The 47,686-nt window shown below is 47.9% G+C and carries 48 protein-coding genes and 1 pseudogene; 19 read left to right on the top strand and 30 right to left on the bottom strand.

The window, feature by feature from the left end; all coding sequences use genetic code 11:
- Positions 1-16: 16 nt before the first annotated feature.
- The 4 genes from BQ5809_RS11390 to def all read right to left on the bottom strand — a co-directional run bounded on the left by BQ5809_RS11390 (position 17) and on the right by def (position 2,343).
- Complete coding sequence (locus BQ5809_RS11390) at positions 17-280, bottom strand: transposase (RefSeq protein WP_003789867.1); 264 nt, start codon at positions 278-280, stop codon at positions 17-19.
- A 292-nt stretch (positions 281-572) separates the two neighbouring features.
- Positions 573-749, bottom strand: a complete 177-nt coding sequence (locus BQ5809_RS02800; RefSeq protein ID WP_230478928.1) for an oligoendopeptidase F — start codon at positions 747-749, stop codon at positions 573-575.
- An 80-nt stretch (positions 750-829) separates the two neighbouring features.
- Entirely contained in the window at positions 830-1,759 is a 930-nt protein-coding gene (gene fmt, locus BQ5809_RS02795) for a methionyl-tRNA formyltransferase (RefSeq protein ID WP_003785763.1), read from the bottom strand.
- 80 nt (positions 1,760-1,839) lie between these two features.
- Complete coding sequence (gene def / locus BQ5809_RS02790; protein ID WP_003785760.1) at positions 1,840-2,343, bottom strand: peptide deformylase; 504 nt, start codon at positions 2,341-2,343, stop codon at positions 1,840-1,842.
- Between the two features lie 157 nt (positions 2,344-2,500).
- Here def and BQ5809_RS02785 point away from each other — a divergent pair, with 157 nt between their 5' ends.
- From BQ5809_RS02785 to BQ5809_RS02775, 3 genes are all read left to right on the top strand, one after another.
- Positions 2,501-3,688 (top strand): LysM peptidoglycan-binding domain-containing protein, encoded by a 1,188-nt coding sequence (locus tag BQ5809_RS02785; RefSeq protein ID WP_003789765.1) that lies wholly within the window; start codon positions 2,501-2,503, stop codon positions 3,686-3,688.
- A 195-nt stretch (positions 3,689-3,883) separates the two neighbouring features.
- The gene (locus BQ5809_RS02780) at positions 3,884-4,291 is read left to right on the top strand and encodes an HIT family protein (RefSeq protein ID WP_003785756.1); all 408 of its coding nucleotides are present in this window, start codon (positions 3,884-3,886) and stop codon (positions 4,289-4,291) included.
- Complete coding sequence (locus tag BQ5809_RS02775; protein WP_032827616.1) at positions 4,291-5,478, top strand: LD-carboxypeptidase; 1,188 nt, start codon at positions 4,291-4,293, stop codon at positions 5,476-5,478. The genes BQ5809_RS02780 and BQ5809_RS02775 overlap by 1 nt, the downstream gene beginning before the upstream one ends.
- Before the next feature lie 53 nt (positions 5,479-5,531).
- Here the strand turns inward: BQ5809_RS02775 and ykgO are convergent, their stop codons facing one another.
- From ykgO to BQ5809_RS02715, 13 genes are all read right to left on the bottom strand, one after another.
- Complete coding sequence (gene ykgO / locus BQ5809_RS10185; RefSeq protein WP_003785754.1) at positions 5,532-5,657, bottom strand: type B 50S ribosomal protein L36; 126 nt, start codon at positions 5,655-5,657, stop codon at positions 5,532-5,534.
- On the bottom strand, positions 5,657-5,929 hold the full coding sequence (locus tag BQ5809_RS02770) for a type B 50S ribosomal protein L31 (RefSeq protein ID WP_003785753.1): 273 nt from the start codon (positions 5,927-5,929) through the stop codon (positions 5,657-5,659). The genes ykgO and BQ5809_RS02770 overlap by 1 nt, the downstream gene beginning before the upstream one ends.
- A gap of 86 nt (positions 5,930-6,015) precedes the next feature.
- The gene (gloB, locus tag BQ5809_RS02765; protein ID WP_003785752.1) at positions 6,016-6,777 is read right to left on the bottom strand and encodes a hydroxyacylglutathione hydrolase; all 762 of its coding nucleotides are present in this window, start codon (positions 6,775-6,777) and stop codon (positions 6,016-6,018) included.
- Positions 6,774-7,313 (bottom strand): NUDIX hydrolase, encoded by a 540-nt coding sequence (locus BQ5809_RS02760; protein ID WP_003785750.1) that lies wholly within the window; start codon positions 7,311-7,313, stop codon positions 6,774-6,776. The genes gloB and BQ5809_RS02760 overlap by 4 nt, the downstream gene beginning before the upstream one ends.
- A 402-nt stretch (positions 7,314-7,715) precedes the next feature.
- Complete coding sequence (locus BQ5809_RS02755) at positions 7,716-7,916, bottom strand: hypothetical protein (protein WP_003785746.1); 201 nt, start codon at positions 7,914-7,916, stop codon at positions 7,716-7,718.
- Between the two features lie 14 nt (positions 7,917-7,930).
- Positions 7,931-8,821 carry a tRNA glutamyl-Q(34) synthetase GluQRS gene (gene gluQRS / locus BQ5809_RS02750; RefSeq protein ID WP_003785744.1) on the bottom strand — a complete coding sequence of 297 codons (891 nt, stop codon included), beginning with the start codon at positions 8,819-8,821 and terminating at the stop codon, positions 7,931-7,933.
- A 168-nt stretch (positions 8,822-8,989) separates the two neighbouring features.
- The gene (phoR, locus tag BQ5809_RS02745) at positions 8,990-10,315 is read right to left on the bottom strand and encodes a phosphate regulon sensor histidine kinase PhoR (protein WP_003785742.1); all 1,326 of its coding nucleotides are present in this window, start codon (positions 10,313-10,315) and stop codon (positions 8,990-8,992) included.
- A 4-nt stretch (positions 10,316-10,319) separates the two neighbouring features.
- On the bottom strand, positions 10,320-11,015 hold the full coding sequence (locus tag BQ5809_RS02740; RefSeq protein WP_003785740.1) for a winged helix-turn-helix domain-containing protein: 696 nt from the start codon (positions 11,013-11,015) through the stop codon (positions 10,320-10,322).
- Positions 11,008-11,880 (bottom strand): lipid A biosynthesis lauroyl acyltransferase, encoded by an 873-nt coding sequence (locus tag BQ5809_RS02735; RefSeq protein ID WP_032827668.1) that lies wholly within the window; start codon positions 11,878-11,880, stop codon positions 11,008-11,010. Before BQ5809_RS02735 ends, BQ5809_RS02740 begins: the two co-directional genes overlap by 8 nt.
- A 15-nt stretch (positions 11,881-11,895) precedes the next feature.
- Entirely contained in the window at positions 11,896-12,396 is a 501-nt protein-coding gene (locus BQ5809_RS02730) for a putative periplasmic lipoprotein (protein WP_032827615.1), read from the bottom strand.
- Complete coding sequence (gene trpC / locus BQ5809_RS02725; RefSeq protein ID WP_003785737.1) at positions 12,396-13,178, bottom strand: indole-3-glycerol phosphate synthase TrpC; 783 nt, start codon at positions 13,176-13,178, stop codon at positions 12,396-12,398. Before trpC ends, BQ5809_RS02730 begins: the two co-directional genes overlap by 1 nt.
- Before the next feature lie 180 nt (positions 13,179-13,358).
- The gene (locus BQ5809_RS02720; RefSeq protein WP_003785735.1) at positions 13,359-14,417 is read right to left on the bottom strand and encodes a lysozyme inhibitor LprI family protein; all 1,059 of its coding nucleotides are present in this window, start codon (positions 14,415-14,417) and stop codon (positions 13,359-13,361) included.
- A gap of 88 nt (positions 14,418-14,505) precedes the next feature.
- Positions 14,506-14,691 (bottom strand): hypothetical protein, encoded by a 186-nt coding sequence (locus BQ5809_RS02715; protein WP_003789747.1) that lies wholly within the window; start codon positions 14,689-14,691, stop codon positions 14,506-14,508.
- A gap of 343 nt (positions 14,692-15,034) precedes the next feature.
- Here BQ5809_RS02715 and BQ5809_RS02710 point away from each other — a divergent pair, with 343 nt between their 5' ends.
- Together BQ5809_RS02710 and metG are read left to right on the top strand one after the other, a co-directional pair.
- Positions 15,035-15,289: a hypothetical protein gene (locus BQ5809_RS02710; protein WP_003785731.1), complete on the top strand. Its 255-nt coding sequence runs from the start codon at positions 15,035-15,037 to the stop codon at positions 15,287-15,289.
- 41 nt (positions 15,290-15,330) lie between these two features.
- Positions 15,331-17,385 (top strand): methionine--tRNA ligase, encoded by a 2,055-nt coding sequence (gene metG / locus BQ5809_RS02705; RefSeq protein WP_032827613.1) that lies wholly within the window; start codon positions 15,331-15,333, stop codon positions 17,383-17,385.
- Positions 17,386-17,474: 89 nt separating this feature from the next.
- On the opposite strand, the gene BQ5809_RS02700 is transcribed toward metG, so the two are convergent.
- The 3 genes from BQ5809_RS02700 to BQ5809_RS02690 form a co-directional block, all read right to left on the bottom strand.
- The gene (locus tag BQ5809_RS02700; RefSeq protein ID WP_003785727.1) at positions 17,475-19,877 is read right to left on the bottom strand and encodes a TonB-dependent hemoglobin/transferrin/lactoferrin family receptor; all 2,403 of its coding nucleotides are present in this window, start codon (positions 19,875-19,877) and stop codon (positions 17,475-17,477) included.
- Between the two features lie 42 nt (positions 19,878-19,919).
- Positions 19,920-20,948: a transferrin-binding protein-like solute binding protein gene (locus tag BQ5809_RS02695; RefSeq protein ID WP_003785725.1), complete on the bottom strand. Its 1,029-nt coding sequence runs from the start codon at positions 20,946-20,948 to the stop codon at positions 19,920-19,922.
- A gap of 396 nt (positions 20,949-21,344) precedes the next feature.
- Positions 21,345-22,481, bottom strand: a complete 1,137-nt coding sequence (locus tag BQ5809_RS02690; RefSeq protein WP_032827612.1) for a M14 family metallopeptidase — start codon at positions 22,479-22,481, stop codon at positions 21,345-21,347.
- Positions 22,482-22,656: 175 nt separating this feature from the next.
- On the opposite strand from BQ5809_RS02690, the gene efeU reads away from it, so the two are divergent.
- From efeU to efeB, 3 genes are all read left to right on the top strand, one after another.
- A complete protein-coding gene (efeU, locus tag BQ5809_RS02685; RefSeq protein ID WP_003785715.1) occupies positions 22,657-23,505 on the top strand; it encodes an iron uptake transporter permease EfeU in 849 nt (282 codons plus the stop codon).
- A 21-nt stretch (positions 23,506-23,526) separates the two neighbouring features.
- Entirely contained in the window at positions 23,527-24,708 is a 1,182-nt protein-coding gene (efeO, locus tag BQ5809_RS02680) for an iron uptake system protein EfeO (protein ID WP_003785713.1), read from the top strand.
- A gap of 139 nt (positions 24,709-24,847) precedes the next feature.
- Positions 24,848-26,113: an iron uptake transporter deferrochelatase/peroxidase subunit gene (gene efeB / locus BQ5809_RS02675; RefSeq protein WP_032827611.1), complete on the top strand. Its 1,266-nt coding sequence runs from the start codon at positions 24,848-24,850 to the stop codon at positions 26,111-26,113.
- 62 nt (positions 26,114-26,175) lie between these two features.
- On the opposite strand, the gene BQ5809_RS02670 is transcribed toward efeB, so the two are convergent.
- Positions 26,176-27,888, bottom strand: a complete 1,713-nt coding sequence (locus tag BQ5809_RS02670) for a proline--tRNA ligase (protein WP_003785710.1) — start codon at positions 27,886-27,888, stop codon at positions 26,176-26,178.
- Between the two features lie 379 nt (positions 27,889-28,267).
- Here BQ5809_RS02670 and BQ5809_RS02665 point away from each other — a divergent pair, with 379 nt between their 5' ends.
- The 8 genes from BQ5809_RS02665 to BQ5809_RS02630 all read left to right on the top strand — a co-directional run bounded on the left by BQ5809_RS02665 (position 28,268) and on the right by BQ5809_RS02630 (position 36,741).
- Complete coding sequence (locus BQ5809_RS02665; protein WP_003785709.1) at positions 28,268-29,662, top strand: mechanosensitive ion channel family protein; 1,395 nt, start codon at positions 28,268-28,270, stop codon at positions 29,660-29,662.
- On the top strand, positions 29,662-30,126 hold the full coding sequence (gene nudB, locus BQ5809_RS02660) for a dihydroneopterin triphosphate diphosphatase (protein WP_003785708.1): 465 nt from the start codon (positions 29,662-29,664) through the stop codon (positions 30,124-30,126). Before BQ5809_RS02665 ends, nudB begins: the two co-directional genes overlap by 1 nt.
- A 63-nt stretch (positions 30,127-30,189) precedes the next feature.
- Positions 30,190-31,596, top strand: coding sequence for a UDP-N-acetylmuramate--L-alanine ligase (murC, locus tag BQ5809_RS02655; protein WP_003785707.1), 1,407 nt, complete (start codon positions 30,190-30,192; stop codon positions 31,594-31,596).
- A gap of 80 nt (positions 31,597-31,676) precedes the next feature.
- Positions 31,677-32,600 carry a D-alanine--D-alanine ligase gene (locus tag BQ5809_RS02650; RefSeq protein WP_003785706.1) on the top strand — a complete coding sequence of 308 codons (924 nt, stop codon included), beginning with the start codon at positions 31,677-31,679 and terminating at the stop codon, positions 32,598-32,600.
- 12 nt (positions 32,601-32,612) lie between these two features.
- Positions 32,613-33,371: a cell division protein FtsQ/DivIB gene (locus BQ5809_RS02645; protein WP_003785705.1), complete on the top strand. Its 759-nt coding sequence runs from the start codon at positions 32,613-32,615 to the stop codon at positions 33,369-33,371.
- Between the two features lie 13 nt (positions 33,372-33,384).
- Positions 33,385-34,728 (top strand): cell division protein FtsA, encoded by a 1,344-nt coding sequence (ftsA, locus tag BQ5809_RS02640; protein WP_003785704.1) that lies wholly within the window; start codon positions 33,385-33,387, stop codon positions 34,726-34,728.
- Between the two features lie 214 nt (positions 34,729-34,942).
- Positions 34,943-36,133 carry a cell division protein FtsZ gene (ftsZ, locus tag BQ5809_RS02635; RefSeq protein ID WP_003785703.1) on the top strand — a complete coding sequence of 397 codons (1,191 nt, stop codon included), beginning with the start codon at positions 34,943-34,945 and terminating at the stop codon, positions 36,131-36,133.
- Positions 36,134-36,204: 71 nt separating this feature from the next.
- On the top strand, positions 36,205-36,741 hold the full coding sequence (locus tag BQ5809_RS02630) for an isochorismatase family protein (RefSeq protein WP_003785702.1): 537 nt from the start codon (positions 36,205-36,207) through the stop codon (positions 36,739-36,741).
- A 63-nt stretch (positions 36,742-36,804) separates the two neighbouring features.
- On the opposite strand, the gene BQ5809_RS02625 is transcribed toward BQ5809_RS02630, so the two are convergent.
- The 9 genes from BQ5809_RS02625 to trmA form a co-directional block, all read right to left on the bottom strand.
- Entirely contained in the window at positions 36,805-37,419 is a 615-nt protein-coding gene (locus BQ5809_RS02625; protein ID WP_003785701.1) for a riboflavin synthase, read from the bottom strand.
- A 2-nt stretch (positions 37,420-37,421) separates the two neighbouring features.
- Complete coding sequence (locus BQ5809_RS02620; RefSeq protein WP_230478901.1) at positions 37,422-39,527, bottom strand: AsmA family protein; 2,106 nt, start codon at positions 39,525-39,527, stop codon at positions 37,422-37,424.
- A 143-nt stretch (positions 39,528-39,670) separates the two neighbouring features.
- Entirely contained in the window at positions 39,671-40,090 is a 420-nt protein-coding gene (locus BQ5809_RS02615) for a DUF2147 domain-containing protein (RefSeq protein WP_003789697.1), read from the bottom strand.
- A gap of 62 nt (positions 40,091-40,152) precedes the next feature.
- Positions 40,153-41,343, bottom strand: coding sequence for a bifunctional phosphopantothenoylcysteine decarboxylase/phosphopantothenate--cysteine ligase CoaBC (gene coaBC, locus BQ5809_RS02610; protein ID WP_003785698.1), 1,191 nt, complete (start codon positions 41,341-41,343; stop codon positions 40,153-40,155).
- A gap of 11 nt (positions 41,344-41,354) precedes the next feature.
- Positions 41,355-42,362: a 2Fe-2S iron-sulfur cluster-binding protein gene (locus tag BQ5809_RS02605; protein WP_003785696.1), complete on the bottom strand. Its 1,008-nt coding sequence runs from the start codon at positions 42,360-42,362 to the stop codon at positions 41,355-41,357.
- A gap of 105 nt (positions 42,363-42,467) precedes the next feature.
- On the bottom strand, positions 42,468-43,100 hold the full coding sequence (locus tag BQ5809_RS02600) for a methyltransferase family protein (RefSeq protein WP_003785694.1): 633 nt from the start codon (positions 43,098-43,100) through the stop codon (positions 42,468-42,470).
- Between the two features lie 33 nt (positions 43,101-43,133).
- Entirely contained in the window at positions 43,134-43,892 is a 759-nt protein-coding gene (locus tag BQ5809_RS02595; protein WP_003785691.1) for a class I SAM-dependent methyltransferase, read from the bottom strand.
- On the bottom strand, positions 43,892-44,521 hold the full coding sequence (locus BQ5809_RS02590; RefSeq protein ID WP_003785690.1) for a Smr/MutS family protein: 630 nt from the start codon (positions 44,519-44,521) through the stop codon (positions 43,892-43,894). Before BQ5809_RS02590 ends, BQ5809_RS02595 begins: the two co-directional genes overlap by 1 nt.
- 5 nt (positions 44,522-44,526) lie before the next feature.
- Positions 44,527-45,606, bottom strand: a complete 1,080-nt coding sequence (gene trmA / locus BQ5809_RS02585; RefSeq protein WP_003785689.1) for a tRNA (uridine(54)-C5)-methyltransferase TrmA — start codon at positions 45,604-45,606, stop codon at positions 44,527-44,529.
- Positions 45,607-45,838: 232 nt separating this feature from the next.
- Here trmA and BQ5809_RS02580 point away from each other — a divergent pair, with 232 nt between their 5' ends.
- The 3 genes and pseudogenes from BQ5809_RS02580 to BQ5809_RS10680 form a co-directional block, all read left to right on the top strand.
- Positions 45,839-46,393: a tetratricopeptide repeat protein gene (locus tag BQ5809_RS02580; RefSeq protein WP_003785688.1), complete on the top strand. Its 555-nt coding sequence runs from the start codon at positions 45,839-45,841 to the stop codon at positions 46,391-46,393.
- Between the two features lie 2 nt (positions 46,394-46,395).
- Complete coding sequence (gene asd, locus BQ5809_RS02575; RefSeq protein WP_003785687.1) at positions 46,396-47,295, top strand: archaetidylserine decarboxylase; 900 nt, start codon at positions 46,396-46,398, stop codon at positions 47,293-47,295.
- A gap of 303 nt (positions 47,296-47,598) precedes the next feature.
- Positions 47,599-47,686: pseudogene (locus BQ5809_RS10680) on the top strand (IS5/IS1182 family transposase); the annotation flags it as partial.

Genomic DNA, 47,686 nt, shown 5'->3' with positions numbered 1-47,686 from the left:
GCTTGTTTTTGATGGATTAAACGTTTTTTTGAACCAATGCCAAAAGAATTCTATCCCATAAGCCTGATTGATTGGCTCTGCGATAGAAACTCCATACGGTTGAATAAGGTGGAAAATCATTGGGCAGCATACGCCACTGGCAACCTGTTTTGGTAATATACAAAACGGCATTCACTAATTGACGTTTATCCCATTTGTAGTGGCGTAGCTGGTTAAAATGTGGCTCAATCGCTTGCCATTGGGCATCTGTTAAGTCTGTTGGGTAGGATTTTCTAGTCATAAAGATATTTTATCATTTTTGTGAATGCAGGTTCTAAATTTAATCCACTATATTTTGATAACCCAATAGTTCAATGCGGTTAATCACGCTCACACAACATTGCTCAAATGATACATTTTGCATACAGCGCAAGGCATACTCATTCTGTTGATATAGTGGATTCAATTCAAATTAGGACAAGGCGACGACGCCCGCCGTGTACGCGTGGTACATAAGGACGTTGGTAACGCTGTACTAGTTTGAAGTGAATTCACTATACAATCCCAAAATAAAACAAGTATCTAGCAAATATTTATTCATCAAGAACAGCTTTCTGCCATGCCACAGGGTCGCTTGAAAAACTATCTAGCCGTTTACCTTGCATAAATTCTGCCACGCTAGACGATTGATTGGCTAATGCACTGATATAATTGATTAAATAATGCTCTACACTCAAACCCGATGTTGCGCCTGTTGCGTTAATAGCCATTCTATTTTTGGGGTTAAATCTAGGGTAATCATGATATTTCTCCGTGTGCTTAATCTTTTCATTCAAAAGCAGCCTGCACTTCACGCAAACAGCGCACCAATCGCCAATTCGCGTCCAGCCAGAAACGCGGCTGCCGTCATGCGTTTGCTGCCAGCCACTTGCAATTCGGTTATGCAAATTGCACCGCTGCCACACGCCACCACAATGCCATTGGCATCAACCGCCAAAACCGTGCCTGCCGAGCCATTTTGCGCGACTGCGTGTGCCGCCCAAATTTTCATCGGCTTGCCTTGCCATTCTGTCCAGACGGTTGGCACAGGGTTGAATGCGCGAATTTTACGCGCCACCACTTCTGCCGCTTCGTTCCAGTTGATTTTGGCTTCTTCTTTGGACAATTTTTGCGCGTAGGTTACGCCAGTTTCGGGCTGCGGTGTGGCGTGCAGGCTGCTTTTGGCTTGCAACTGTTGTAAATCGCGCACAATCGCCGTTGCGCCCAAATCCATCAAGGCATCGTGAACTTCGTTTGCCGTGTCGGTATCGCGAATGGTGTAACGGTGTTCGCTTACGACTGCGCCTGTGTCCAAGCCCGCGTCCATTTGCATGATGCACACGCCTGTTTCGGCATCGCCTGCTTCAATCGCGCGTTGAATCGGTGCAGCACCGCGCCAACGCGGCAACAAGGAAGCGTGAATGTTCAAGCAACCATGTTTGGGTGTGTCCAACACGTCTTGTGGCAAAATCAAGCCATACGCCGCCGCCACCATCACATCGGCATCTACATCGCGCAACATTTGCAAGGCTTCGGCATTGTTACGCAATTTTTCGGGCTGTGCCACGCGCAATCCCAAATCCAAAGCCACTTGTTTAACAGGGCTGGCTTGCAACTGCATTCCGCGACCTTTCGGGCGGTCGGGCTGCGTCAAAACCAGCGGAATGTCAAAACCTGCGGCGGCAATCGCTTTTAAGGCGGCAGCAGCAAAATCGGGCGTGCCTGCAAAAATCACTTTCATGTTGAATCCTTTATTAAAGTGCAGGCTGCTTTTTCAATCCAGCGAAAGCAGCCTGCACATTTTGGGTTTATTGATTTATTTTATAAAGTTTCGCGCTGACGTTTCTTTAACTTCGTCTTAATACGATTTTGTTTCAATGGCGACAAATATTCCACAAACAATTTGCCCGCCAAATGGTCAAGCTCATGTTGAATACAAATCGCCAACAAACCGTCTGCGTCCAACGATTGCTTGTTGCCCTGCGTGTCCAAAAATTCCACCGTAATCGTTTTGGCACGCGTTACCGTGTCATAAATCCCCGGCACAGACAAGCAACCTTCTTCATAAGTCGTTTCGCCGTCTTTTTTGGTAATCACAGGGTTAATTAAAGCCAGCAGTTGATTGTGTTCTTCGGACAAATCAATCACCACCACGCGCTCGTGTACATCAACCTGCGTCGCTGCCAAGCCAATACCACGCGCTGCATACATCGTTTCTGCCATGTCTTGCACCAGCGTGCGAATGCGGTCATCTACTTGCACCACAGGTTGCGCGACAATGTGTAATCGTTCGTTGGGGTGAGTCAAAATCGGTAATAAAGCCATGATGTTTTGTCTTTCTAATCGTGTGTTTTTGTTTAATGTGTGGCATACTTGCCATTTTTGTTTACGTTTGTTGGCATAAAACTAGCCCAAACACTTTAAAATGCACTATTATTACGTTTATTCGTTAAATAGTGTAATCCAAATTGAGGGAATTATGATGCAAAAGTCTATTATAACCTTGCTTTGCGCTGCTGGCATGATTATTTCATCTCCTGCTATTGCAGAGAATTTGCGCGTTCGTCCAGGTGCGCCTGCACGATATACCGTTAAACAAGGCGACACCTTGTGGGGTATTTCGGGTAAATATCTATACCGTCCATGGAAATGGCCAGCATTGTGGGGTGCAAACCGCAGCCAAATCCGCAATCCACATTTGATTTATCCAGGTCAAGTGTTGGTATTGACTTATGTGAATGGTCAGCCACGTTTGGGCGTACAAGGCGGTATTCCAACCATTAAATTGAGCCCGCAAATCCGCAATTTAGGTTCTGGCTACGGCATCAGCACCTTGAACGTGGACTTCTATCGCTTGTTTATGAAACACCCACAATTCATGACTGCCGAGCAAATTAAAGATTTGCCACGTTTGGTTGGCGGACAAGATTCGCGCGTATTGTATTCAACTGGCGACCGCGTATTTGCTGACGGCATCACCGAACCTGGCAAATACTTGGTATTCCGCGTGAACCGCGACTTGAAAGACCCTGAAACAGGCAAAAACTTGGGGCAGTTAGTTGAATTTGCAGGTGAATTAGCAACTTTAACAAGCGAGAACAGCGCATTGGCACACCGCACCGCCGAAGCGCAACAAAAACTTCAAGCCAACGAATATGTGGCAAATACCGACAAACGCCCAGTTGTGGTTCGTACCGCACAGCCAATGGTTGTGGAAAACGCTGTATCAGAAATCCGCAAAGGCGATTACTTGGTTAAAGCACCCGATGATTTGAAAAACTTCAACATCATGCCACACGAATCTGCTGCAAACTTATCGGCACGTATCGTATCGGTGATGGACGGTATCAGCGAAGCAGGCGCAATGCAGTCTATTATCCTGAACAAGGGTGAAGCGGACGGCTTGGATGTTGGCACAGTGGTAGGCTTGTATCGTCGTGGCTCGGTGCTGAAAACCGAATGGTCTCGCGCTGGCAACAAAGATGCTACGCCTTATGTGAACACACCAGTTGAAGAAATCGGCTTGGCAATGGTGTACCGCACTAGCGCGAATGTCTCGTCTGCGATTATTCTGGAAAGCATCAGCAACATCAACGTAAACGATGCAGTAGCTGCGCCAGGTCGCGATTTGGATACGTTCGGTACAAGCGCAGTAGAAGTAAAACGTTAATCGTGCATTTATAGCAAAGTGAAATTGCAATAGTACGGCGTTGCCAACGTCCTTATGTGCTATTTGCACACGGCGGACGTTGTCGCCTTGTCCTATTTTTATTTCACTTCGCTATGTGTTAGAGTGCAGGCTGCTTTTGAGTGATTCAAAAAGCAGCCTGCACTTTTGTTTACACATCAATAGGAAAAACAAAACATGACTTGCCCACTTTGCCACGCGCAAAACGAAGAAATTTTGCTGACCACGCCCAATCTGCGCGTGATTGCGGTACACAACGAAGCCAATGCGCCTGCTTTTTGTCGCGTGATTTGGCGCGAACACGTTGCCGAAATGACCGATTTGCCGCCCGAACAACGCCACGAAATCATGGAAATGGTCTATCGCGTGGAAGCGGCAATGCTCCAAGTGTTGCAGCCAGCCAAAATCAATCTGGCGAGTTTGGGCAACGTTGTACCGCATTTGCATTGGCATATTATTGCGCGATTTAGTGACGATGCGTGTTTTCCCGCGCCGATTTGGGCAACGCCAAACCGCGAAGCAGCCTGCACTTTGCCCGATAATTGGGTACAACAAGTCCAACAAATTCTAAACGGAGCAACATGATGACGATTCAACTTTCACGCCGACACTTACTTCAACACTCTGCTTTGGCGATGAGCAGCGGCATTTTGGCTGCGTGTGGCAGCTCGCCCAAACCCATGCCAAGCGTTACACCAACTGCAAACACTATGCCCAGTACGCAACCCAATCGCCCAAACACATCGTCTAACCAAAGCAGCCTGCATTTGTTCGCCAGCTCGGGCTTTTGCGAAGACCCAACGCGCATTCAAAATGGTTTGAACGCGCTGCACGGTGCGGGGTTTGTGATTAGCAATCATCAAGCTGCGTATCGCCGTTTTCAGCGATTTGCAGGCAGCGATGCCGAACGCATTGCCGATTTGCAAGACATCGCCACAGGCAAAATCGCCACGCCCAAAATGTTGATGGGGGTGCGCGGCGGCTATGGCGCAGCGCGTTTGTTACCGCATATTGATTGGGCGAGTTTGGGTGCGCGTATGCAGGAAGTGCAAACTTTGTTGTTTGGATTCAGCGATGTAACCGCGATTCAACTGGCATTGTTGGCGCAATCTATTACGCCGAGTTTTGCTGGCCCGATGCTGTATAGCGAATTTGCCAAAACGCCGCTAGATGCGTACACCATGGACAGTTTTATCCGCACGACTACCAGCCAAAGCGTTACCGTGAACGTGCCAAACTACCAAACCAGCAGCGTGCCAAATGTGGACGGCGTGTTGTGGGGCGGCAATTTGAGCGTGTTGGTATCGCTGGTTGGCACGCCGTATATGCCGAATATTCAGGGCGGATTGCTGTTTTTGGAAGACGTGGGCGAGCAGCCGTATCGCATTGAGCGTATGTTGCAAACGCTGCATTTGGCTGACATTTTGAAAAAGCAACGCGCCATTATTTTGGGCGATTTCCGCATGGGCAATATCCGCGATGTGTATGACAGCAGCTACACGCTCAACAGCGTAGCGCAAACGATTTCGCGCGTGGCTGGCATTCCTGTGCTGACGGGCTTTCCGTTTGGACACATTGCCCACAAAACCACGTTTCCGCTGGGGGCGCAGGCTGCTTTGCGTGGCAATTCGGCTGGCGGCTATCAAATCACGTTTAGCGGTTATCCGACTTTGAATGCGGCAAGTTTGAATTTGTCTGCGCTGTTGCCACCGCCTATGCCTGTGTTGGAAAGTGGGATGGCTGGCGATAATCAAGTGGACGCGGAATTTTAATCAACAAAAAAAGCAGCCTGCACATTCAGCAAATGGAATGTGCAGGCTGCTTTTTATCGTTGTCGCGCTTTAAATCGTGGATTGGATTTGCAAATCACATACACTTTGCCGCGGCGGCGTACAATTTGACAATCGCGATGACGTTGTTTCGCGGCTTTTAATGAAGACAAAACTTGCATTATTTACCCTTTCTAAACGCAGACACCATGCCTGCAAAACGTTGATTAAACTGGCTGGCGCGGCCTTCTTTGTGGTGTTCGCGCTGTTTGCCTGTGTAGGCTGGGTGCGATGCCGATGACGTATCCACATAAAACACGGGATAGGTGTTGCCATCCGTCCATTGACGTGTTTGATTGGTGGGCGCACACGAGCGAATCAGCCAACCTGTTTCCGCACTGCTGTCAAAAAACAAAACTGTCCGATAATTTTCGGGGTGAATATTGGGTTTCATACCGTTCTCCTTGTAAAGATGTTATGGTATAACAATAATCACAGATTTGCAAGTTGTTCTCAAAAAGTGCAGGCTGCTTTGTTCCGCTAAAACCGATTTTTCCACTCACGCAACGCGGTAAACACGGCAACATCATCAACCAAGTCCGCTTGATAATGTTCCGCCACACGCTGCTGCACTTCGGGCAAATGTACGCGCAAAAATGGGTTGATTTGCTGCTCGTGCGCCAACGATACAGGCAAAGTCGGTGTGCAGGCTGCTTTTGCTTGCGCGACGGCAATGTGCGGATTGTTCGGCTCAATGTGCGCGGCAAAACGCAAATTGCTGGCGGTATATTCGTGCGCTGGATAAAGCAAGGTGTCGCTCGGCAGGCGGGCAATGCGCTGCAAACTGCGATACAGCCATTCGGGTTGGCTATCGGGGAACACGCGCCCACAGCCAGCCGAAAACAGCGTGTCGCCACAAAAAACGTGCAGCTGCTCGTCATCGCGCAATAAATAGGCAAGATGATTTGCCGTGTGTCCTGCAATCTGCCAAACGTCTATCTGTTTGTTTTGCCAACTTATTTGACTGTCTTCTTGCACAATTTGCGTTGCCGCCGCAATATCGTGTGCGCCAAACACTTGGCAACGCGGAAAAGCAGCCTGCAATGCCGCAATGCCAGCCGTGTGGTCGCCATGATGATGCGTAACCCAAATTTGCACCAGTTGCAAACCGTGCTGCTGCACATACGCCAACACAGGCTCGGCTTGCCCTGCGTCAATCGCAATCGCTTCGTTGCCTTGTTGCAACAGCCAAATATAATTGTCGTTCAGCGCAGGAATGGGAACGATGTGCAGGCTACTCATCGCGCTTGCTCCATTAGCCAAAATTGCAATGCAATCAAGGTTTTCGCATCGCAAATATCGCCCGATTGCATGGCAGCGTGCACTTGTTCGGCGGTAAGCAATTCTACTTCCAGCAATTCATCTTGGTCGGGTTGCAGGCTGCTTGTAGGCGTGATGTTGATGGCGCGATACAAATGCAACACTTCATCGCAAAAACCTGGGGCGGTGTAAAACGAGATTATTTTTTCTACTTTTTCCGCTGCATACGGCGTTTCTTCGCCCAATTCGCGCAAAGCACATTGCACTGGGTCTTCGCCATCGTCCAGCTTGCCTGCTGGAATTTCCAACATATCGCGTCCTGCTGCGTGTCGCCATTGACGCACCAACACCACACGGTTATCGGGCGTAATCGCCAACACGCAGGCTGCCCCAGGGTGGCGAATCACTACGCGTTCGTGTTCGCTGCCATTGGGCAAACGAATTTGGTCGCGGTTGATTTTGAGAAAACCACTGTGGTCAATCGGGCTGCTGCTGATTAGGGTTTCTTGTAGGTTCATGATTTTTTCCCTTGTTGATTGAAGTGGTTGAGTGCATTGTGTCGCACCTATGCACCCTGTTTCCATGCCAAATTAACTTTTTCCTTCTTTAACGACAGATTATTTTGTTTGATGACAAAATCCATGATTTGATACATGGAATCTATAAAATAGTCGTCCAGATGATTAAACATTGTGATGTCTTACGCTATCAGCCCATATTGGTCTTTGTCCACAAGAGGCTATAACAAAAATGTTGGTTTGCCAGCCCCCATTTTGCTTCTTTTTTATTGGGAATGGGAATGCCTGCGTAACAGATTTACTCTTTGCTTGAAGGATAAGTATAGTGAATTAAATTTAGATTAGTCCTGCACTTGATTGACTTTAACTTATCGGGATCAAGACCGCCGACCTACGCGCTCATTATTTCGGTAACACAAACTCTTTCAAGCACGCTAAACACAAACAGAATAAAGCGAGCTGCCAAACCAATTTAATCCATTCACCAAAATCCAGTTCGTCGTTTCCCCAAATGCCCGAACCGCTTATCACATAATGCAACAACAACGACAAAAAAGTCATGCCAAAAGATTGTAAAAATGCGATGCCAAACTCTCTTATCATGATGATTTTCTCTGCTATTCCGTGCGAATGGCTTCGGGCGACACGCGGCGCATTTGCCAATGTTGTATGCACCACATCAATAAATCCGCCAAATGATTGACTTCGGGCGCAGGCGGAATCTGTAAATAGTGCATGACTTGGCGCAACAGTTGTTCGCGCTGGGTCAAATCCAAAGCTGGGGCGAGCGTTTGCTTGCTCCATTTTTGTCCGTGTTGATTGGTGAGCAGCGGCAAATGGGCGTAATGCGGTGTGGGCAAGTGCAGGCTGCTTTGTAGCCAAATTTGACGCGGCGTGGACACGAGCAAATCTTGTCCGCGCACAATGTGAGTGATGCCTTGTTCAGCATCGTCCACCACAACGGCGAGTTGATACGCCCAAAAACCATCGGCACGCAGCAGCACAAAATCGCCAATGTCGTGGGCGAGATTTTGGGCGTAGCTTCCGACTATTGCATCATCAAAGGCGATGATTTGGTCGGGAACGCGCATTCGCCATGCAGGCTGCTTGGACGGATTTTGATGTTGGGGCGATGGCGATTGGGCGCACAAACCGTTGTACACAAAACCGTCCACGCCCATTTTGGCGGCGGCGTGCCAATCTTTGCGACTGCAATAGCAGGGATAGGCAAGCTGGCGCGTGATTAAGTCGTTTAAGGCGGCGCGATACAGATGATGGCGTTGGCTTTGATAGACGACTTCGCCGTCCCATTCCAAGCCAAATTGTTCTAGCGTGAATAGGATTTGACTGGCTGCGCCTGCCATTTCGCGTGGTGGGTCTAGGTCTTCCATGCGAACCAGCCAGCGTCCGCCATGGGCGCGTGCGTCTGCATACGATGCCAACGCGGTTAGCAGCGAGCCGATGTGGAGTAATCCTGTGGGGCTGGGGGCAAATCGTCCGATGTACATGATGATTATTGTTTTATTGAAATTTTGGATATTCAGCTATTTCATTCCCTATCCTGTGAGAGAGGGTTAGGGAGAGCGAAAATCGTGGTATTCCAGCGATATTAAATTGCTATCGTACCAAATTGCCTCTCCTCTCCCAAAGGAGAAGGAACAGATTGCAGGATAGCATCAAGTCGGCAACTGCGTCATAAATTCACTACCAACGCCTAATTCGCTGCGAATGTGCAGACTGGCTTGGTGGTTGGCAAGCGCGTGTTTGGCTATGGCAAGCCCCAAGCCTGTGCCACCATTTTCACGGCTGCGTCCTGAATCGGCGCGATAAAAACGGTCGGTCAAATGCGGCAAATGTTCGGGCGCAATGCCTTTGCCTGTGTCTCGCACCGAAAATTGCGCCAACGGTGGCTTATAGGGATTGGGGTTGGCAATGCGCTGTAAACCGATGTGGATTTGACAACCTTCGCCTGCGTGGCGCACCGCGTTAAACACCAAATTGGACAAGGCTTGATACAGCTCGCGTTCTCGTGCCAGCAGGTTAATATCGGCTTCAATGTCGGCGATGATTTGGTGTTTACCTGCTGACAAGCGTTGCGCGTCTTGCACAATTTGCTGCACCAAATCGCTGATATTGCAGGCTGCTTTGGGCGCGGTTTGCTGCTGCGGGTCTTCCAAAGCCGACAGCGTCATCAAATCGTGAATCAAATTGAGCATACGCTGACTTTCGTTTTGCATGAGCGCAACAAATTGAGCGCGTTGTTCGCTGGGCAAATCGGGGTAATCGGCAAGCGTTTCCAAAAAGCCGTTGATAACGGTGAGCGGTGTGCGTAATTCGTGCGACACGTTGGCAACAAAGGCGGTGCGCGTGGCTTGCAACTGTTCGGCGCGGCTAATGTCTTCGGCAATAATCAATTCCGATTGCTGCATAAACGCGGTGCGAATCAGGCGAATATGGCGCATTCGTCCGTTGTCTTGGTTGAGCGTAAAACGCAATTCTTGGGGATTAGACGTACAGGCTGCTTGCAAAAACGCTTGGCAATCGGCGTTGGCAATGTGTTTATGCAACGCGCTGCCGAGTGCGTGTTCGGGCGACAGCGAAAAATAGTCAATGGCAAGATGATTAAACCATTGAATGCGCCCGTTTTTGTTGAGCAACACAATGGCTTCGGGCATGGATTCGGCAGCGGCTTGAAAGCGTTGCACGGTGCGATGTAGTTGAGTGCGATGTTTGCGATTAACGCGGTCGCGGCGATGAATGTCGGACAAAAGTTGCACCCACAAGCCGTGTCCATTGGTAAACGAAATGGTTTGGTTGGGCGATTGAGTATGCAGGGCGCGTGTAAATTGACGTATGCCGCGCAAATTGTGATACAGCCACAAAGTGGTGCAGGCTGCCCACGCAATCGCCAAGCCCAATGCGCCATACAAAGAAAACGCCAGCGCACACACCGTTGCCGCGAGCAACACGCGCACCCAAATGTGAATGGAATAGGGCGACATAGGCTTACTCCATCACCGAAAAACGATAGCCGCTGCCACGCACCGTTTGAATGTAATGCCCAATATTGGCGGTTTCCAGCAGGCGGCGCAATCGCCCGATTTGTGTATCCACCGTGCGTTCTTCCACAAAAGCGTCTTCGCCCCAAACATGGTCTAGCAACTGGCGGCGGCTGAACACGCGCTCGGGGTGTTGCATTAAAAAATGCAGCAATTTGAATTCGCTGCTGCTGCATTCCAAGTGCAGGCTGCCTGCGTTCACGCGCTGTGTATCGGGGTTGAGCTGCAAATTGCCCATTTGAATCAGCGAAACAGGCAAAGCAGCCTGCACTCTGTGGCGCAATCGGGCGTGGATTCGCGCAATCAATTCGCGTGGCGAAAAGGGCTTGGTCAAGTAATCGTCTGCGCCTTGGGCAAAGCCATGTTCTTTGTCGGCATCTTCGCTGCGTGCAGTGAGCAAAATAATCGGCAGCGCGGCGGTGGCTGGCTGGGCGCGAAGTTCCGCTATCCACGATACGCCATCGCCATCGGGCAACATCCAATCCAGCAGCAATAAATCGTGCCTTTGTTGCGCGATGAGTTCCCGTGCAGCCTGCACATGGCTGGCACATTGCACGTCAAACCCCGCTTGCTGCAACGAAAACGCAATCAGCGTTTGAATCGGCATTTCGTCTTCCACCACCAAAATTCGCGTTTTATTCATAAAACGAAGATTCTCCATTTGGGCGCGTTTTAAAGCGTTTGTGCAACCAAAAATACTGTGCAGGCTGCTCTAAAACACGCGCGGCAATAAAATCGTTCATGCGCTGCGTGTCGGCAACAGGGTCTGCACTAGGGAAGTCGTCCCACGCAGGATAAAAGCGCAATTGCACCGTGCCATCGCTTTGGCGCGTGGGAATGGCTGGAATCACTTTGGCATCGGTCATTTTGGCAATGCGCGACAAGCCTGTAATCGTAGCGGTTTGCACGCCCATAAAGTCCACAAAAATAGAGTCTTTTACGCCAAAATCTTGGTCAGGCAAATACAAAAACGGTGCGGCACTTTGGCGAATTTGTTTGATAATGGCGCGTAGTCCTTCGGTGCGTCCAATCAAAAACACGTTGTCGTAACGATGTCGCCCACGCAAAATTTGCGCGTCCAATTCGGCATTTTTTTGATGTGAATACACGCTAATCAGCGGCACATCTTGGTTGAGCGCGTACACCGCCGCTTCAAACGCGGTAAAGTGCGGATAGAGCAAAATCACTTTTTGATTCGCCGCCAACGCATCGTCCAAAAAATGTTTGTCTTGATAGCACACCGCTTGGCGCAAGGTGTTTGCATCGCCATACCAATATCGCCCGTATTCCAAAATCAACAACGCCATGTGATAAAAATGTTCGCGCAAAATGGTGCGGCGTTCATCGTCCGACAAATGCGGAAAGCACAGTTGCAGATTTTTTTTGCCGATTTGGCGACGCGGCACAACCAAGGCATAGCACAACCAGCCAAAAAATCGCGCCAAAACGCGCAGGCTGCTGTGCGGCAAATACGACAAAAGTCGCAAAAAAATAAAAGCCAATTTCATCATAAAAAGTTCGGGTTATTCGCAGCCAAGATTTTGCGCCACCGCGTCAAAACTACGGTTGAGCGCGGTACAGGCTGCTTCATCTGGTTGTTGGCGCAGCGCGTCTTCGCGAGCCGTTTGATTTTGCAAACGCAATTCGTTGGCATCGTCGCCCTGTTTGGCAAAACACGCATCGGCGCGTTGATAATATTGCTCGCACACCGCGTTGAGTGGCGGCAAATGGCTGGTGCTGGACGCACTTTGTGGCGCAGGCAAGGGCAAAGATTCGGGCGCAGAAGTCGGCATCGTAACCGTCCATTCGTTTGCCACATCGGACGCACTGGCGTTTTGCATCGCCTGCTGGCTGGTTTGCAAAATGTTTTCACGCGAAGCCACATTCAGCAGCTGTTCCGCCACCACCGATTGACTGGCGGCTGGGCTGCTGCTGTGGTTAGATTCGGGCGATGTTGTTTCGCTGGGCGAACACGCTGCCAGCAAAAAGCAGCCTGCACTTAAATAAACAAAAGATTTCATCATCAAAACAAAGTACGAACAGCCGCCGCAATGTTGTCGGCGCGCATAAAGGTTTCGCCAATCAAAAACGTGTGAACACCGTGCGATTGCATGAAATCCACATCAGCCTTGCCCGCAATGCCGCTTTCGGTTACGACAATTTGCCCAGCCAAATGCGGCAACAGCGCGATGGTTTGCTGCAAATCCACATCAAACGTACGCAAATTACGGTTGTTCACGCCGCGCAAAGGCGTGGTTAGGCGCGTGCATTTTGCCAACTCGCTTTCATCGTGCAATTCCAGCAACACCGCCATGCCCAAGCTGTGCGCCACTTGCTCCAAATGCAGCAAAGTGGCTTCGTCTAGCGCAGCGGCAATCAACAAAATGGCGTCCGCACCCCACGCACGCGCTTGATAGACTTGGTATTCGTCAATCATAAAATCTTTGCGTAACACAGGCAGCGACGCGACGGCACGGGCTTGACGCAAATAATCGGGCGAACCTTGAAAATACGGCTCATCGGTCAGCACCGACAAACACGCCACGCCTGCGCTTTCGTAGTCTTGGGCATGTTGCGCAGGGTTAAAATCAGCACGAATCAAGCCTTTGGACGGACTGGCTTTTTTGATTTCGGCGATAATTGCAGGCTGCTTTGCTGCGTGTTTGGCACGAATGGCAGCGATAAAATCGCGCACAGGTTCGGCTTGTTGCGCCAGTTGTTTCATAGCTTCCAAAGAGATTTCGGTTTTTTGTTGCGCGACTTCTTGCGCTTTGGTGTGCAGGATTTTTTGCAGAATGTCGGACATGAGCAGGCTTTCTGTTGTTGGTGTGATAGAAATTGCAGGCTGCTTTTTATGTTTATAGTGAATTAAATTTAGATTAGTACAGCGTTGCCAACTCCCTTATGTACTAGATGTACACGGCGGTCGTTGTCGCCTTGTCCTAATCTAAATTTAATCCACTATACAAAGCAGCCTGCACATTAATTATTCAATGCTGTATCCATTCAAATATTGCACACGCTCGCGAGTTAAGCGCGTATCGCATTGCATTTGCAAATATTGGCTTTCGGCTGCGCTGCCACCTTTTGCCGCCGCATTGCGACAAGACACGTTCTTTTTGCTTTCCCAATCGCGCTGTTCGGCAACCAAAGTTTGCTGAATATCGGGCGAAATTTTGCGCCACGAATTTTTAATCGCTTGGTCGGCAGCTGCGTTGTCTCGATTCGCTTGGTTGATGTCGTTTTGGCTGACACGGCTTTTTGGCTGCGTGGGCGGAGTTAGAATTTCGGGTGCAGATGCCGCCGCAGGTTTGGCTTGACGCGCCATTTCTTCTGGGCTTGGCGGTGCTGGAATGTCTTCGCTAACAGGTGCAACTTCCACCGCTTGCGGTTCAGAAGCAGCCTGCACTTCTTGCGGTTCGTTGAGTTTTTTCAACGCCTGTTCGCGACTCATGGTTTTGCCGTTTACTTCAATTTTGGCTTTGATGCTCGCTGGCAATAAGGCATCGGCAATCAAAGTCGCCACGTTGTTCAAGGTGTTATCGCTTGGCATAATGGTTTGATTGTTCAAAGTAAAACTAAATGGCACAACCAATTTGTTGCCGTCAAACTGAACGTTGCTGCTTGTGGTTTTGTCGCTAATCCATACAACAGGGTCGGCACTTTGCAGCAAAGGCGCGAATTTTTTGGCTTGCGCGACAACATCTTGCGGCAAAGTAATATGCACTTGCGTTTGGCAAGCGTTAAGATTGGGTTGTGCTGGGTCGATAGTAATATCCAACTTGTTGGCAATCGCGGTCAGTTGTACAGCATCTAGCCAATTTGCGTTTTCCGATTGCATTAAGCGGTCATTCTGCCCAATGGTTTGCACCATGCTTTGTTTGATTTGTTGCGCTAATTCAGGATGTTCGCATACTTGAACGGCTGGCGCAGAAGCGGTTGATGCGGCAGATGCTACGCTGGCGGCTGGTGCAGATTTGTCTTGATGACACGCTGCGAGCGATAACACCGCCCATAATGCAGTATAAAAAACGGTTTTTTTCATGTGAAATGACCTGTGGTTTTGAAAAAAATAGCCGTTATCATAGCAAAAATAGAGTTTAAGGGCTACAAAAAGCAGCCTGCACTTTTGGTTAGCGCGATTGCATCACAACGATACCCAGCACCGCCAAAAGCAGCAAAAGTGCCACTATCAGCACGAACAAAATCAACCAAACGGCGGATATTCGTTTTTTGGTTCGCCATTCTTGGCGCATTTGTTGAATCGCATCGTACAGGCTGGATAGCAATTCGCCGATACCAGTTAATAAATCTAGCATGATGATTTTCCTTTTCTTAAACAGTCTTTTGGTATGCAACAGGAATTTTAGTATGAATAGACAAATTGGCTGCTATTTCACAATAGCAGTCAATATAATAGTCAAACGATTGTTTTTGAATGATAGGTCTTATTTAAATTGATATTGCGCCCATCTTTGCTAAATTTTTTCCAACTGACCCGATTGTTTCAGATTTTGCAAACCTGCGTTGATTTTGGCTAACAACTCAGGTTTGTCTTTATCCACAGCAAAAAACCAAATCGGTATTTTCTGCCACGCTTTGCGCTTTTAACGGCTGCACAATAAGTTATATGGCGGATAGTTCGGGTCAGAGCCAATAACGATGACATCTTTGGCTGTGGGCGCAACGCTGTTTGTCGCTGGTGCAGAAGCAGAATTATCTTTTTTACTTGTATTTTCGTTAGTGCAGGCTGCAATAGACAAGACAGCCATACAAACAGTACATAATTTCCAATTGAATAGCCTTTTTAAAAAATCCTTATTATTAGCAATTATAGATATGATTTTTATAAACTTATTGGTTAATCGCCCAATAAGGTTGCAAATCGCCAAAAGCAACTTTACAACTGTGGCATAATACTCCTTTTATTCATTCTGCAACATATAAAGAAAGCTACTATGACACAAAAACGAAGAATCTTGGTTACTTCCGCCCTGCCCTACGCCAACGGCTCAATCCATTTAGGACATATGGTTGAACATATCCAAACCGACATTTGGGTACGCTTCCAAAAATCACGCGGACACGAATGCTATTACTGCTGCGCGGACGACACGCACGGCACGCCAATCATGCTCGCCGCCGAAAAACAAGGCATTACCCCCGAGCAAATGATTGACAAAACCCACGCCGAACATTTGGCAGATTTCACAGGTTTTGGCATTGGCTACGACAATTATTACTCAACCCATTCGCCTGAAAACAAAAAATATTCCGAACAAATTTACTTGGCACTCAAAGCCAACAACAAAATCGCCAGCAAAAACATTAACCAACTGTTTGACCCCGAAAAACAAATGTTTTTGCCCGACCGTTTTGTCAAAGGCGAATGCCCCAAATGCCGCGCCCAAGACCAATACGGCGACAACTGCGAAGTGTGCGGCACAACCTATTCGCCAACCGAATTGATTAAACCGTATTCCGCCGTGTCAGGTGCAACGCCCGTAATGAAAGAAACCGAACATTTCTTTTTCAAATTAAGCGAATGCGCGGATTATTTAAAACAATGGACTTCAGGCAGCACGGACGGCAAAGCGCATTTGCAACCCGAAGCACTCAACAAAATGAACGAATGGCTCAAAGACGGCGAATTGTCCGACTGGGATATTTCACGCGATGCGCCATATTTCGGCTTTGAAATTCCCGACCAACCGAATAAATATTTCTACGTTTGGTTGGACGCACCTGTGGGCTACATGGCTTCGTTCCAAAATCTTTGCGACCGTATCGGCTTGGATTTTAACGAATTTTTCGGAAAAGACAGCCAAACCGAAATGTATCATTTCATTGGCAAAGATATTTTGTATTTCCACGCGCTGTTTTGGACGGCAATGCTGGAATTTAGTGGACATCGCGCCCCGACTGGCATTTTCGCGCACGGCTTTTTGACGGTGGACGGTCAGAAAATGTCTAAATCTCGCGGCACGTTTATTACCGCGAAATCGTATTTGGAACAAGGTTTAAATCCCGAATGGATGCGTTACTACATCGCCGCGAAATTGAATAGCAAAATTGAAGATATTGACTTGAATTTACAAGATTTTATTGCGCGTGTGAATAGCGATTTGGTGGGTAAATATGTAAACATCGCTGCTCGTGCAAGTGGTTTTATTGCGAAACGCTTTTCAGGCAGCCTGCAAGATGTTTCAGGCAGCAAATTGATTGCCCAATTAACCGAAAAATCGGAATCCATTGCCAACGATTACGAAAGCCGCGAATACGCAAAAGCCTTGCGTGAAATCATGGGTTTAGCGGATTTGGTCAATGAATATGTAGACGCGAACAAGCCTTGGGAATTGGCGAAACAAGACGGCGCGGAACAGCGTTTGCACGAAGTGTGCAGCGAATTGATTAACGCATTCAAGATTTTAACGGCGTATTTGTCGCCTGTTTTGCCGAATGTGGCAACGCAAGCGGCGGTGTTTTTGAATGTGGAAAAATTGGATTGGGCGCACACGGTTTCCACGCTGCCTGAAAACCACATCATCAACAAATATGAACATTTAATGCAACGTATTGAGGAAAAACAAGTGAACGATTTAGTAGAAGCGAACAAACAAACGATTCAGGCAGCCCCTGAAACCCCAGCAGCCACAAACAATGAATTTGCGCCAGTTGCCGAGCAATGCAGCTTTGACGATTTTATGAAAGTGGATATGCGCGTGGCGAAAGTGTTAAACTGTGAGGCGGTTGAGGGCAGCACGAAGTTGTTGAAATTTAGCGTGGATTTTGGTTTTGAGCAACGCACGATTTTCTCGGGCATTGCGGCGAGCTATCCGAACCCTGCGGAATTGAACGGTACAATGGTGATTGCGGTGGCAAATTTCGCGCCACGCAAAATGGCGAAATTTGGCGTGTCAGAAGGTATGATTTTGAGCGCGGCAGATAAAGACCATAATTTGAAATTGCTGACCGTCCACGAAGGTGCGCAGCCTGGCGATAAAGTGGGTTAAGTTTTAAGCTACTCAAAAAATCTAAAACAATGTGCAGGCTGCTTAATTATTCAAAAGCAGCCTGCACATTGTTTTTGTCTAACAATACCTTAAAACTTCGCTTCCAACGACACCGCAAAATTGCGTCCTGGTGCAGAGAATCGTTGGAGACCTGCGCCCGTTGCGTTATCAATTCGATTTACCGTACCAAACTCGCGAATGCTGCGCAAGCTATCCCAAGTGTAGTAATGCTTATCAAACAAATTGAACACGCCAGCACGCAAAGTCAAATATTTACCAAAAGTGTAATGACCGCTCAAATCCACTACCACATAATCGCGGCTGTATTTGGCATATGGCCACGGATTGGCACCGTCTTCATAGCTGTGGACGGTGTCTTCGGCTTTTTTACGCGCGGTGTAGCTGATATTAGTTTTAATGCTCCAACGGTTTTCTGGATGCACATAGCCCAAACCTACTACTGCGCCAAATGGATTGAGCGCGTTAATTGGGGTTTCGCTGCCATCTTCTTGTGTCGCATGACCTTTTAGATAGCTGGCTGTCCAACTCATAAACATGCCTTTGGGTAAACCAATGCTATCTAATTTCCACAATCCTGATAATTCTATCCCTTTGATTTTGGCAGAATCACGATTCACGTTTTTCCAAGTCGGTGCGCTGTAACCACGAGATTCGCGCTGCCTTGTTTTAGTATTGAAGAAAGAACCACTTTTCAGTCCAATATAAGCGAAATCAATAAAATCAGAATAACGCGTTTGGAAACCTGACAACAAAATATTGCCCCAAGCACCTTGATTGGACAAACCAATTTCAATATTGCGCGCTTTTTCTTGGCGCAATTTATCGTTTGCTTCCACCGTGAAATCGGGGTGCGGGAAAGCAAACCACATTTCATCGGTTGTTGGCACTCGGAATGCCGTGCCATATTTACCCAACAATGTCCAACCTGGAACAAACTGCCAATCAGCACTCACAGCATAACTGGTGGCATTGAATTTAGCTTGTGCATTTTCCAAACCTGCTTGACGCATGCTGTCCAACACTTTTTCGCTTGGTAGGGTTCGATTGGTTACCCAGTCACGGCGAACACCCAAACCAATGCGTAATGCCTTGCCAAAGTGGAAGTTATTATTCCAATAAACATGGCGTTTTTTGCTTTCGGCTTCCATGAACACTTCGTTATCCATATTGCCGCTGGTATAAACTGTTGGCTTAAAGGCACGAACCGTATGGGCATAATTGTCGTTTTGGTTGGTAGCTTTGCTAAAACCTGTGCCATAACTGGTGCTCCAAGTTACATTGCCAAATTGCATATCCTTATTGGCTCGGATTTGACCTTGCGAGGTGCGTTGGTCAATGCGGCGGAATCCGTAGTAAATATCCGAATTAACGCCTTCTTTCCATGTAACAGGAATGTCCCACGTCATCGTGCTCATTTGGATTTTTTGTCGGTCGTAACTTAGTTCCAACTTATCCCACAAGCCGTTTTCCATGCGATTTTCGTATTGAACGCCTGTACGTTTGATATAGGTTACATCGTTGCGCTTTCGCATATCCGCATTAACAGGGCTGCTACCCGTAAAGTCCGCCGCCCACACATTAGACAACTCATCGGTTTTGCGATCCATACGGTAGTCTTCATACATCCAGCTCAAATAATTGCTATCGTTAAAATGATAGCCTGTTTTAAATAGCGTGGCTCTGGACACATACGCCTGCGGGTCGGTTCTGGAACGGAATTTACCCAACGAGCCAAACTGACTGGCAGAGCCTTTTCTTCGAGTAGGGTCCCATACGGTTTCTCTGAATTTAACATTGTCGGTTGCACCATTGTTATTATTGCGCAACTCATGACCTTGACGATGCGTGTAAACAAAACGCGCATCAAAACCTTTGAGGTAGCCTGCCACGTCAATGCTGCTCACTTTGCCTTTGTCTCGCCCTGTGTAGCCTGTTTTTGCACCTAGATAGAGAGGTTTATCTTCGTTCACTACTTCTGTTGGCGATTTAGTTTTGTAATTAACCGAACCACCCAACGCACCACTACCCGAAGTAATGGAATCTGCGCCTTTTTTGATGCTCACTTCGGAAATATGTTCCAATTCATTGGCATTACGATTGGCATTGTAGTTACCATACGCACCGTATAATTCTTGGAAACCTTCGGAAGAGCGGCTTTCTGCTTGCGCCAAGCCGTCAATATTTACTGCCACGCGGTCTTTGTCTACACCGCGAATTACGAAACCATTGGTGCTACCACGTCCACCTTCAACCACGCTAACCGCAGGGTCATAGCGCACTAAATCGCGCATATCTTGCACCATGTTTTCGTCTAGCATTTTGCGTTTGGTGGTAGTTTCGCCCAATTTGGCAGGTGTGCGAGAACCGCGCACTTCAATCGTTTTCAAATTGCTTGTTTCATCTGCCGCCATAGCAGGAAAAGCCGACAGCACCAATACTGTCATCATGCCTAGTTTAAACGGTTGTTTCATTTATTCTATTGCCTATGTTTAGGTTAAATCACATCAAATCGGTTAATTGTTTACTGGGGTTAAATCTTGGCTATCGGTTTTGTCGTCATAATTGCTGCGAACGCCACCAAACGCGGTATTGAGCGATTTATCAGCTGGGAATGTAATCACACCGCCAATTTCTTTACCGCCTGCGCCGTTGTAATAAAAATTACCTGAATAGGGAGAGCGCCACGCTTCTCCAAACAAACCACCTTCAACCCGTCCTATTTTTCCTGCCGATTCTGCCGTACCGCTAAATTTGCTACCGTTTAAAGTAACATCTTTCATTTCCACCGGTGCGCCAAAATCTTGATTGCCAATAATCGTGCCACCCAATTTATTGGTATTAAAGTTCACCGTTAAGCGCGAAACATTAACAGCGGTAGCATAGCTGCTTGATGTGTACGTGCTTTCAAATGTTGAAGTGACGGCATGATTACCCTTGCTCCGTAACGCAACCACTTGATAGGTCGCCTTGCCTTTTGGTTGTCCATTGACATTACTTCCTTGCAAATCTGCTGCCACCGCCAACTTGCCTCCAGAAAAGACTTCCGCTTGCCCTGTTGGCGACATCCATATGCCAAAACGGCTCGCTTTCAAATCAGAAAACAACATGCCCGATACTGAGCTATCGCAACAAGCGATAATGCGCCCGCCATCATCTGTCGGAGTCATGGCCTGAACATTTGGTAATTTGCGAATACCGGGTGTTGATTGCGAAGTCAGTACCAACGTATTAAATTTATCGAATCGGTAGCTTTTACCGCTAGCCAAAGTGTAAACCAGCTCATCTTCTACACGAAGCACGCCAGGGATAATACTTGGCTCGCTAATCGTATATTGTTCTATCTTACTATCTGAATTGCTTGAAAAAGTTGCCACATTTGCATCAGGCTTAGCTTGCACAGATGCTGATGTTTTATCCAATGCACGCGCAACAATTTGTGGAACAATAATCTCTGGTACCGAAACATTGCCACCGCCTGCACAAGCATTCAATAAAAAAGGTAGCATGGCTACGGTTAAGGTGTGTTTTGAGTTGAGTTTCATATCTTAACCTCGTGATTGATTTCGTTTGATTTAAAAAATGTAGATTTAATCCATTTGCAGATAAATAGTAATTATTACTATTTTTAAATTTTAAACGATTTGACGTATGTATAGCAAACATTTTTTAAAGATTCTTTACATACAAACTAAATACTGTGTCATTTTTCAAAATAGCAATATAAGTATTACAACTACCACATCAAAACAAAAAGTGCAGGCTGCTTTTTGCGGAAAAGAATCCGTTAAAAGCAGCCTGCACTTTATATAGTGGATTAAATTTAGATTAGGACAAGGCGACAACGACCGCCGTGTACACCTAGTACATAAGGGAGTTGACAACGCTGTACTAATCTAAATTTAATTCACTATACATTAAATATGACGATTAAATTACCCCTATTCAGGACGCAAATTTTTGGCAACGGCAAGCGTCGCAGTCAGCATGCTTTCGCCCAAACGCAACGAACGTTGTCCGTTCCAGCCAAAATCGTCATCGGGCAAATTGTTGTTGTCTTTAAACGGCATTTCCAGCGTGTATGCCAAGCAGCCAAACGTGTTGCCCACATACGCCGTTGCCATACTCAAATTGGCTTGTCCTGCCGCGTCTTTTTCGTAGCCATACACATCTTGAAAATCGGGTGAAGCAGCCTGCAATGCGTTTTTGAACAGCGTTTCTAAATCGGCAATTTGTTGATTGTAGTTTGGCACGCCTTCTGTGCCTGCCACGAAGACATAGGGCAAACCCTCGTCGCCATGCACGTCCAAGAACATATCTACGCCAATTTCGTGCATTTTTTCGCGCACATAAAACACTTCGGGGCTGTGTTCTATACTGGGTTCTAGCCATTCGCGATTCAAATTTGCGCCTGCCGCGTTGGTACGCAAATTGCCCAAAAACGAGCCATCTGGATTCATGTTCGGCACAACGTAAAACGTGGCTTTATCCAACAAAGTGCGTGCGGTTGGGTCTTGGTGGTCTAGTAAGCGCGACAAAAAGCCCTCCATAAACCATTCTGCCATCGTTTCGCCTGGGTGCTGACGGGCAATGACCCAAATTTTTAAATCGCTATCCACTTGGTTGCCAATGGTCAGCAAATTGATGTCGCGCCCTTGCACCGTGCTGCCCAAGTCGTCAATTTGACACAAGCCGCTACCTTGCGCTTCGCCGAGCAAATTCAGATGTTGTTCGTGCGAATACGGTTCAAAATAAGCGTAGTAAATGCTGTTGGCAAGCGGTGTGTGCGTGATGATGAGTTCGCCATTTTCGTAGGTAGTTGGCACGCGAAACCAGTTTTGGCGGTCGTAGGACGCAACGGCTTGATAGCCGTCCCAGCCAGCAGGATAGGCGGCTTCGTGCGCGTCTTCAATGTGCATCACGCAAGGGGTGTATGCCGCGCCTTGTAAACGAAAATAAAACCATTGTTTGAACGATGAGGCATTGTCGGGACGCAAGGCTAGACGAATGTGTTCGGGCTGACTTAAATCGCGCACAATAATCGCGCCTGCGTCAAATTGAGTGGAAATTTTCATGATGAGCCTTTGCTAAATGGGCTGGTAAACAATGTGTCTATTATATGCGATTTGGCGCACATTTTGTGTGCAGGCTGCTTTGCTTTGTTTGCGATGCTTTACATCATAATAAAAATAGTTTGTATTTGCAAAAAATTGGGAACATAATTCTTACATTGTCATTTTGTGGATAAAAACTATGTGGGTTGCTTTGTTGATTACCTTGCGCGAGGGTATTGAAGCTGCGCTAATCGTGGGCATTGTGGCAGGTTTTCTGCGCCAATCGGGTTACACGCATTTAATGCCCAAAGTGTGGCTGGGTGTGGCATTAGCAATGTTGATGTGCGCTGGTGTGGGCTATGGCATTCATCGCACCACAGGCGAAATCCCACAAAAACAGCAAGAATTTGTGGTTGGCGCGTTGGGCTTGATTGCGGTGGTCATGCTCACTTATATGATTTTGTGGATGCAAAAAGCAGCCAAATCGCTCAAAAGCAGCCTGCAACAATCGGTGCAAGTGGCTTTGAATCAAGGCAACAAGCAAGGCTGGGCATTGGTGTTGATGGCATTTTTAGCCGTTATCCGCGAAGGCTTGGAAACGGTGTTTTTCCTGATTGCGGTGTTTGAACAAAGCCCGTCGCCACGAATGCCGATTGGCGCGGTGTCGGGGTTGCTGCTGGCAATCGTGGTTGGCTATTTGGTGTATCAAGGTGGCATTCGTATCAATTTGGCGAAATTTTTCCGCATCACAGGCGTGTTTTTGATTTTTGTGGCAGCAGGCTTGTTTGCAGGCGCGTTCCGAGCTTTGCACGAAGCAGGCGTATGGAATGTGTGGCAAGTCAATCCGTTGGATTGGTCATCGCACACGCCGTTGGATTTTTCTGCCGTGTTGCACGAAGACAGCCCATTGGGCGTGGTGTTGAGTGGCTTTTTTGGCTACACCGACCACCCTGTTTTGGCGGATTTTATTTTGTATTTTGTTTACTTGATTCCTGTTTTGTATTTGTTTTTACGTCAAAAGCAGCCTGCACGGTCTGCTTCCAATTAACTTTAAAAAAGGTCTTTAATCATGAAAAAAATGGCTTTAAATTCATTAGCAATTGCCACTTTGTTGGCACTCACCGCTTGCCAACCACCTGCTGCCGACAAACCTGCTGAACCTGCACAGCCTGCTTCTGGCGCGACTTCAGGTGCAACGGCTGCGGCTGGTGGTGCGGTGCAAGTGGCGATAAACGACACAGCTTGCGAACCGATGGAATTGACCGTGCCAAGCGGACAAGTGGAGTTCCAAATCCAAAACAACAGCTCGCGTAAACTGGAATGGGAAATTTTGAACGGCGTTATGGTGGTGGACGAGCGTGAAAACATCGCCCCAGGCTTGCGCGATAAAATGACTGTTACCTTGTTACCTGGTGAATACGCCATGACTTGCGGTTTGTTGAACAACCCGCGCGGTAAATTGGTTGTTACCGACAGCGGTTTCAAACAAGCAGGCGGCGAAGCGGATTTAGCGAAATTGGCTGAACCGTTGGCAGCGTATAAAAAATACGTTCAAGCCGAAGCGGTGGAATTGGTGAGCAAAACCGAAGCCTTTGTTGCTGCGATTAAAACTGGCAAACAAGACGAAGCCAAAGCAATGTTTGCCGATGTGCGGACACACTACGAGCGCATTGAGCCGATTGCTGAATTGTTCAACGAGCTAGACCCTGCGATTGACGCGCGTGAAGACGACTTCAAACAAGGGCCCAAAGACCCAGAATTTACAGGTTTCCACCGTTTGGAATACGCATTGTGGGTAGAAAAATCGGTTGCTGATGTGGGCGCGATTGCCGACCGCTTGCAAGACGATGTTCGCAAACTCAAAGCGGAAATTGACGTGTTGAACTTCCCACCAAACAAAGTAGTGGGCGGTGCTGCGGTGTTGATTGAAGAAGTGGCAGGCAGCAAAATTTCGGGCGAAGAAGACCGTTATAGCCACACCGATTTGAGCGATTTCCAAGCGAACATGGACGGCGCACAAAAAATTGTGGATTTGTTCCGCCCACAAATCGCCGAGAAAAACCAAGCCTTGTTGGACAAAGTGGACGCGAATTTGAAACAAGTAAACGAAGTCTTGGCAAAATACCGCGATGGCAAAAGCTTCCAAACTTATGACAAATTGAGCGATACCGACCGCAAAGCCTTGCAAGCACCTATCAATACGCTGGCAGAAGATTTAGCACAATTGCGTGGCACGTTGGGCTTGAAGTAAACGAAAACAGGCAGCCTGCACTTTGGTTTGGTGAATAAAAAGTGCAGGCTGCTTTGGTTATTTCAGATGTAAGTTGGCGGTCTTGACTCCGACATCAACCCAATCACAACAATAAAATCAACCAAACAAAGGACAAATCATGACAAACCTAACTCGCAGACGTTTAATGCAGGCTGCTACGCTATCGGGTGCAGCCGTGGCAATGGGCGCGTTGAATGCGTGCAGCCAACAATCGGCACAATCTGCACCAGCTGCCAGCGCAGCAACAGGCGAATCGGCAACAGGACACAGCCAGCAAAGCTATCCCTGCTATGGCACGCACCAAGCAGGCATTGTTGAACCGCACCAAAATTTTGGCATTGTGTGCGCGTTTGATTTAACCGCGCAAAATGTATCGCAATTGAGCAATTATTTCCGTGCCTTAACCGCGCGTATTGAATTTTTGACGCAAGGTGGCGAATTGCAAGACGGCGACAAAAGTTTGCCACCAGCAGGCAGCGGCATTTTGGGCAAAGTCGTGCCACCAGATGGCTTGACGATAACGGTTTCGGTTGGCGCAAGTTTGTTTGACCAACGCTTTGGATTGGGCGATAAAAAGCCCAAGCATTTACAAGAAATGCGCGATTTTCCCAACGACAAATTGCAGGCTGCTTGGTGCGATGGCGACATCAGCATTCAATTTTGCGCGTTTTCGCCCGAAACGTGTCAAAACGCCCTGCGCGACATCATCAAAAACACATCGGCGTTTGCCGTGCCGCGTTGGAGCATAGACGGCTTTTTACCCAAAACCGAACCCGACACCGCCGCGCGAAATTTGTTTGGATTTAGAGACGGCACAGCCAATCCCAATATCAGTGACCCCCAAATTGCCGATTCGGTTTTGTGGACAGGCGTGGCAGAAAACAGCTTGGACGAACCAGCGTGGACAAAAAACGGCAGCTATCAAGCCATTCGCCTGATTCGCCATTTTGTAGAATTTTGGGACAGAACGCCGCTGCAAGAGCAAGAAGCGATTTTTGGGCGCGATAAATATTCGGGCGCACCGTTGGGTATGCAACACGAACACGACACGCCCAATTATGCCAGTGACCCAAACGGCGACGTTGTGCCAAAAGACAGCCATATGCGCCTTGCCAATCCGCGCGATGCCGAATTTTTGAAGCGACATCAACTCTATCGCCGACCGTTTGATTACTCGCGCGGTTTGGCAAAAAATGGGCAGCTAGATGTCGGCTTGGTGTTCATTTGCTATCAAGCCAATTTGGCAGACGGCTTTTTGTTTGTGCAAAATTTGTTGAACCTAGAACCACTGGAAGAATACATTAGCCCATTTGGTGGTGGCTATTTCTTCACGTTGGCAGGCGTGCAAAAAGGCGAATTTTTGGCGCAGAATTTGTTGAGTTAAGATAAAAGTGCAGGCTGCTTTTGTATGATTTCAAAAGCAGCCTGCACTTTAATATTTACCAATTATTTTGTCAATGTCGCAACGATTTTCGCCACAATGTCATTCACGCTAATCGCTTGTGATTCTGTATCACGGCGTTGCGCGTATTCCACATTGCCTTCTTTTAACGCGCGGTCGCCAATCACAACACGGTGCGGAATGCCCAACAATTCGCTGTCATTCAACAACACACCAGCGCGTTCATCGCGGTCGTCCAACAATACATCCACACCCGCCGCTTGCAATTGGGCGTAAATCTTGTCCGCCGCCGCTTTCACATCGTCCGATTTTTTGTAATTCATCGGCACAATCACAACCGTGAATGGCGACATCGCATCCGTCCAAATAATGCCGCGTTCATCATTGTTTTGCTCAATCGCCGCCGCCACAATGCGCGTAACGCCAATGCCGTAGCAGCCCATTTCCATGATTTGCGATTTGCCGTTGTTGTCCAAAAACGTCGCGTTCATCGCTTTGGAATATTTGTCGCGCAACTGGAAAACGTGTCCCACTTCAATGCCACGCGCCAATTTCAGGCTGCCTGAACCGCAAGGGCTTGGATCGCCTTCTACCACGTTGCGTAAGTCCACAAATTCAGGTTCTGCCGCATCGCGCCCGAAATTGAAACCTGTGTAGTGGTAGTCGTCCACGTTTGCACCGATGACCCAATCCGCACCTTTTTCCGTCGCGAAATCCGCATACACTTTCCCTTTGAAACCCACTGGACCCAAAGAACCGCCATTCGCACCAAACGCTGCCAAAATCGCGTCCGCGCTTGCCATTGTCAAAGGCGATTTCACGCCCGCCAATTTTTCCGCTTTGATGTCGTTAAATTCATGGTCGCCACGCAACAACAACAGCACTAATTCACCGTCTTCTTCGCCTTCAACCACGATAGATTTCAAAGTCGTTTCAACTGGCACATTCAAGAATTTCACTAATTCATCAATGGTTTTTGTGTTGGGCGTGTGAATTTTCGTCAATTCATTTTGCGCGGCGGCACGGCTGCCTGAAAGCGGCAAAGTTTGCGCCAATTCCACGTTCGCTGCGTAATCCGATCTGTCGCTGTACGCAATCACATCTTCGCCGCTTTCCGCCAACACTTGAAATTCATGCGAACCCGTGCCGCCGATGCTGCCTGTATCCGCCGCAACAGGACGGAAATTCAATCCTAAACGATTGAAAACACGGCAATAAGCGTCATACATATTTTGATACGTTTCTTTCAGCGAATCAAAATCCGCGTGGAATGAATAGGCATCTTTCATCACAAATTCACGCGCACGCATTACGCCAAAACGTGGACGGCGTTCATCGCGGAATTTGGTGTTGATGTGATAGAAATTTTTTGGTAACTGTTTGTATGAATTGACTTCTTTGCGGACGATGTCGGTAATCATCTCTTCGCAAGTTGGGCTGAAACAGAATGGATTTTCGTGACGGTCGGTAATGCGTAACAATTCATCGCCATAAAAATCCCAACGTCCGCTTTCTTTCCATAAATCAGCAGGTTGAACAACAGGCATAAGCAATTCAATCGCGCCTGCGCGGTTCATTTCTTCGCGCACAATCGCTTCCACTTTTCGCAACACGCGCAAACCCATTGGCATCCATGTGTACAAACCTGACGCGTTGGCTTTAATTAAACCTGCGCGGAGCATGAGCTTATGGCTGGCTAAACTGGCTTCGGCTGGGGCTTCTTTTAATGTTGAAATAAAAAATTGACTGGCTTTCATAATTCGGTTTCCGTAGCGGTTTTAAGTGCAGGCTGCCTGCACCGTCAAAAGCGCGAATTGTAACAAGGATTTGAACAGACGAAAAACAAAAAAAACAACACTTCCTAACCATTGTTAAGGCAATTTATCAAGCAGCCTGCACATTACATCAAAAATAAAACCATATAAATTCAACGTTTTAATATGAAATTATTTTTGTCAATGCCAGTTTTGCCTAAAAAAAAGGCAGCTTTGATTGAGTCTTTATGCATAAAGAAATTTTAAATTTTCATCAGTATTCTGACAAAAGTTATCCACAGATGCTGTGGGCAATTTTTGGCTGAATAGCCTAATTCTGTTATGATGTAACCTAGTACACATCACAAATAAGGGAAAAACAATGACCATTTCAAACTCATGGCGCGACATCTTCGGCAATCTGTTTGCCCGCGAACAATTCGCCGCTAATCTATTGGAAAGCAGCTTCAAGCAGCCTGCAGGTTGGATAGAATTGCTCATCGCTATCTCTTTAATGGTTGTAGCATTCATTGCCGCAGAACGCATCATCAACACCAATCAAAAAATCAAGCAAATATCTTCGCACCTGATTCGCCATGCAACCAAACGCATTTTGTTTCCCGTTGTAATGCTGATATTGGGTATTGCAGGACAAATTGTGTGGCAAGTATTGGGCTATCCAAGTTTATGGTTGCGCTTTTTGGTGCTGGCAGCCAACTGGATGATTGTGATTCGTTTGCTGCTGGCATTGTTGCACGCCGCCTTGCCACGCAATCAATGGATTGATTCGATTGAACGCACTGCAGCAGGCACGTTGTGGGTGTGCTTCTTGCTGTGGGTGTCGGGCATTGACGACATTATTTTGAATTGGATGCGCGAGTTGGAATTCACCATCGGCAAAAGCAAAATCAGCTTGTTTACCTTGCTCACAGGCTTGTTGTGGGTGGGCGTAGTATTGTTGTTGATGACATGGTTTGCGCGTTGGCTCAACGGCAAGCTCATGCAAAGCAATTTGGACATCAATTTGCGAATTGTATTATCCAAAGTGATTTCTACCGTTGCCATTGTGTTGTCGGTACTCATCGCCCTGCCCTTGGTTGGCATCGACTTAACCATTTTGTCGGTATTTGGTGGTGCGTTGGGGGTGGGCTTGGGTTTTGGTTTACAAAAAATCGCCAGCAATTATGTGTCGGGCTTTATTATTTTGGCAGACCGCTCCATTCGCCCAGGCGACCGTTTAACCGTAAACAATTTCACAGGCTATGTAACCGAAATCACTTCGCGTTTTGTGGTACTACGCAGCGCAGGCGGACAAGAAGCCTTAATCCCCAACGAAACGTTTGTGACCAGCACCGTGATTAATGAATCGTACACAGGCAAGGCGTTGTATCAAAGTTTGGATATTCAAGTGGCGTATCACACCGATTTAACGCTGGCATTACGCATTTTACAAGAAGCCGCCGCCGCACAAGAACGTGTGGATAGCGAATCCAAGCCCAATGCGTTTTTGACCAATTTTGGCGAAAACGGCATCGATTTGCGTGTCGGCTTTTGGGTAAAAGACCCAGAAAACGGCTTTTTGGGCTTGTATTCCGCCATTTTGATGACGATTTGGCAGCGATTTAACGAAGAGGGCATCGAGTTCCCATTCCCACAACGCGAAGTCCGCATCTTGCCAGAAGAACAAGCGCCCAGCGATATGGCGTTGCTCAAAGCCAAAATGCACGCCGCCAGCCAAGACACGCGCTCCAACGAACCCGAACAGGACGACGAATAATGAACAAGCAGCCTGCACCCAAACGTCCCGTTTCTGTTTTGGTTTTGCTACACGATGGCGCAGACCACGTTTTGCTGCTCGAACGCATCGACCACGCTGGATTTTGGCAATCGGTAACGGGCAGCTTGGAAAACGATGAAACCCCTGTGCAGGCTGCTTTGCGCGAAGTTGCCGAAGAAACAGGCATCGTGCTAGACCCAAGCAGCCTGCACGATTGGCAACATTGCGTTGAATACGAAATTTTTGAACATTGGCGACATCGTTACGCAGCAGGCGTAACGCACAACACCGAGCATTGGTTTTCTTCACAAATTCAACGCGATACGCCCATTCTATTGAGCGAACACACGGCTTACACATGGCAGCCTGCATTGGTTGCCGCCGCGCAGGTTTTTTCACCGTCCAACCGCGACATCATCGAACAATGGCATCGGCAACAAAATATGGTAAAAAACCTAGCCTAATCGCAACGATATCTTTAAAATACCCACTTTTTTTGCGGTCAAACCGAGACGTGAGTTTTAAGTATGAAAAATCGAATCAAGAATATCCATTTTGTTGGTATTGGCGGTGCAGGCATGTGCGGCATTGCCGAAGTTTTGCACAACTTGGGCTTCCATGTTTCGGGTTCTGACCAAAGCCAAAGCGCGGTAACACGTCATTTGAGCCAACTGGGCGTGCGTGTGTTTCCTGGTCATACCGCCGAACACATTGACGGCGCAGAAGTGGTGGTTACGTCCACCGCCATCGCCCACGAAAACCCCGAAGTGCAGGCTGCTTTGGCACAACACATTCCTGTGATTCCACGCGCGATGATGTTGGCAGAACTCATGCGCCTAAAAGACGGCATTGCCATTGCAGGTACGCACGGTAAAACCACCACCACCAGCTTAACCGCGTCTATTTTGGGCGCAGCAGGGCTTGACCCGACTTTTGTGATTGGTGGCAAACTAACCGCCGCAGGCACAAACGCCAAACTAGGCAAAGGCGAATATTTGGTTGCCGAAGCCGATGAAAGCGATGCGTCTTTCTTGTATTTGTCGCCTGTGATCACCGTGATTACCAATATTGACGAAGACCACATGGACACCTATGGTCAAGACGTGAACCGTTTGCACCAAGCGTTTATTGATTTTGTCCACCGTATGCCGTTTTATGGCAAAGCGTTTTTGTGTATAGACAGCGAGCACGTTCGCACCATTTTGTCCAAAATCAAAAAACCATTCGCCACCTATGCGATTGACAACGACCAAGCTGATATTTACGCCACTAACGTGCAAACCAATGGCGCACAAATGCAGTTTACCGTCAATTTCCGCCACGAAAGCAGCCTGCAATCGTTTGATGTAACGCTCAATCTTCCAGGTCGCCACAATGTGTTGAACGCGCTGGCAAGTATTGGCGTTGCGCTGGAATGCAAAGCCCCAGTTGCTGCCATTCAACAAGGTTTGGCGAACTTTGCAGGCGTAGGTCGCCGCTTCCAGAGCTATGGCGAAATCGCGCTGCCACAAGGCGGCAAAGCGTTGGTTATTGACGACTACGGTCATCACCCCGTTGAAATGGCAGCCACCATTGCCGCCACGCGCGGTGCATATCCCAACAACCGCTTGGTATTGGCATTTCAGCCACATCGCTACACACGCACCAAAGATTTGTTCTATCAATTTGTTGATGTGCTATCCACCGCCGACCGCGTGGTGCTAACCGAAGTGTATGCCGCTGGCGAAGCACCGATTCCCGATGCCAACGCCCATTCGCTTGCCAACGCCGTGCGCGCTCGTGGCTTGGTTGAGCCAATTTATTGCGCCGACATCAATGCCTTGCCCAGCATCTTGTTAAGCGTACTCAAAGACGGCGATGTGGTGCTGACCATGGGCGCAGGCAGTATCAACCGAACCGCGCAGGCTTTGGTCGATACAACAGCACAAGCGTAATTCAATCAACAAAAATATTAAAAAGCAGCCTGCATTTTCTGTTTATCCAAAAGTGCAGGCTGCTTGTAAGAAAGCAGCAAATGAACCAATTTGGCAAAGTCGCCGTCTTAATGGGCGGATTTTCATCAGAACGCGAAATTTCCTTGATTAGCGGACAAGCGATTGTGGACGCACTACGCAGCAAAGGCGTGGACGCGCACCCGTTTGACCCCGCACAAACCGAGTTAGCCAAACTCAAAAAACAAGGCTTTGACATCGCCTTCAATATTTTGCACGGCACTTATGGCGAAGATGGCACGGTGCAAGGCGCGTTGGAAGCCTTGGGCGTTCCTTACACAGGCTGTGGCGTATTGGCATCGGCGTTGGGCATGGACAAATATCGCTGCAAATTGATTTGGTCGGCATTGGGTTTGCCGATTCCGCCGTTTGTGGTGCTACACGACAACAGCCACTTTGCCGAAGTGGAACAACAACTGGGCTTGCCTCTGTTCATCAAGCCAGCCGCAGAAGGCAGCAGCGTGGGCGTGGTTAAGGTCAAACAAGCTGGCGATTTGGCAACCGAATACGCCAAATTGCGCGACATGGGCTTACATGGCGTGATTTTGGCAGAACAATTTATGTCGGGCGGCGAATACACTTGCGGCGTATTCAATCGTCAAGCCTTGCCCACCATTCGCATTATTCCGCAAACCGAGTTTTACGACTACGAAGCCAAATATTTGCGCGATGACACGGTTTATTTGTGTCCGTCCGATTTAAATGCCGATGACGAAGCGCGTATGCAACACCTTGCCCAACAAGCCTTTGAAGCGATTGGCGGCGGCAACAGCTTGGGACGCATTGATTTTCTGAAAGACAGTGTAGGCTGCTTGTATATTTTGGAAGCCAATACACTACCTGGCATGACCAGCCACAGCCTAATCCCCAAATCCGCCAAACAAATTGGTATTGATTTTGCTGACTTGTGTATCGCGATTTTGAATAATGCCAAGCAGCCTGCATAAGAAAGTCATAATGTGAAGTTTTTGAAATATGCCATTTATTTATCCTATTTGCTGATTTTGTGGGCAATCGGAACGTATATTGTGCAGCACCCATATTTTCAAATTGCCAATATCAGCATTGTGAATCAGCAAGGTTCGTGGACAAACGCCAATCAAACACAAGTTTTTCAAGCAGTTTTGCCTCATTTAACTGGCAGTTTTTTTAATATCAATGTGCAGGCTGCTCAAAAAGCGGCTTTGCAAGTGCCGTGGGTAGCGCATGCCAAAGTCAATCGCGTATCGCCGTCCACCATTGAAGTACAAATAGAAGAATACCAAGTCGCCGCGCGTTGGTTGAATCAAGGTTATCGTGCAGGTTTGGTCACACCAGCAGGGCAGATTTTTCAGGCAGAAACCGAACAGAAAATCGTAGAATTGGACAGCCCCCCTGCCGAACTGCCCAATATGCTGCACCAATATATGTTGATTAATGCGCAGCTCAAACCTTTGCGCCTAGAAGTAGAGCGTTTAAAATACGATGAACGCGGCGCATGGACATTGCGCCTAAACAATGGCGTAGAAGTGCGATTGGGCAAAGACCAAGTCCATAGCCGCATCAACCGTTTTACACAATATTGGGTGCGCGATTTAAACACATTAGCCCCCTATTTGGATTATGTGGATATGCGTTATCCCGATGCGTTTTCTATTCGCTTGAATGAAGATGCACCCAAAGAAATGAACCCCGTCGCCGCTATGACATCAGGTGACCCAGCAAAAACGATTAATTGATACTGGAACGAATATGAATGAAAATAAACAATACGTTTGTGCGCTAGATATTGGAACTTCAAAAGTCATTGCCCTTATTGGCGAAGTAGTGGACGACGAAATCAATATTGTTGGCATGGCAGAAGCGGAATCACGCGGTTTAAAAGCAGGCATGGTAACCAATATTGACGCCACCGCCCAATCCATTCAGCAAGCGATGAATGAAGCCGAACGCATGGCAGGCTGCAAAATCCGCAGCGTTACCACAGGCATCACAGGTAATCACATTCGCAGCCTAAACTCGCAAGGCGTAGTCAAAATCAAAGACGGCGAAGTAAGCAAAGCCGATATTGACCGCGCCAAAGACACCGCCAAAGCCGTGAACATTCCGCCCGACCACCAAATTTTACATACTGTGGTGCAGGAATACATTATTGACAACCAACCAGGTGTACGCGAGCCGATTGGCATGAGTGGCGTGCGCTTGGATACGCGCGTTCACATCATCACAGGTGCAGTAACCGCATTGCAAAATATCCAAAAATGCATTAAACGCTGCGATTTGGAAGTCGATGCCATTATGCTGCAACCTTTGGTGTCTGCCGATGCCGTTTTGACCGAAGACGAAAAAGAATTGGGCGTTTGTGTGATTGATATTGGCGGCGGCACAACCGATATTTCGGTTTATACCAATGGCGCGATTCGCCATACTGCCGTTATTCCGATTGCAGGCGATTCCATTACTCGCGATTTAGCCCAAGCATTACGTACACCATACAACGCTGCCGAGCGCATCAAAATTTATCACGGCGCGGCATTGGAAGATTTGGACGGCTTGGACGAAATGGTGGAAGTGCCAAGCGTGGGCGACCGTTTGCCGCGTCAAATTGCACGCAGCACCTTGGCAAGCGTGATTGGCCCGCGCGTAGAAGAAATTTTGGAGTTGAGCTTAAACGAATTGCGCCGCGCAGGTTTCCCAGAAGAAGTGCTGACATCGGGCATTGTTTTAACAGGCGGCGCATCGCTGCTGCGTGGTGTGGTAGAATTAACCGAAGACGTATTCAATTTGCCTGCACGTGTGGGTGTGCCTTATGATTCAGGACATTTGTCCGAGCGCATTCGCAATCCACGCTATGCCACCGCAATGGGCTTATTGCAGGCTGCCAAACAACGCGCCAAGTTAAGCGGTAGCAGCGCAGGCTTGGCAGTTACGCGAAACCAAAAGCATACCGATTCATCAAACGAATCTGCTTATGCAGACGAAGAAATCGAGCAAAACGATTCATTGCATCTCCCCGAATTGGATTTGCCCGAACCGCACCCACGCAAAGCCAATATTTTTAGCAAAGCACTTAAATGGATGCGTGAAAATTTATGATATAGTGAAGTGAAATTGAAATGGTATTCCTTGTGTGCTGTTTGTACACGGCAGGCGTTGTCGCCTTGTCCCATTTTTATTTTACTTCACTATAAACTGTATCGAATAAACATTCCGAATACAGATTTCCCAACTTGAATGCAGGCAGCCTGCACTTTTTCATTTCATTTGATTTTAACGACACGTTAGCCCACTAGCGTGAGGAGCCTTATTTATGACAAACCCCGCGTATCAATTTCCTGAAACAACCACAGGTCCTGCCGTAATTAAAGTAATTGGCGTTGGCGGTGGCGGTTGCAATGCCATCAACAATATGATTGAAAACCCGATTCGCGGCGTTGAATACATTAGTGCCAACACCGATGCACAATCGCTGCACAACAACCAAGCAGCAACCAAAATTCAACTGGGCGCAAGTTTGACACGCGGTTTAGGCGCAGGCGCAAACCCAGAAGTGGGACGTGATGCCGCTTTGGAAGACCGCGAAGCCATTTCAACAGCAATTAGCGGCGCAGATATGTTGTTCATTACCACAGGTATGGGCGGCGGCACAGGCACAGGCGCAGCCCCTGTGATTGCCGAAATCGCCAAAGAAATGGGCATTTTGACCGTTGCCGTGGTAACTCGTCCATTTAAACACGAAGGTAAACGCGGTCAAGTTGCTCAGCAAGGCATTGAATTGTTAAAACAACAAGTGGATTCGTTGATTGTTGTTCCAAACGATAAATTGTTGTCAGCATTGGGCAAAGGCGTAACCGTTAAAGAAGCGTTCCGCGCTGCCAATAATGTGTTGCGTAATGGCGTGGCGGGTATTTCCGAAATCGTAACTTGCCCAGGTTTAATCAACTTGGACTTTGCCGATGTCAAAAACATGATGAGTATCACAGGCATGGCGATGATGGGCATTGGCGAATCCAAAGGTAGCGACCGTGCGCGAATCGCCGTAGAGCAAGCGATTTCTAGCCCATTATTGGACGATGTGAGCCTGAGCGGTGCACGTGGCGTGTTGGTAAACATTACGACTGCGCCCGATTGTTTTATCTTGGACGAGTACGAAGAAATCATGGCAGTAGTGAGCGATTATGCTGCGCCTGATGCTGAACTAAAATTCGGTACGGCAGAAGACGAATCTATGGCGGAAGATGCCATTCGCATTACCATTATCGCGACTGGTTTGAAAGATAACGACACTCTGCCAAGCTATACTCGCCCTGCTGCAACGACTTCTAATGTACGTTCTTCTTATGCCGAACCACAAGCGTTTAATAGCGGTGTAGAGACTTTGGTTCGCTCTGGACGTGAAGCGCGTAGCATGAACTTGGTGGCAGCCGATTTTGCCAGCCAATCTGTGATTGATGATTTTGAAACGCCTGCCGTATTGCGTCGTCAAAATCGCGGAGATTAAACATTAAAAGCAGCCTGCACATGGATTTATTTTTGTGCAGGCTGCTTTTTCAATAGCAAAAAGGAAATCGTATGTTAAATCAACAAAATACTTTGGTTTTGGTTATTGATATCCAAGAACGCTTGTTGCCAGCTTTGCACCAAGCCGATGCGTTTGTGGCGGCGTGTAAAAAATTCATCACTGCCAGTACGCACTTATCACTCCCCATTATTTTGACCGAGCAATATCCCAAAGGCTTGGGCAAAACCGTTGCTGATATTACGGCGTTGTTCCCCGATGTGACTACGTTTGAAAAAACACAATTTTCAGCATACACCGCAGAAGTGCAGGCTGCTTTGGCAGCTCATTCAACGCAAAACATGATTTTGCTGGGCTGTGAAACACATATTTGTGTTTTGCAAACCGCACTGGATTTGCGTCAAAATGGGCTAAATATTTGGATTCCGCAAGAATGCGTTACATCGCGCACCGATGCCAATAAACAAAATGGTTTACAGCAAATGCGTGATGCAGGCATCGTGGTCAGCAATGTAGAATCTTTGCTATTTCAATTACTGCGCGATGCCAAGCATCCGCAATTTAAGACAATTTCCAAACTAATCGTCTAATCAAAAGCAGCCTGCACTTTAAATCATCAAAAAGTGCAGGCTGCTTTTGCCTATTTCGTCTTACTACGCGCCCCGTCCTGCCAACACACGCTCCACCGTATCCACAATCGCTTGGGTTTGCGCGTCAATTTCCACATTGATTTTATCGCCCACTTTGCGACTGCCAAACAAGGTGCGCTGCAAGGTTTCGGGAATCAAATGCACATTAAATTCCGTGTCCGTTACCGTACCAATTGTCAGGCTGCAACCGTCCAAACCAACAAAACCCTTGCTCAAAATATACGGCTTAATCGCATCGGGCAGCACAAACCAAACGGTGCGATTGTGTTCGCTGTCGTCTATGCGCGTAATCTCGGTCTGCGTGATGATGTGTCCGCTCATCACATGACCGCCAATTTCATCGCCAAATCGCGCCGCGCGTTCCAAATTGACCCAATCACCCACCGCTAAATCGCCCAAATTGGTCAGCGACAAGGTTTCTGCCATCAAATCAAAATCCACTTCGTTGCCGCGAATGTGCGTAATCGTTAAGCAGCAGCCGTTGTGGGCAACCGATGCGCCCTGCTGCAATGCACCTCTCATTTCATCGGGCAAGACAACGGTATGGGTGCGAAAATCGGGTGCAGGCTGCTTGATTGCCACCAGCTTGCCCATACCCTGCACAATTCCTGTAAACATGGTTATTCCTTATTTTTTTGATTGGATTGCAACAGCCATTGCCATTGCTTTTTCAGCGTGTCCGACACGGCTTGTTGCTTCTCTTGTGGCGTTTTTAAGCCCGATGTCATTTGTTGATAATTCAGGCTGATTTCAGGCTCGTCCAGCTTACCGCGAATGTGCAACGGCAACGGTGTTTGACTGCCCTCGCCCACAATCAACAAATCTTCATCAAGCTGATTTTGTTGGAAATGGTATTCGCCCTGCCCTTGCACCGTTGCCGCTGGACGCAACAAAGTCGCTTGGCTTTGGTGTTTACTCACGCCCTGCTCAATTTTCGTGTGCAGTTGAAAATGCGAAAACGGCGTTTTGGGCGTTTCGTTGTTCGCTAAAAGTTGCGGCTCGCCCGATATTTTTTTCGCCAACTGGGAAAAATTAATGCCCTGCCATTCGCCATCTTGAATATCCAGTTGCAGGCTGCCCGAAAAATTGGGCAACCAATCGCGATAATGCAGTCCTTGTCCGCGCAACGACAAATCCACATTGCCCTTGCCCGAAAAACGGCTGTACTGGAACAAATCTTGCAACAGCGGCTGCACTTCAATATTTTGCGCAGATTGATTCAGCTCCCATTCCATTGGCTGACGGTTCAAAATGTGCAGGCTGCCTGCGCTTTTGCCGTTGTACACATCGGCACTCATCGGGTCAATCGCCACGCGCTCCGCATCGGCTTGCACCGTGCTGCGAATATTGTTCACACTCGCGCCGTCCAATTCCAAATCGTCCAAATTCACTTGCACATTCAACGAGATATTGTCCTGCAACCAATCAGGATAACGCCAATCGCCCAGCTGCCATTCTTTGTCGGGATTCAAATACTGGCGCAACTGCAATTTCGCCAAATTCACGCTGCCCTGCACATTGGCATCGTTGCGCTGCAACACCCAACTGGCTGGCTGACGGTCAAACAAACCCTGCGCCTGCGCCTGCCAATGTTTGGGCGATTGAATGTGCAGGCTGCCTTCCCATTCGCTCACAAATCGCGGTTTGCTTGGATTTTCCTGCAAAGTCATCAACTTAAACTTGGGAAACGACCAGCCAGATGCCCTATTCCAATCCATATCGCTATATGCCGTCAGCGTTATCGGCTCTTGTTGCAGGCTGCTTGCGTTTAAATTCAAGTTCAACTCTTGGCTACGCGCACGCTGCTCCGACCAATCCAATTGCGCCCATTTGAGCGTGGCTTGATAACGCCATTCGTCTGGGTTTGCCGACAACACCATCGCGCCATTTTTGGATTCCCATTCGCCATTTTGTTGATGTAGTAACTGCTCAATCGTTGTATTGATGTGCGTTTGATAGTGCTTGCTATCCAACATAATCCGATTTTGTTTTGCCAGCAATTTTTCCTGCTGCACCTGCACCGCCGAATGCAGCGTACCCACAAAATCGTAGCCACGCTCTTTGCCCGAAAATTGCGCCGCTAAATCGGGCAACAACAAGCCATCGGGCGTGATTTGCAGTTTGCCAGCAGCCTGCACATTAAAAGCGTCCCAAAACAGTGCAGGAATATTGGCGTTTAAATGATAGCGATGCGTGTCGCCATCGGGCATTAACTGCAAAGAAATGTCTTGCAACGTCCAATCTTGATTGTAGTAATGCACGCCCAGTTGGCTGCGTTCCACCAAAATGCGGTTAAAACTCGGCAACGGCGCATCGCCCTGTTTGGCTTGCATCAACGCCGACACATTCCATTTGCCTTGATTGGTGCGATACAACTTGCCCTGCGCTTGGTCTAATACCAGTTTTTCCACCACCACATCGCCCCACAAACTTTGCCACGCAATGCCGATTTTCATCTCGGCAACGGTTAAATCGGGCGCATTTTGCTGATTGGCGCGAAGCTGAACATTTCGTAAAACAATCGTCGGACGCGGAAACAAATGCCGACCAATATCTGCATCAAAAGACACGGAATAACCCGTGCCTTGCAAAACAGTTGCCGCACGTTGGTTGAGCGTATGCACATCGGACACGCGATAAAGCGTGGCATACGCGCCAACGTATGCCAACACCAACGCCAATACCGTGTAAGACAGCAAGGCAACCCATCGGGGTGCGTGTTTCAAAAAAGTTTGCATAGTCAAGTAAAAAATAAAAACAAGGCGCAAATTGTAGCAAAATAATCACAGCTTGAAAAAGGTTTATTACAATAAAAAGCAGCCTGCACTTTATATTCAATCCAAGTGCAGGCTGCTTTTTTAATTATCAATCAACGCACGCGCTTCCAGGTTTGCGTTCTGCCCAACAACGAAACGCCCACAAATCCACGCACTTTCAAGGTGTTACCACCATCAGTAATCGTGGCTTTGGAGCTGTATGTTTTGCCCGATTTGGGGTCAAAAATCTTGCCATTGTTGTAACCACCATTGCCGTCATCGCGCAAACCAGATACCACTTGCAAACCAATCAGCGAACGTTTATTGCTGCACGCGGGACAAACGTTTTCCACATTGGGCGCAAGCGACACAATCGTGCCATTATACACATCACCAGCGCGCGAAATCTGCACCACCGCTTTGGGCTGACCACTTTTGTCATCCACCGTTTGCCATTTGCCTTCAATGCTATCAGCGTGTGCCAAGCTCATACAGGCGGTTAAAACGGTTGCCAAAAATACATTCTTTGTCATGTTGAGCCTTTCGTCTAAATCAAAAAAAACGTATTGTGCAATCGCTCTAATCAAAATGCAAGTTACTTTTTACTATCGCGCAACATCAAACCAGCCATGCGTAACACAATGCACTCGGCGGTGGCATCTTTGCTCATTTCGGGCAACTCGGTTTCGCGCTCATCGTCTAGCAACGTGATTTGATTGGTCGGCTTGCCCATTGCCTGCGACACATCGTTGGCAACCAACAGCGGAATGCCTTTGCGTTTGCGTTTGGCGCGGGCGTTGTCCAACACGTTTTCGCTCTCGGCGGCAAAACCCACACAAAACGGCGCGTTTTCGCTTTTGGCGACTTGCTGCAAAATGTCGGTGTTTTCTGCCAGCTTAATCACAGGCGGTTTGCCAGACTGGTCTTTTTTGATTTTTTGTGCCGATTGATTGCTCACGCGATAATCTGCCACCGCTGCCACCGCAATAAACGCATCGGCATTGGGCAAGTGTTCTAACACAGCATCGTACATGGCTTTTGCGCTAATCGCTTCTTGCGTATGCGCCATGCCAACAGGCAAAGCAGCCTGCATTTTGCCGTGAATCAATACCACGTTTGCCCCTGCACGGCGACAGGCTCGCGCCAAGGCAACGCCCATTTGTCCGCTAGAAATATTGGTAATGCCACGCACAGGGTCAATCGCTTCATAAGTCGCGCCCACCGTGATGACGATTTTTTTGTGCAACAAGGGTTTAGGCGACCAAAAATCGGGCAGCAAATCGGCAATTTCCGCTGCTTCCAACATACGCCCTACTCCCACTTCGCCACAGGCTTGCTCGCCATGTGCAGGCTGCATGATGTGTACGCCGTCTGCTTGCAACTGTTTGATATTGCGTAGATTAGCTGGGTTTTGCCACATTTCCACGTTCATGGCAGGCGCAAGCACCAAAGGGCAATTTCGCGCTGCTACCATTTCGGTGATGATGTTGTCGGCAATGCCATGCGCGATTTTGGCAATCGTGTTTGCCGATGCAGGCGCAATCAGCATGATGTCGGCAGCGCGAGTGGCGTTGATATGCGCCATGCCGTTGCCTGCACCGCCTTGTGCCGTGAGAATAGGATTGCCACTCAACGCCTGAAAAGTTTGTGGCGTAACAAAAGTGCAGGCTGCTTCGGACATGGCAACGGTCACTTCATGCTCTTGTTTTTTTAGCAAACGCACCAATTCGCACGATTTGTATGCGGCGATAGAGCCTGTAATCGCCAATAAAATGTGTTTAGACATTCTGGTTTTCCTTAAACGTGCGCGGTAAACGCATCGCTATAAAACGCTTGTTCGGGCAACTTTGCCTGCGCCACCAATGCCGCTTTGCTGTCGCGCACCATATCGGGCGAACCGCAAGCATAGACTTCATGCGCCGACAAATCGGGATAATCGCGCAAAACGTGTTCGGTGATATAGCCTGTTGCGCCCGTCCAGTCATCGTTTGGGCGCGACAAAACAGGCGTGTATTTGGCGTTGGGCAACTGCGCCAACACTTCGCACAAGGCGGCTTCATCGTACAAACCGTTGGCAAAGCGCGTGCCGTGGTAAACATGAACGTGGCGCGTATTTTGTGTTTGCGCCAAATGCGTCAAAATAGATTTAATCGGCGCGAATCCTGTGCCTGTTGCCAACAAAATCAGCGGTTTATCGCCACTTTCTTCATTGAGATAAAACGAACCGAGCGGCCCGCGTAAACGAATAATAGAACCGCTTTTTAAGTTGCCCGAAAAAAGCTGTGGCGAAAACAAACCACCTTCATGCAGGCGAACGTGAAACTCCAACGAACCCGATTGGCTGGGCGCGTTAGCAATGGAATAGCTGCGGCTGCCATCTTTGAGCAAAATTTCCATGTATTGCCCTGCGTAAAACTGAAATGGCGGGGCTTTGGGCAAGGCAATCGTTAGCACGGCAACGTCATTGCGCAAATCTACTTGACCAATTCGCGCAGGCAACGTGCGAATGGCAATGGCTTTTGCGCCTGCGTAAGACGGCATATCAATCGCCACATCGCCTTGTGCTTGCGAGCAGCACAGCAGAATTGTGCCTGCTTCGCGCTGCTCTGCGCTCAATACATAGTCATCATATTCATCGCTTTGTTGGACTTCACCCGACAGCAACACCGCCGCGCAACTGCCACACACGCCACTTTGGCAAGAGTGCGGCAAATTGATGCCGTTGCGAATGGCGGCAGACAAAATGGTTTCGTTGTCGTGGGCGGTGAACTGGGTTTGGCTGGGAGATACGGTTATTTGGGACATGGTTTGGTTGGTTGGATAATAGAAAAAATAAAAGCCGCATTATTATATAGTGAAATCAATAATGCAGGCTGCTTGGAAAATTTAAGCAGCCTGCATTCATGTCTTTTACAAAACAAAAGGAATAAATCGGTATTTTACACGTTGTTTATATTCACGATATTGCTCATTTTGGCACAAAACATTTTCTTCATAAATCATGCGCAGGAATTGCAACAAATACAAACACAGCAAAACGGTTACATTCCATAATGAAAAATTATTTAATAAAAAACCCATATGAGTAACAAAGTAACCAAAATAAATCGGATGTCTAATTAATTTATAAGGACCAGTATCCACTACTGTTCTGCACGCTGGCAACAAACCAAAACTACGACCTAAATAAATTTTGGCATAGATTTGCCAAACTAATCCTGCAATGGCAATGCCAGCCGTTACACTGTCAGGAATAATCTGGATATTTGTCTCCGAATCCAGAGAAATGAAAAAGAAATAAAAACTCGCCAAAATGGTAGCCAAACATGGAATAGGGTTGAAATCACGTGTATTGGTTGGTTTGGCAATAATAACTAATGTAATCGTTAAAATTTCTCCTGCAAGCATAATCAAACTGGTTATGCTGTGCGTGGCTTGATAATTAAGCCAAATATTATGGGCAAAATAGGTAATTCCCGATGCTGCCATGATTTTCATGGCTAATTCTAAAATGATTTGTTTTAAAGACATATTCAAAAACATGGTTAATCCTGTTTATATGGTAAATAAGAATTTTTAAGCAATTTGTGTGCCTGTTGGCAAATACACATCAAATCGCGTGGATTTGCCCGTGTATTGGTATGCAGGCTGCTTGTTGCACAAAAAATCGCCCAAACGCGGACGCTTGACCACCACGCGCTTTTTTGCCACCGCACAAGCAGCCTGCAATAATTCGGCATCGTTTTGTGCTTCGGACAAGCCCACCAATTCGTGAAAATACGCCATTTCTTTTTTGACGGCGGCGGACTTTTGTCGCTCGGGATACATCGGGTCTAAATACACCACATCGGGCTTGCCTTGTGCGATTTGGGTGGCAAATTGTTGCGCTGCATTATCGTGTATCAACGTGATACGCGACACAATCGGCGCAAGTGCAGGCTGCTTTTGAGCACGATGCAAGCCGTCTGCCAACAGCGCAAACACGGCTGGATTTTGCTCAAACGTGCAAACGTGCAAACCCAAACTTGCCAACACAAAACTATCGCGCCCCAAACCGCCAGTTGCGTCCCACACCACAGGTTGCGTGGTGTGGTTTACCGCTTTGGCAATCAGCTCGCCACCGCCTTTGGTGCGGCGATATTCGGCTGCCCCTGCTGCAAAATCCACTTGTACCACGCCTTTTTCGCCTGCTTTACACAAGCTCAAACCGCGTTCATCGTAGCGCAAAAACACGCCTTGTGCAGGCTGCTTTTGCAAGGGCTGCGTGGGCAATAATGCCAGTAAAAAATCGGGCAAATCGGCGCAATCGGTGTAAACAAAAAAAGCAGCCTGCATTATTTATCTTCCGCAAAAGGGTCTATTCTGCGCGGACGTTTGACCAAAATCCGCACCGCGCCATCGTTGCCTTTGTGTGGCTCGCAATACGCCAACACATCGGGGTGCGCCATAAGCCAGCGACGTGTCAGCGATTTGAGTACGGGCGTATAACCGCGTGAACCCAAGCCGCTGCCATGCACGATTTCGCCACACACGCCGCGTTGTTTCACAAATTCTATAAATTCGTTTAACACTTGTTGCGCTTCGTCTTGCGTGTAGCCGTGCAAATCCACATCGGCAACCACGTCATAATGCCTATTTTGCAGGCGTTTGATGTCGTTGCTGCCTTGTCCGTTTTTACTGAACGTGCTGGGAATGTCCATTGGCACACCGCCATCCCCCACAAAAAACAGATTGTCTTGTTCCAGTTCTGTGTTTTTGGGACGCGGTTTAATCGGCGATTTGTCTTTGGGCGGAATGTATTGATTGGGCGATTTAATCGGCTGCACGTCTTTCATTAAATCGGCAAAATTCACATCGGCTTGCTCGGCAGCGCGTTTTTTGGCTTCCGCTTCGGCAGCTTCACGCGCTTTGGTTTGCGCTTTGGCTTGCTGATGCAGCGTTTTGAGCTGGTCTTGGAAATTCATGTGCGTTACTTTTTCAACAATATCACACCACTTTCAATGTGGTGCGTAAACGGAAATTGGTCAAACAAGGCAGCAGATTGCAGTGTGTGCGTTTGCGTGAGCGTGGCTAAATTGGCGCACAGCGTATCGGGGTTGCACGATACATAAATAATGCGGTCAAACTGCGCCACCAATTTGAGCATTTCGTCATCCACGCCTGCGCGGGGCGGATCAATAAAAATGGTAGAAAAATCGTAATCTGCCAATTCAATGCCGTTTTGTTTCAAGCGCGTGAACTCGCGTCCGCCAGCAAATGCGGCAGAAAACTCTTCGGCAGACAAACGCGCAATGCGGATATTGTCGGCGCGGTTGGCTGCGATGTTCCATTGCGCCGCCGCTACCGATGTTTTGGAGACTTCGGTTGCCAACACGCGGTTGAAATGGCGCGATAAAGGCAAGGTAAAATTGCCGTTGCCGCAATACAATTCCAGCAAATCGCCGCCTGCGCCTTGTGCTTGTTCGCACGCCCATTCCAGCATTTTTTCGCAGACTTGGGCGTTGGGCTGCGTGAAGCCGCCTTCTAGTTGGCGATATTGAAAGGTTTCGCCGTGTACGTTTAATCGTTCGGTAACAAAATCTTGTTGCAGCACGATTTTTTGCCCACGACTGCGCCCAATTATCCACACGCCCAATTCTTGTTGCAAAGTGCAGGCTGCTTGTTGCCATTCATCGTCTAGTTTTTTGTGATAAATCAGCGTAATCAACATTTCACCGCTTAATGTTGCCAAAAATTCGCATTGATACAAGCGCGTTTTGAGTACCGAGCAGCCTGCAATGCGTTGCAATAACACAGGCATCAGCGCGTTGATGCTGCTGTACGCGGCTGGAAATTGCTGCAATTTAATCAAACTGGCAGACGATGCTTTGCTGCCTGCTTGAAACATGGCATACGAAATTTCCTCGCCCTCGTGCCAAATGCGAAATTCGGCGCGCATTCGATAGCCTTGTTCGGCAGACGGAACAATGTGCAGGCTGCTTGCGCCAAACGGAGCAAGTTGCGCGTGTAGGCGTTCGGTTTTTTCTTGTAATTGAGTTAAATAGGGCATGATGTTTGCTTATCAACAAAAGGGCGCATTATATCGCAAGCTAATCTCTCTCGGTTATAATGTCACCCATTTTGAATGTTTGCGAAACTTCGTAGGGTGGGTGCTTGCACTCACGCATTTTTAGATTATTTAGATAATTTAAATCATTAGTCAAAATTTCAAACTGTGTGGGTGCAAGCACCCACCCTACGGTTATCTTAAAATTCCCACCTTACCAACACAAGGAAACCCCATGACAACCCCAGAACAAGACGCAGGCATGATTGCCTATCAAAACCAAGACTACGCCACCGCGTTGGCAGAATGGACAAAACTTGCCGAGCAAGACCACCCACAAGCCTGCCACAACATCGCTATTTTGTATGAAAACGGCGAAGGCGTAGAACAAAGTGCCGAAATGGCGCAACAATGGTGCGAAAAATCCGCCAAACTGGGCAACGCGCCAGCACAAACCCATTTGGGCTACTTGCTGATGCACGCTCAACAATCCGAACAAGCCGTGCAATGGTGGCTACAAGCCGCCCAAGCTGGCGATGCCGATGCCCAATACTTTTTGGGACAGGCATACCACAATGGCGACGGCGTAGCCCAAGACGACGATGAAGCCGCCGACTGGTTTGAAGCCGCCGCCCTACAAAACCACGCAGGCGCACAATTCAATTTAGGCGTGTTGTATGCCAACGGACAACGCTTTGCCCACGCCCGCCACTGGTGGCAAAAAGCCGCCGATTTGGGCGATGCCAACGCGCAGGCTGCTTTGCGACAACTCAACGAAATGGGTGTGTAAACATGGCAAACTTGCAACCTTACTCGCGCCCTACTTGCCGTGAACGCGCCAAAATCGCGTTTCACTATTTATTGCCACAACTGGCTGTTACCCGATGTGCAGGCTGGTTTGCCGACAAACAATGGGGCAAAATCACGCATTTTGTGATTCAACAATTTGCCAACGCCTATCAAATAAACTGGCAAGAAGCAAAAAAATCCCAAGCCAGCGATTTTGCCACGTTTAACGAATTTTTTACGCGCGAACTCAAAGACGGCGCACGTCCTATTGTAGAAAGCAACCTGCAACTTTGCTTGCCAGCAGACGGCAAAGTCAGCGAAAGCGGCGACATTGACCGCGACCGTCTGTTGCAAGCCAAAGGACACAGCTTCACTTTGAGCGACTTGTTGGCAGGCGACAACGAACTTGCCGCGCAATTTGAAAACGGCGTATTTTTAACCACTTACCTATCGCCCAAAGACTATCATCGCGTACACATGCCCTGCGCTGGCACGTTGCAAAAAATGATTTATGTGTCGGGCGAATTGTTTTCCGTCAATCCCTTTTTAGCGCAACACATCCCCAATTTATTCGCCCGCAACGAGCGCGTGATTTGCGTGTTTGATACCGACATTGGCACAATGGTACAAATCTTGGTGGGCGCAACCGTAACCGCCAGCATGACTACCGTTTGGCACGGCACAGTCAATCCGCCACGCGAAAACGGCGTGCGCGTATGGGAATACCCAGCCGATGGCGAGCAAGCCATACACTTGGAAAAAGGCGCGGAAATGGGCGCGTTCCGTTTGGGTTCAACGGTTGTGAATTTGTTTATGCACAACACCGTGAAGCTGGATAGCCGCTTGGTGGCAGGTGCGCCAACCAAAATGGGCGAAAGTTTGGGCGATTTGATTGCGACTTGATTGGGTTAGATAAAAAAGCAGCCTGCACTCTTTGATAAACAAAAGTGCAGGCTGCTTTTTTATAGTGGATTAAATTTAGATTAGGACAGGGCGACAACGACTGCCGTGTACAGCTAGTACATAAGGGAGTTGGCAACGCTGTACTAATCTAAATTTAATTCACTATAAGAACCTGTATTCACAAAAAACTATTTGATAAATTTTAATATTTGTGAAATATACCCTAGGGGCTATTGACAATTCAAAAAAAAGAGGCAAAGGATTTAAGATATTGTTTCCACACAACCATCCTAAACCTTTGCCATGTCCCGAAACACGCTTACAAATGAAACATGGTCAAGACTGTTACCTATTTTGAAACAGCTTGGCATTTATCGCAAGAAAAATTTAC

It is taken from the genome of Kingella kingae ATCC 23330 (assembly GCF_900111845.1).
GTDB classification, from domain to species: domain Bacteria; phylum Pseudomonadota; class Gammaproteobacteria; order Burkholderiales; family Neisseriaceae; genus Kingella; species Kingella kingae.
This window is presented reverse-complemented; position numbering and strand designations above follow the sequence as displayed.

Excerpts from the sequence above, each read along its gene's own strand:
- BQ5809_RS11390 (WP_003789867.1), bottom strand. The coding sequence starts at position 280 with ATGACTAGAAAATCCTACCCAACAGACTTAACAGATGCCCAATGGCAA.
- BQ5809_RS02800 (WP_230478928.1), bottom strand. The coding sequence starts at position 749 with ATGGCTATTAACGCAACAGGCGCAACATCGGGTTTGAGTGTAGAGCAT.
- fmt (WP_003785763.1), bottom strand. The coding sequence starts at position 1,759 with ATGAAAGTGATTTTTGCAGGCACGCCCGATTTTGCTGCTGCCGCCTTA.
- def (WP_003785760.1), bottom strand. The coding sequence starts at position 2,343 with ATGGCTTTATTACCGATTTTGACTCACCCCAACGAACGATTACACATT.
- BQ5809_RS02785 (WP_003789765.1), top strand. The coding sequence starts at position 2,501 with ATGCAAAAGTCTATTATAACCTTGCTTTGCGCTGCTGGCATGATTATT.
- BQ5809_RS02780 (WP_003785756.1), top strand. The coding sequence starts at position 3,884 with ATGACTTGCCCACTTTGCCACGCGCAAAACGAAGAAATTTTGCTGACC.
- BQ5809_RS02775 (WP_032827616.1), top strand. The coding sequence starts at position 4,291 with ATGACGATTCAACTTTCACGCCGACACTTACTTCAACACTCTGCTTTG.
- ykgO (WP_003785754.1), bottom strand. The coding sequence starts at position 5,657 with ATGCAAGTTTTGTCTTCATTAAAAGCCGCGAAACAACGTCATCGCGAT.
- BQ5809_RS02770 (WP_003785753.1), bottom strand. The coding sequence starts at position 5,929 with ATGAAACCCAATATTCACCCCGAAAATTATCGGACAGTTTTGTTTTTT.
- gloB (WP_003785752.1), bottom strand. The coding sequence starts at position 6,777 with ATGAGTAGCCTGCACATCGTTCCCATTCCTGCGCTGAACGACAATTAT.
- BQ5809_RS02760 (WP_003785750.1), bottom strand. The coding sequence starts at position 7,313 with ATGAACCTACAAGAAACCCTAATCAGCAGCAGCCCGATTGACCACAGT.
- BQ5809_RS02755 (WP_003785746.1), bottom strand. The coding sequence starts at position 7,916 with ATGATAAGAGAGTTTGGCATCGCATTTTTACAATCTTTTGGCATGACT.
- gluQRS (WP_003785744.1), bottom strand. The coding sequence starts at position 8,821 with ATGTACATCGGACGATTTGCCCCCAGCCCCACAGGATTACTCCACATC.
- phoR (WP_003785742.1), bottom strand. The coding sequence starts at position 10,315 with ATGTCGCCCTATTCCATTCACATTTGGGTGCGCGTGTTGCTCGCGGCA.
- BQ5809_RS02740 (WP_003785740.1), bottom strand. The coding sequence starts at position 11,015 with ATGAATAAAACGCGAATTTTGGTGGTGGAAGACGAAATGCCGATTCAA.
- BQ5809_RS02735 (WP_032827668.1), bottom strand. The coding sequence starts at position 11,880 with ATGAAATTGGCTTTTATTTTTTTGCGACTTTTGTCGTATTTGCCGCAC.
- BQ5809_RS02730 (WP_032827615.1), bottom strand. The coding sequence starts at position 12,396 with ATGATGAAATCTTTTGTTTATTTAAGTGCAGGCTGCTTTTTGCTGGCA.
- trpC (WP_003785737.1), bottom strand. The coding sequence starts at position 13,178 with ATGTCCGACATTCTGCAAAAAATCCTGCACACCAAAGCGCAAGAAGTC.
- BQ5809_RS02720 (WP_003785735.1), bottom strand. The coding sequence starts at position 14,417 with ATGAAAAAAACCGTTTTTTATACTGCATTATGGGCGGTGTTATCGCTC.
- BQ5809_RS02715 (WP_003789747.1), bottom strand. The coding sequence starts at position 14,691 with ATGCTAGATTTATTAACTGGTATCGGCGAATTGCTATCCAGCCTGTAC.
- BQ5809_RS02710 (WP_003785731.1), top strand. The coding sequence starts at position 15,035 with ATGACATCTTTGGCTGTGGGCGCAACGCTGTTTGTCGCTGGTGCAGAA.
- metG (WP_032827613.1), top strand. The coding sequence starts at position 15,331 with ATGACACAAAAACGAAGAATCTTGGTTACTTCCGCCCTGCCCTACGCC.
- BQ5809_RS02700 (WP_003785727.1), bottom strand. The coding sequence starts at position 19,877 with ATGAAACAACCGTTTAAACTAGGCATGATGACAGTATTGGTGCTGTCG.
- BQ5809_RS02695 (WP_003785725.1), bottom strand. The coding sequence starts at position 20,948 with ATGAAACTCAACTCAAAACACACCTTAACCGTAGCCATGCTACCTTTT.
- efeU (WP_003785715.1), top strand. The coding sequence starts at position 22,657 with ATGTGGGTTGCTTTGTTGATTACCTTGCGCGAGGGTATTGAAGCTGCG.
- efeO (WP_003785713.1), top strand. The coding sequence starts at position 23,527 with ATGAAAAAAATGGCTTTAAATTCATTAGCAATTGCCACTTTGTTGGCA.
- efeB (WP_032827611.1), top strand. The coding sequence starts at position 24,848 with ATGACAAACCTAACTCGCAGACGTTTAATGCAGGCTGCTACGCTATCG.
- BQ5809_RS02670 (WP_003785710.1), bottom strand. The coding sequence starts at position 27,888 with ATGAAAGCCAGTCAATTTTTTATTTCAACATTAAAAGAAGCCCCAGCC.
- BQ5809_RS02665 (WP_003785709.1), top strand. The coding sequence starts at position 28,268 with ATGACCATTTCAAACTCATGGCGCGACATCTTCGGCAATCTGTTTGCC.
- nudB (WP_003785708.1), top strand. The coding sequence starts at position 29,662 with ATGAACAAGCAGCCTGCACCCAAACGTCCCGTTTCTGTTTTGGTTTTG.
- murC (WP_003785707.1), top strand. The coding sequence starts at position 30,190 with ATGAAAAATCGAATCAAGAATATCCATTTTGTTGGTATTGGCGGTGCA.
- BQ5809_RS02650 (WP_003785706.1), top strand. The coding sequence starts at position 31,677 with ATGAACCAATTTGGCAAAGTCGCCGTCTTAATGGGCGGATTTTCATCA.
- ftsA (WP_003785704.1), top strand. The coding sequence starts at position 33,385 with ATGAATGAAAATAAACAATACGTTTGTGCGCTAGATATTGGAACTTCA.
- ftsZ (WP_003785703.1), top strand. The coding sequence starts at position 34,943 with ATGACAAACCCCGCGTATCAATTTCCTGAAACAACCACAGGTCCTGCC.
- BQ5809_RS02630 (WP_003785702.1), top strand. The coding sequence starts at position 36,205 with ATGTTAAATCAACAAAATACTTTGGTTTTGGTTATTGATATCCAAGAA.
- BQ5809_RS02625 (WP_003785701.1), bottom strand. The coding sequence starts at position 37,419 with ATGTTTACAGGAATTGTGCAGGGTATGGGCAAGCTGGTGGCAATCAAG.
- BQ5809_RS02615 (WP_003789697.1), bottom strand. The coding sequence starts at position 40,090 with ATGACAAAGAATGTATTTTTGGCAACCGTTTTAACCGCCTGTATGAGC.
- coaBC (WP_003785698.1), bottom strand. The coding sequence starts at position 41,343 with ATGTCTAAACACATTTTATTGGCGATTACAGGCTCTATCGCCGCATAC.
- BQ5809_RS02605 (WP_003785696.1), bottom strand. The coding sequence starts at position 42,362 with ATGTCCCAAATAACCGTATCTCCCAGCCAAACCCAGTTCACCGCCCAC.
- BQ5809_RS02600 (WP_003785694.1), bottom strand. The coding sequence starts at position 43,100 with ATGTTTTTGAATATGTCTTTAAAACAAATCATTTTAGAATTAGCCATG.
- BQ5809_RS02595 (WP_003785691.1), bottom strand. The coding sequence starts at position 43,892 with ATGCAGGCTGCTTTTTTTGTTTACACCGATTGCGCCGATTTGCCCGAT.
- BQ5809_RS02590 (WP_003785690.1), bottom strand. The coding sequence starts at position 44,521 with ATGAATTTCCAAGACCAGCTCAAAACGCTGCATCAGCAAGCCAAAGCG.
- trmA (WP_003785689.1), bottom strand. The coding sequence starts at position 45,606 with ATGCCCTATTTAACTCAATTACAAGAAAAAACCGAACGCCTACACGCG.
- BQ5809_RS02580 (WP_003785688.1), top strand. The coding sequence starts at position 45,839 with ATGACAACCCCAGAACAAGACGCAGGCATGATTGCCTATCAAAACCAA.
- asd (WP_003785687.1), top strand. The coding sequence starts at position 46,396 with ATGGCAAACTTGCAACCTTACTCGCGCCCTACTTGCCGTGAACGCGCC.